Here is a 57,671-nt window from a genome sequence, read left to right as displayed (position 1 = left end):
CTTTCTTTAAGGTTTTGCGGATCTGATAGACAGTGGTGTGCAGATACTGCTTGCCCTTCTCATAGTTCCATTGCGGAAACACATCATTCAGAATTACACTTACGCTGCCCTGTCTGTGAATCCATAGATAGGCGAATAGTTCCTCTGCCTTATGAGTGCTCCATTTCACGGCGCCCTGCGGACCCGTCAGCTCATAACCGCCAAGAAGCCGGAAGGCCGTTTCCGCACTTCTTGTCCCGGTGGCGCCGGGCAGCATACGCTTGGAGAGTATCTTGTTCCACGTCTTGAGCAGGCGCGGGGGGTCTACGGGCTTCAGCAGATAATCCACCGCCGACAGCTCAAAGGCTTCAACGGCATAATTCCGGTACGCTGTCACGAATACGATATCCGTGTCCGGTGAGAAGGGCAGCAGCTTCTCGGCAAAAGCCAAGCCGGACAGCTCAGGCATCTGGATGTCCAGAAATAGAATGTCGGGCTTATGTTCTACGGCAGCCGTAAAAGCTTCGCGCGGATTATCATACACAAGAACAGAGGAAATGCCGTCACACTGAAGCAGCAGCTCACGCATCTGCTCCAGCGCCGGCCATTCGTCATCAATAACCATTACAGATATACTCAGGAGACCTCATCCTTCCATGGGATTGTTATAAGTACCTCGATGCCCCCGTTGCTCCCGCGTGTAATAACAAGCGGATAGCCGAACTGTGTCAGCAGCCGGCGGTTGATATTCCGCAGGCCGATTCCGGTGCCTTCTCCATGTGGAGAACGGTAGCCCTCGTTCATCCAGGAGGAGAGCTGCTCATCGCTCATTCCCTTACCGTTATCGGTGACGGTGATTAGGATGGCATTACCCTCCTGTCTGGTGGAGAGGATTACGGTCCCTCCATCAATCTTCTCCATCAGTCCGTGGCGGACGGCATTCTCCACGATCGGCTGCACAATCAGCGGCGGCAATGAAAATTCACTGACTTCAATATTATATTGGGCATTAAGCCGCTTCCCGAAACGGGCCTGCTCCAGTGACAGATAAGCCTCAATCAGTTCAAGCTCCTTCTCAAACGGAATCGCCGTTTCCTGATTGCTGAAATCGAAGCTGCCGCGCAGAAAATGGCTCAAATCGTACAGCAAATGCCGGGTTTTCTCATTGTCGCGTGTGCTCATCCAGATGATCGTATTAATGGCATTGTAGAGAAAATGCGGTTTGATCTGCGCGCGCAGCATAGCGATCTCCGAACTTAGCCGGTCGGATACCGATCGTCTCAGCTGAACCAGGGTATTGACGCGTCCCTTGAGATCGCTCCAGGCATAAGGCTTATGGATGAAGTCGTTAGCTCCGGCACGGAAGGCCGCCTCATTGAAGTGAAGCTGCTGCCCGGCTGTGGCCATCAGGATCGGCAGATCCAGCGGTGTGTAAGTCTGGCGGATCCTCCTGCACAGCTCAAGGCCCGACATTCCCGGCATCATGACATCGATGATGCAGAGGTCGAAATCACGGTCCTCTGCAAGCAGGGCCAGTGCGTCCTTGCCGCTGCCCATACTGGAGATCGTATAATTCTCCAGTGACAGCAGGTTGGTCAGCGCCTTCAGATTGGCATAATCGTCATCCACAATCAGAATGCGGGGAGCATAGGGGCCTGCCTGTCCGGTGGAGTGCGTTACCGGAGTGGTTCTGTACTTCCATTCCTCATCCACAGCCTCCGGAGGCGCCTGCACCGGCGTAAGCAGCAGCTGGCGGTCTTCCGGCTCCTCCGTTACGGCAGCGTCAGCCTGCCCGGCGGGGAGTGTGAAGGTGAAGCTGCTTCCGCGGCCAAGCGTGGAGGACACGGTGATCCTTCCCCCGTGCAATTCCACAAGCTTACGGGTAATGGCCAGGCCCAGACCCAGTCCGCCAGTCTCCAGCGAATCGGCTTCGTTAACCTGCTCATAATCACGGAAGATGCTCTCCAGCTGTTCCCGGGGAATGCCCCGGCCGGTATCGGTGACCGTAACCGATATGGAATCATTCATCTGAACGGCCTCAATAATCACGCTGCCGCGATCGGTGAATTTCAGCGCATTGTCCATCAGGTTGTAGAGGATCTGCATCAGCCGCTGCTCATCCGCCTGGACCAGGAACGCCCCTGGCGGAATGCGGTTCTTGATGCGGATCTCGCCGTTCTTATTCAGAAACTGGAAGACTTCAATTACAATTTCTGCAACGCCCTGAATATCAACAGCACCCCAGTGCAGGGTGATGCGCTGCCGCTTGATCTGTTCATAATCAAGGATATCCCTGACCAGGAAGGCCAGCCGTCTTCCGGTTCCGAGGATCAGCCGCATATCCTCTCGCTGTGAAGGGGTTAGCGGCCCGCCGGCACCCTCATACATAGACAGTGAGATATTGATGATAGCATTCAGCGGTGTACGCAGCTCAATTGAAGTCTTGAGCAGGAACTCATCCTTGTCCCGGTCCTTGCGTTCGAGCTGAAGGGAGAGCTGCTTGATCGTCTGATAGGCATACGCATGGCGTGCAGACAGGAAGAGGCCCTCGGCAAGGATGAAGATCGGGCCGGATACCGGCGGAATGGCATAAAGTCCCGTGCCCAGGAACAGATTGCCCGCCAGGGAGAAGGTGAACATAATCGCCGCAATCACACCGATCAGCAAATAATAGGAGCCGATCTCACGCCGCCAGGTTGCCTTGGCCATAACATAGAAGGTATAGCAGACCGAAATGAAGCTGAAGACCAGCAGTATACTTGCGATCCGTGAGTAAATAAGGATCGTACTCATCAGTACAATAATGCAGAAGCCGAGCGAATATACGAAGGTGATCCGCCGGAAGAGCCGGGAATAGAGTGCGGGAAACAGGGAATAAGTATAGCTGGATACGAAGTAGAACCCGATTACGCCGGACATGACCTGTAATTTGCTGAAGGCTTCATAGGAAATGGAGGGAAGGTATTGGAACAACAGCTTCTCGCTGTGGGTCAGCATATAAAGAGCGATGGTGAAGCAATACATAGCCAGCTGCAGTGAAGAGTTGTCCTCTTTGCGCTGGAATCCCTGTCCCAGAAAGTAGAAGCTGATAAAAGCAAACCCGGCCACCAGCAAAATATCGTAGGTACTGTTCCGCTGGTCTATGGCCCCTATGGATGAAGGCGTACCGATCCGGATGGATTCGGCAATGCCGCCGTTCGCATAGGTGAAGTTGGAGGTATGAATAAGGATTTCTGCCTGACTGTCCTTGGCGCTGAAAGTAAAGGAATACGGGTTGTTGCGCGGCTCCGTGCTCTGAAGGGATACCCCCGGAAGTCCGCTTTCTCCCAGCAGCTCGCCATTCACGAATACCTGGCTGGCATTACGGATATTGTTCACCTTAAGGGCAAAGGCAGGAACCTCCGGCGGAAGCTGGAGCAGCAGGCGGTAGGAGGCATATCCGTAACGGGAGAACCCGGTAGTCTCAGTGCCCGGACCCCAGGCTCCGGGTACAGCCATATAAGCCGGAGCCTTCGCGGTACCGGAGAGTGTGTCTTGCGGGTCCAGCAGCTGTTGCCAATAGAACTCCCATTCACCGTCCAGCGGGAAGACAGAGGAATCATCAAAGGTACATGCGGACAAATCTATATAACCGTTCTGCCAGCTGGAGCATTTGGAAGAAGAGGCGCCCAGGAGCGGCACCAGTGCAGATGCGGCAAGCAGGCAGATGCACAGCAGGGCGAGCGCTCTTTTGGCCAGCAGACTATAATCAAATGGTTTCATGAAGACCTCACTTCGGGCTGGCTGTTGGTTCGACAAGATAAGAGTATATCCAGGTTCACGCCGACTCAGTTACTAGTTGATTTCATCATATCTCCGGCAGCTTATGCTTGTCTAGTCAGTTGACGTTTTGGCGTCAGGCGGACAGAAGTATTGTATAATTGAAACTCAATGCTATGTATAACGGCAACTATTCCAGAATGTAATGAGGAGAGCTGAGGAAATGTTCTTTTTAGATATAATGTCATGGCTGACCGAGGAGCGGCTGCGGACTCTGCTGGAGCAGTACCGCTCGCTCGGGCCGCTGCCCGGAGTTGGACTTACCTTCATGAAATCATTCGTGCCGCCGCTGCCGACCATTGCGATTGTGGGGCTTAACGGGGCGGTATACGGCTTATGGCTCGGATTCCTCTATTCCTGGATCGGTCTTGTAGCCGGCTGTGTAACTACCTTCCTGATTATCCGTAAAATCGGCAGCCACCGCTACCTGCGCAAATGGGCGGAGCGGCCCAAGGTCGCCAAAAGCATGACCTGGGTCCGCCAGAGCGGGTTCAGCTATGTTTTTCTGCTCAGTCTGTTTCCGGTAGGGCCATTCGTAGTCATTAATATGGCTGCCGGGCTTGCCGCCATGCGTCTTCGCTCCTATCTGATTGCCCTGTGCGCCGGCAAAGCCATTATGGTCTTCGCCGTCTCTTACATCGGCAATGATGTGGACCGGTTCATTCGTCATCCGGGAGAGATTGTCTACGTGCTGCTGTTTATCGGAGTGTCGCTCTGGGGGGTTAAGGCGATCGAGTCCAGATTCGCCCGGCTGGCCCGGGAACGGGAATCAAGCAGTAAACCGCTACAGAGAGAATAATTCGCGGATCTCGCCCCCGGGCTCTCCTGTATCCCCGGTGTGAAGCCAGCTGTTGGTGGCAGAATTATAGCGGTAATCGCTGCTCCATTCGCCGATGCGGCTGACGATGGAACGGACGGCGAAGGCCATATGCTCCACCTCCCGGTCCGTCATGACCGGGTGCAGGGACAGGCGGACCCAGCCCGGCTTCAGTGACTGGTCGCCGGCGTGGATCGCCTGGATGAACGCCTGCGAATCCGCAGGGTCCAGCCCGAGCAGCTGATGGCCGTACGGGCCGGCGCAGGAGCAGCCTCCGCGCGCTTGAATGCCGAAGCGGTCATTCAGCAGGCGGACGGCGAGGTTGTAGTGGATCTCCTTCAGCGTGAAGGAGATAATCCCGTGGCGCTCAGTCTGCGCGCCTGCCAGTACGGAGCAGCCGGGAATCTGCGCAAGCTCCGCGAGCAGCTTCCGGCATAGCTCCTGCTCCCGGACCACCATATATTGTCCGGGTCCGTTCATCTGATCCTTCAGTCTGATGCACAGCGCTGTGCGGATAGCCTGCAGGGAACCGGGGGTGCCTCCGTCCTCGCGTACCTCCACGTCAGCAATATAGCGGCGCCCGCCCCAGCGGTTGACCCATACCACGGTGCCTCCGCCGGGTTCATCCGGCACGCTGCCGGTGCTAAGTGCGGCATCAAACAACAACAATCCGCCGGTTCCGGGGCCGCCGAGGAATTTGTGCGGAGAGAAGAAGATGGCGTCCAGCTTCTCCTGCGGAGATGCAGGATGCATGTCGATCCGTTCGTAAGGGGCGCTCGCGGCAAAATCGACAAAGCAAATTCCGCCATGCCGGTGCATGACGGCGGCCAGCTGATGGTAGGGTGTCTGGATGCCGGTGACATTGGAGCAGGCGGTGAAGGAGCCGATTTTGAAGCGGCGGTTCCGGTAGCGCAGCAGGAGCTCCTCTAACTGCTTAAGGTCAACCTGCCCGCCCGGCCCGGATGGAACGGTGACCACATCGCCGATGCCCTCCTGCCAGGGCAGCAGATTGGAATGATGCTCCATATGGCTCACGAAGATAACCGGGCGTTCCTCCGGCGGGCAGACGTAGTTCTGCTGCAGCCATTCCGGCAGCTTAAGGCCCATGATCCGCTGCAGCTTGTTCACCGCTCCGGTAGTGCCGTTGCCGCAGAAGAGCAGCGCATCTCCGGGACCGGCATTCACATGCTGCCGGATGATCTGCCGGGCTTCATTATAAGCCAGGGTCATCGTTAGCCCTGTAGTATTAGAATCAGTATGCGGATTGCTGACATAGGGGCCGAAGCTCTCCTGTATTCTGCGCTCGATCGGCTCGTACAGCCGCCCGCTGGCTGTCCAGTCGGCATACAGCAGCGGCTGCCGGCCGTACGGGGTAGTAATCATATGACGGTTTCCTATGATATGCTCGCGAAAAGCTGCGAAATGCTCCTGCAGTGAAGACGGCGCCTCTGCTGCAACGGCGTGGCGGATACTCAGCACGGATAATCCCTCCAGACAATGAATCTGTTGTCGCGGATACGGAAGGGGACCGTCCTTGGAGGGATGGCGGTACCGTCCTGATATAAAGACGGGCAAATCCGTTTCCGCTTGCCCTCAGTATATGCCCGCGCCCGGAATTAGGTTAAAGCCCATGCCGGACCACAATACTGCTTAGATGAAGAGCTGAATATCGCTCTCCAGTGCGTCCTTCAGGTATGCTGCAGCGTCGATAATCTCCACTTCAGGCAGCAGCTCCTCCGGCTTGAAGCCCATAATTTCCACCGAGAGCTTGCAGGCATAGAACTTGATGTTCTTTTTGCGCGCCCCCTTCAGGAAATGAATCAGCTTCGGCGCCCCCTGATCCTCAATCATCTCCTCCAGCATCAGCTTGCCGAGGCCGCTGAAGTTCATCCGCGAGAGCGGCAGCTGCTCCGGCCCTTTGGGTGTGATAACATCCATCAGCTTCTCGTAGATACTCTTGTCCTCCAGCGTCATTGTCTCCGGGTCCCGGATGAGGAACAGCCCCCAGAATGAGAAGAACATCGTAACCTCCACCTCAATATCCCTTGCGGCATTCGCCAGAATCAGCCCCGCCATGGCTTTGTCATATTCTCCGCTGAACATCAGCAGATTTAATTTTTTACCCATTCGTTAACCCTCCATCAGTATCCATAGAATGTCATTAGTATGGTTGTACGGAGGTAAAGTATGCCTGCCCGGCGAATACAGCATGCAGGTGAGGGTTTTCAATATTTTGGATAAAGGCAGGGATAAGGTTGCAGGATGAACATATTTTGCTGGTAGACGACGAAAAAGGGATTCTGACGATGCTTGAGCTGCTGCTCACCGGCTTTCCAGTCCTGCTGCTCCTGGTCGGTCTGATCCTTTACGGGGTGCGGACAAGGTAAAAGATTCAAGGGTCAGCTGAAGAACAGGCGGCTGTAGTTCAGGCTGGCGTTCCCTGAACGGAAGGCACCCGGTGTCTGCCCGGTAAGCTTATGGAATACCTTAATGAAGTAACTGCCAGAGGAATAGCCGACCTGACCCGCAATGGCTTCGATGCTGCAGTCTGTTGTTCTCAGCAGCTCCACGGCATGCTCAATGCGGACCCGGTTCAAATAGTCATTGGGGGTAACACCCACTGCCTTGCTGAAGGTCCGCAGCAGATGGAATTTCGAGAGGCCCAGCTTCCCGGCAAGCTGCTCCTGGCCGATCATGGAGCTGTAATTCTCCTCGATGAACCGGACGCATTCGCGGATGGCCGGCGGCCATCCGGCCGCGTCGCGCGGGCCGCCGGAGGTATGCCTGCCGAGTTCCATCATGAATTGATGCAGCAGCGAGGAAGCCGAGTAAGGATCGGTAATCCGTCTGGCGTGGGCTTCACGGACGATATCGCGCAGCATGCGGACCGGCGGGCTGCCGGAATCCAAGGCCGGGGTTGCCCCGATTCTGGACTTGATATCATTCCAGAGCGGCAGCAGCGGCTCCGGCCGGAAGAGCAGGAAATAGAACTCCCACGGCTCCGTGCCGCCGGGATGATAATACCGGTGGCTGCCGGGAATCTCAGCCATGAAGGCCTGTCCGGGGCCGATACTGAAGCTCTCCCCGTCAAGCTCATAAATCCCGCTTCCCGAAACGGTGTACTGGAAGAGCAGCAGCGGACCATCACTGCGCTCCAGGCCGTTCCAGTGATAATCCGGGCTCAGCTCAACCGAATGCCCGGCTGCAAAGAGATTCAGCAGCGGCAGCCGGTCCGGCTCACTGAAGCGGAAGCCGTAGATGCCCAATGCTTTTGTACTGCCCACAGCAACTCCTCCTAAAAAAAGCCCCCTTGCGGGAGCTTCAAATTCAAATATAAGAATTTATATGTTACACGCTATAAATTATCCTTCTATTTCTCGCTGAAACGGATACCCTCCTTCAAAAGGACGGTATCCGTTTCCACTTGAAAGATTAATGTGTTATTCTCTGGTGCTGTCCTGCGGCTCTGCTGCGGACTCAGCCAGACGGGCGTTATCATAACGGCGGGCGGACAGCCAGATGCTTCCGGTGAAGAGCACAATCAGTCCAAGAATAATTCCGAAACGCCAGTCTCCTGCTTTGAAGTTCAACTGGAGGACCGTAAGTACCAGTGCCACCTGGGTCCAGACGAGTGTGCGTTTGCGGAAAGCTGTAATATCTCCGGCCATCTTCGGCATTCCGCGGATAATGCGGTAGGCAAGGATGGCCAGGATCAGCGCAAATATAACGGTTCCGGCAATTTCGCCGGTAGTTAATCCATTCATGTTCTCATAATCCTTTCGGGTTAACTTCAGTCTTACCTTTTATTATAACGATCCCCCGTTTATGAAGCCAGCTTGCGGATTTCGTCGGCAGGCAGCGGAGGGAAGAACAGGAATCCCTGAATATGCGGACAATCATGCTTCACCAGGAAGGCGAGCTGCTCCGGCGTCTCGACCCCTTCGGCAATCAGGTCATAGCCAAGCTGCGAGGCGACGAAGACGATGGATTTAATGATGGTCTCGTCAATGGAACTGACACCGATGCCGGTAATGAAGGTCCGGTCAATTTTGATTTTGTTCACGGGAAAATGCTTCAGGTAATTCAGTGAGGAATATTTCGTGCCGAAATCGTCAATGGAAACGATGATTCCGTGATCGCGCATCTGCTGCAGCAGCGGATAGTGTTCTTCCAGCAGTGCGGTGCTCTCTGTAATCTCGAATTCCAGCATATCGGTATCCAGTCCGTACTGGTCAAGGACAGAGAGCAGATTCTCGATCAGATTGCGGTTGTAGAACCAGCTGTTGGAGATATTAATCGATGTCCGCAGCAGCGGCATTCCCAGGTTCCGCCACTCGCAGAGCTGGCGGCATACCTCGCGCAGCACCCAGTCGGTGAGCTGGATCATCAGACCGGCCTCTTCCACGGCGGCGATGAAGGTGCCGGGCCCGATCAGACCCTTCTCGGGATGGTTCCAGCGGATCAGCGCCTCCATACCGATCATTTTACCTGTGACGGCATTGATCTGCGGCTGATAATACAGCACGAATTCTTCCCGCTCCAGTGCAGAATGCAAATACTTAGCGATCATCGTCTTCTGCTCCAGCTTCTCGCGCAGCTCCCAGTCGAAGATGAAGAAGTTGGCGTCTTCCTGTGTCTTGGCCTGGTACATGGACATATCCGCGAATTTGAGCAGATCATCTTTATTCTTCGAATGCTCAGGGTACAGGGAGATGCCGATGCTGGTGGACAAGCTGAGATGTGCTCCGGAGATCAGCAGCGTCTGCGAGATTAATAAGCTGATCTGTTCGGCAATCACGGGGATTTGCTCACGCGGCAGGTCAGGGAAGATCATGACGAATTCATCTCCGCCGGTACGCGCGAACAGCTTGAAGGGCAGCTCACCGGATTTCAGCCGGCCGGCCAGTGTCTTAATCACCTGATCCCCTGTAGAGTGCCCAAGTGTATCATTGATTTCCTTAAACCGGTTCAAGTCGAAAAAGAATAAGGTATAAGTCTGAGTCGGGTCAGAACATTGCAGCAGCCGCTCGAATTCATCCATGAAATAACGCCGGTTCGGAATGTCCGTCAGACTGTCGTAATGCGCGAGCTTCTCGTATAAACGCTTGGAGATGCTCAGATCACGGGTCCGGAGACTGACTACACGCTCCAGCTCACGGTTAAACCGGCTCTGATGCCAGAAAACGTAGAGAATGAAAGCAATTACAAGCAGGAAGGCAATATCGATCCATAGCACGCTGCGGAACACTTGCCATTTCTTATAGGAGGGCAGGGATATCCCCATCAGCCAATGCTGATTATAGGCCTGAACAGGAACGGTAAGCTGCAGGTCATCGGCATGCGATTCATTGCCAAAGAGGAACGTGTGGTCCTCGGCTGTAACATATATATTGCTGTCCTCGAGAGCAAGCTGGTTCACAATGTTATCAATCTTCACTGTAACCGAGACGATGCCCTCGAAAGAGTTGTCTTTGTAGATTGCTTGCCGGATTACCATTCCATAGCCGCCTTGGGCTAATGTACGGGGCCCGTCTACCGTAATGCCGCGGGAGCGTATCGTTTCTTGGATCATGCCGGGGGAGGCCAGGGAGGCATCCAGCAGCAGGCTTTTGCCCAGAATCGCTGTGTTGCCTTCAAGAGGGTAGAGGTAGCGGATAAGACCGTCAGGAGCGATCATAATGTTCGTGACATGGCTTGAGTTGTTGTTGTGTGCCGTTACCAGATAGTTATTAATGAGTGCGGGATCAGCATCGAAGCCGACCGTTTGAATAAAGGAACTTACGCCTTTGACAATTGCCACTCTCTCCTCAATATTTGAGGTCAGCATGACTGCCTGTGAGGACAGATCAGCCTTCTCAGCCCTGTATTCCCGGTTCACGGACAAGGAATAATAGTAGAACAGCGAGAGCTGCAGGACGACTAAGAAGCCGACAATAATCGTTAAAGGCTTTTTATTAAGGAAAGCCATGGATTGCCTCCGATACCCGAAAGATTAAAGCAGTAGATTTGCTATTCATAAAAAGCGGTTCTTGCACCGCAGAAAAATGTCGAGATATGTCGTAGGTGTTTCTATAGCATGTCATTTTTATCGTCTTTGCGCAAGGAAAAACCTAACAAACAGCCGTGTAAATTCAAAACGGATAAACACCTTCTGCCCCGAAGGCAGCAAGTATTTATCCGTTGCTCTTAAGATTGGAGCTCAAGTAGCTTGAGCCTGAACCTGTAATTATTTCTTGAAGATGCCCAGCGGTGCGCCGATCGGCAGGAAAGTACGTCCGAAATGAGCATTGAGCACAGATGCGCCACAGCCGTAGAGCGATACAATTCCGATAGCCATTTCCGCAACGGCAGCCAGCTTGTGGAAGAATTCTGCAGCGACTCCGAAGGCATCCATAGAGAGGCCGAGGAACAGGAAGTCAATGAGAATGAAGATGACCAGCAGGACGCGGTTCGCTTCAACGGCGCCGAGCGTCATGAACAGGGTGAACACGAGATATCCTACAAAAACAAATCCGAGCTGCTTGGGATCAACGCCTTCTGCCAGCACCGTACCGAATACCCCGAGCTTGATCAGCCAGCTTGCGCCCATGCCGAACCAGAAGAATGCATAGGCACCAAAAGCGGTCATGCCAAAGGTGTTGTTGTGCTTGGCATCCTGAATGGATGCGAACAGCTGGGCGAAGGCTCCGAGGAAGATAGCCCATGGAATAGCGTAGCTTAGACCTGTTGTAATTTCGAGCTTTTGTGAAGAAGCGACCAAGGTGACGATAGCCAATCCGAACAAGCCGATGGCGCTGGGGTCGGCGGTGACAATTTTGACGGATTGAGTTGTTTGCGGTTGCGCTGACATAACAATTAAAGCCTCCAATTTTCATAATTGTTCGCATAGGATAACAGCACCCGGAGCGGGTGCTGTTATCAGCTTGCCTATCATATCATATACCCGGTAGCTTGCCTATAAAATTACTGCTTATTTTGACTCCGGAAAGTAATTTTTCTGCGCTAAAAAAGAATAAAGTGCCGTGACCTGGAGAGGTCTGCTGATATAGTATCCCTGCAGCTCGTCACTGCCCAGCGCGCGCAGCATGTCGAACTGCTCCTGATGCTCTATGCCTTCGGAGACGACCCGCAGCCCGAGGTTATGGCTTAGCTCAATAATCGCCTTGACGAGCACATCACCCGGCGGGGCTGGAGACATCTCGGAAACGAAGGAACGGTCAATCTTAATGACATCGACAGGGAAACGGCGCAGATAGCTTAAGGAAGAGAAGCCTGTGCCGAAATCATCAAGCGAGATCCGGAAGCCGTGGGCTCTAAGCTGCTGCAGTGACCGGAAGATGCTGTCCCCTGAGACCAGAACGCTCTCTGTGATCTCCAGCTCCAGACTCGAAGCAGGCAGTTCATATTCATGAAGCAGATCGAGCAGCAGTTCAAGGAGGCCGGGCTGCATCAGCTGCAGGGCAGAGATATTAACCGCAGCGGTAACCTCCAGCCCCCGGCTGCGGAATTCACGCATATCGGAGCAGACCTGCCGCAGTACCCAGCCGCCAATGCCGACAATCGAGCCGCTGCTCTCCGCCAGCGGGATGAACTCGGCCGGTGAGATACTTCCGTAGCTCGGACTGGTCCAGCGCAGCAGCGCCTCCACCTTCGATACCTGTAAAGTGCCTGCACCAAGGATAGGCTGATAATGCACCTCGAACTCGTTCGCCACTGCGGCAGAGAGCAGCTGCTGGGCCAGGACCTTCTTGCGCCGGATCCCTGCCTCAAGATCCTCTGAATACAGAAAGATGTTATTGCGGCCGGTCTCCTTGACATGGAACATAGCCAGATCTGCCTGTTTGACCAGATAATCGGCATCTTCACCGTTCTGCGGATAAATGCTGATGCCGATACTGGCCGTATTATATAGAAGATGCCCTTTAATATGGTGGGGCATAGAGAGAGCCTCCTGAATCCGTGACAGCTGCGTATGAATGCTCCCGGCATCGGGGACATCGGAGAGCAGAATGGTGAATTCATCCCCGCCAAGCCGGGAGACCACATCGTGTTTGCCGACAACCTGTGAGATCCGGAAGGCCGTCTCCTTCAGGATGGCATCCCCGAAATCATGGCCCAGAGTGTCGTTCACCGTCTTGAAATGATCCAGATCAATAAATACCAGGGCAATCTGCCGGTTGAGTCCTTTGGCCGCGGCGATGGCTTCATTCAGCTTGGCAAAAAAGAGTGAGCGGTTAGGCAGCTGGGTCAACGGGTCCAGCAGGGATTGCTGCCGCAGCTCGTTCTGAACCTGTTCCAGTGAATCGATCATCCGGTTGAATTCAACCTCCACTTCGCCGAATTCATCCCGTCCAGTGCTGGGAATCCGGATAGACAGATCCTTGCTGCTGCCGATAGCACGGATATTTCTTACCAGCGATGACATCCGGTCCAGGATGAACCGGTTGACGAAAAGCATGCTTGCGGCAAGCAGCAGCAGCATGGAGATGAAATAGAGCATGCGGAAGGTGCCTATGGACTTCAGTCCGCTATTGTAGAGCTGCCGGGGCTCCTTCAGGGAGATGATCAGGCCCGGATCACCGAACAGATCATTCACCGCCGTATGAATCGACATCATGCCGTCTGAGACCGGATGGGTCCAGGTCGGCTGGCCTCCGCTCTCCGCAAGCAGCGCAGAGGTGGCGCGGGACACGTGAATAGTGGAGAGGGTGTCCTTCCAGATATGCGAAATCTCATCCTGATGCAGCATTCTTCCGGCAACGGCCGTGCCAATCACCGGCTTGTCACTGCTGCTGCCGGCAATGGGCGTGAGTGTGATCAGCATAGGACCCTTATCCAGAATAACAACGCCGCTCCTGCTCTCTTCGGTTCCGGTGAAAGCAGGCAGACGGCTGTGGATCAGCTTGAAAAGAGTGAGCTGTTCCTGTGTCAGGGGGGTAACACTTCCTAATGCCAGATCGTAGGAGCCGCCATATATTGGACTGCCGTTCAAATCCAGCAGGGCGATCATATCGAAGCGGTTGATTTCATAGGTGGTCTGGTCAAAGCTGCTGGGGGTGGGGGCAGTACCGCCGGATAAGGCCGGGCCGGTATTTCTTACAGATTCCATGAATCTGTAGGTTTCATCCCACACGGAGTAATTGAGAAGTCCGGTCTTCATGTCCTGCAGTTCTTCATTATAGGAAGCCACAGCTTTGGTCAAGTTGCGCTGCAGCTGCGCCTCGTCCAGCTTCTCGAAACGGTTAAGCAGAATCATGTGAAGAAGCAGGTAGGTAGCGCCTATCCCGAGCACGGCAACCAAGCCAATGAAGATAAATATTTTTTTGCGGAGTTTCATGATGCTCCCCTTTAATATTTAAGACTTAATAGGAAATAAGTACCATCTATAATAGTGTACCACGATTAGGGAATATTTTGCAGCGTAAATCTCCCCAAAGTGTCGAAATTTGATGTATAATAATTTAATGATAATTATTATCAAATAATAATTGAAGGAGATAATCCTTGGCATGATGGAAAAATGGACGATTTTTAAGAAAGCCTCACGGTTTGGAGTTATTCCCGTTATGCTCATACCGGTTGTCCTGGGAACGGTCGGGGCATATGTATGGCAGGGAGTATTCCATCCGTTTTTGTTTGTTATAACCTTTGTCGGAGCAGCTGCGGCGCACTTATTCTCCAATATGGTGAATGATTTATGGGACTTCCGCAACGGAACCGACACGGAGGCGCATAATACACCTGAGGCCATCTCTACGAATTCCGGTTTCCTGTCCGGAGGAATGATGCGCGAGTCGCTGTTTGCGCTTTTGACCTGGGGCCTGCTGGCCGTTGCGGTCGCCTGCGGCTTACTGCTTAGCCTGTACAGCGGCTGGGAGATACTATGGTTTGTCGCCGGCGGTGCGCTGATCGCTTATTTCTATGTCGCCCCGCCGCTGCGCTTCGGCTACCGCGGCAAGGGCTACAGTGAGCTTGCGATCTTCCTTGCGTTCGGATTGATGCCTGTTCTGGGCGCCTATTTCGTTCAGACCGGGGAATTCAGCCTGAAGCCTGTCCTGCTGTCTCTGCCGATCGGGCTTCTGACAACGCTGCTGCTGTTCAACCACCACTTCCTGCACTGGAGAGCTGACCAGCAGGCCGGCAAGCGTACGCTTGTTGTAGTATGGGGCGAACGCAGAGCATTGATTTTCTCTCATGTACTGCTCTATATCTCATATGCATCCCTTATTGTTTGTGTACTGCTTGATGTACTGCCGGTGTATGCGCTGCTCGCCCTGCTGACGGCCATTGCACCGGTACATGTCTACCGCAACCTGCAGCCGCAGAATGCATCTGCCGCTTATCTGCCGCTCATGGGCGCCTCACAGCGGGCCTCTGTGCGCTGCGGGATGATCATGGCGGTGGCACTGCTCATTCAGGGACTGGTCTGAAACCGGAATTTACTACATTACAGAAAGCGGGAGAACCCATGGACAAGAACAAACCAATTAGTGAAGAAGTGCAACCGGCTGAGGTCAAACAAACCGTAATCGGAGATTTTCATACCATTCTGACTGAGGGTAAGGTCTGGAGAACCGGCGGCTTCACGCTGCCTGACGGCTCGTTCTGGGCTTACCGTGAACCGGAAGCTGTAGTGATTGTACGTAATGGATATCTGTATGTGCGGGCTCAGCTGAGCCGCCAGAACGACCATGTGCAGATTCTTGATAATGCCAAGCATATGTATTATTCGGCCCAGCCGGTAGAAGTGCCTGAAGAGGGGGAGATCAGCTTCGAGCTGCAGATCCGTGCCCGTACGCAGGGGACAGCGCCGGGTGATCTGTATGACGGCTATGTTTCGCTGAATTTACTAGATTTCACAACAGGCGCCGCGCTCGATTTCTTCGCCGGTAACGATAAATATGCCAGTGTGTATGGAATTCTGCCGTTTCCGGGTGTAACAGTACCCGAGACCGGGGGAACCAAATACTTCTGCATCTTCACAGAAGATACCGGCTTCAAGGCGCGTGAATTCAATACTTACAAAATTACCTACCACCGGGGCAAAAACGAGGCTGTATTCTTTGTGAACGGTCAAGAGGTGCGCCGCGAGCAGAATGTGCCGGTTAAATTCAACAGCTTCACTATTGCACTGGGCATTATGACCGAGAAGGATCTGACACCGGAGGGCAGCGTATCCGCACACGGGCAGACGGTAATCGCCGAATGGTCACCGGTGACGGTTACAGCCTCTGCAAAGTAACAGTGCGCATCTAACAGATAAGGATGATTGGCCGTGAATCTAAAAATTTTCTTCAAGTTTGTCGAGCTGCCTACGAAGGTAGCCAGTATGCTGCCGCTGCTGCTGGGGACACTCTATGCCTTATACCGGTTCGAGGACTTCTATATCCTGCGCTTCGCGCTGATGTTTGTATCGCTCCTCAGCTTCGATATGGCAACAACGGCGATCAACAACTATTATGATTACAAAAAAGCGGCAAAAACCCACGGCTACGGATACGAAACCCATAATCCCGTCGTCCATTACAAGCTGAAGGAAAGCACGGTGGTGGCGACGATCGTCATTCTTCTTGTACTTGCGGCGGGCGGCGGGATCGCTCTGGTCTCCCAGACGGGACTGATTGTATTTCTGCTCGGCGGATTGTCCTTCCTGATCGGCATCCTGTATTCCTTCGGGCCGATTCCGATTTCGCGGATGCCGCTGGGGGAATTGTTCTCCGGCCTGTTCATGGGTTTCGTCATTATCTTCATCTCGGCCTACATTCACTCGGATCAGGCGGTGGTGACCCTCCTGCTTCAGGGCAACTGGATCAGTCTGCATATTAATTTCCTTGAGGTGCTGTATCTGTTCTGGTTCTCAGTACCGGCCATCCTCGGGATTGCCGGTATCATGCTGGCTAACAACATCTGCGACATTGAGGATGATATGGATAACCGCAGGTATACGCTGCCTGTGTATATCGGACGCAAAAATGCGCTGCTGCTGTTCAAGCTGCTCTACTATGTTTCTTTTGTGGATCTGATCGTGCTGGTCCTGCTTGGCATTCATCCGGTACTGGTGCTTCTGCTCCTGCTGACACTGATTCCGCTGCGCCGCAATATCGCGCGCTTCCAGCAGGAGCAGCATAAAGGTACGACCTTCATTCTGTCCGTCAAGAATTTCATGCTCATGAGCGCGGCAAGAATCATAGTGCTGGGTATAGCTGTTATATGGGTCTCCATATGGCCTGCTTAGAGATATACCCGATTCTATGATATTGTGTTTATAGGGTATACGCGGAAGAACTTATATAAGGAAGGTGTATAACTATGACACAGAAGCTTCGTTGGGGAATTATGGGCTGCGCGCAGATCGCCACAGGATCGGTTATGCCGGCCATCCAGGAGTCAGAGACCGGAGTGATAACGGCGATTGCCAGCCGGGGGCTTGAGAAGAGCAGCGCTGCTGCGGCAGAGTTCGGTATTGAGAAGGCTTATGGCAGCTATGAAGAACTGCTGGCCGATCCGGATGTCGATGCGGTCTATATTCCGCTTCCGAATCATCTGCACTATGAATGGGTGATCCGCGCGGCAGAGGCAGGCAAGCATGTCCTGTGCGAGAAGCCGATTGCCCTGGACAGCCGCGAGGCAGCCGGGATGGTGGAGGCTTGCCGGAAGGCGGGAGTTCACTTGGCGGAGGCTTATATGTACCGCCATCATCCGCGGATCACTGAGCTTCAGGAGATCATAGCGGGCGGCGAGATCGGGGAGCTGCGCTCCATCCGCGGCACGTTTACCTATAACGATGCAACGGATACTTCCAATATCCGCTTCAAGTCTGCCTGGGGAGGCGGCTCGCTCTATGATGTCGGCTGCTACCCGCTCACAGCGGCGCGGCTGCTGTTCGGTACAGAGCCGGAGGCCGTAACTGTGCAGGCGCTCTTCTCACCGGAGCATGATAATGTAGACATGATGGCCTCCGGTCTGGTGGAGTTCCCCGGCGGGCGGAGCCTGATCTTCGATTGCGGCATGTGGGCGTATAACCGCCAGCTGCTGGAGGTGCTTGGTACAGAAGGCCGGATCGAAATCCCGATGCCGTTCAACGCCAGGTTCGACGATGCACAGTTCTTCGTGTATGGCAGCAGCGGAGAGCCCCGGCAGGTGGAAGCCTTCGGAGCCAATCCTTACGTGCAGCAGGCGGATCATTTCGCCACTGCAGTCTTCAGCGGCAAGCCCTGGATCGCCGAAGAGGACCCGGTGCATAATATGAAGCTGATTGAGAGCTGCCTGGAATCTGCCCGGAAACGGGAAAGAATCAGCCTGGTGTAGCCGTCACAGGAGATAATAAGCTCCCTTCATGAATGAAATATTCTTACAAAGAGAAACGGATACCGTCCCATGGGCGGTATCCGTTTCTGTATGTCTTTATGCTCTAGTGCAATATCAGCACTAAGGAAGTGAATTCATTCAACAAGGCAGCGATGTATGTATTCAGTTCCAAGTGGAGACTCAGTGATAGTTGTATAATGTGCAATTAAAAACAGCGAAAAGGCAGGCGTGCATCTAATAACTGTAGTCTGTACAACTAAATCTGCGCGAATGGTGAGAATCAAGCTGCACACGGCAGTTTAATTGTACGAAGTACAACTAAACCGATAACCGTTTGTAAATCAGACGATTTAGTTGTACAAAGTACAATTAAGCATACCGCATATATCGTAATCGGTGGACTTCCTTAAGAACTTATATTGTGTTAAGAAGAATTTCATCCTCGTTATCACCCCGGTTAAAGGCTTCGCGGTCGAATTCACCTTCAGAGTTGGCGACCAGCAGGGCAGTAACGGCAGTCCCGGTAGCATTGACAGCGGTACGTCCCATATCGATAAGCGCTTCTACTCCTGCAACAATGGCTATCCCCTCCAGCGGCAGGCCGAGTGCCGTTAATACGACGGTTGTTGAGATTACAGCCGGTCCGGGTACTCCTGCTACCCCGATGGAGGAGATGATACTGACCAGCACCAGTGTGACATAATCGGTTCCGGTAAGCTGAATTCCATAGACCTGAGCCGTGAACACAGCCACAATAGCAGGCCATACGCCCCCGCATCCGTTGAAGTTGACAGAGGCGCCAAGCGGAGCAACGAAGCTGGCAATCCGCGGGGAGACATGCAGACGTTTCGTGATAACCTCAAGATTCACAGGAAGTGTAGCATAGCTGCTTCTGGTGGTGAATGCAACGGTTAGCGTCGGGTAGACCTTACGGAAGAAGCGGATAGGATTTACTTTGACCACGAGCAGCACGAGTCCGCCAAAGACCAGCACAAAGTGCAGAATCAATGCGACATAAGAGGTTACAATGACACTGCCCAGCTCCTGAAGGGTCTCCCAGCCATATCGTGCCGTAATTCCGGCAATCAGCGCGAACACGCCGTAAGGCGTTAACCGGATTACAAATTTGACTACTTGGTGCAGTACCAGGGTCAGGGATTCGATAAGATCGCGTACAGGCTTAACGGCCTCCGGCTTTTTGGAGCCGATTTTGATAATGGCCACCGCCAGGAAGATGGCGAAAATAAGCAGCGGCACAACCTTGCCGGTAGCTGCTTCATTAACGGGATTGGATGGGACGAGATCAAGGATAACCTGTGAGAATGTAGGGATTTCACGGGCGGTGAAGCCCTCCGGCACAGCTTGTTGGATCCCTTTGCCCGGATTGAAAAGCAGGGCTACCGATAGTCCGATAACAGAGGCAATTCCGGTTGTTCCGAGGAACCAGGCGAAGGTCTTGATTCCGATCTTGCGCAGGTATTCAAGGTTGGTTAACGAGGAGATGCTGTTTAATACCAGAATGAATACGAGCGGCACAACGAGCATGCGGATCAGACTGACATAAATACTGCCGAAGGTAGTAATGGCATTGGTTTCGAATTCGAAATATTGAAAAAAGATTCCGGCCAGCAGCCCGATTCCGAGCCCGACCAGGACCCGGGTACCGAAGCCGACCCGTTTGCGTGCCAGAAAATACAGGATACCAAACACAAAAATGGAAACCACGAAGCCATACCAGTTTGTCTCAATGGCTGATAATAGATTGTTGTCGATGTTGTTCATGCCCGTTATAGACCCCCTAAGCCTAGTTTTTTGATGTGAATAATGAGATCAAATGTATAGACAAATTTTATGATTGTCAATGTATAAATATGTTAATTTTATTTAATCCGATAAAACAAATAGGATAAATAAAATTTTAATTGACAAGGGATGTCAGTATGAATAATATGGAACTTATCCGCAAGTCATTCAGGAATCGACTGGACTGCCAGAGATTCAACAGAAGCGCATAACCATGCGTTTTGTTGAGTCTCTTTTTTGATTCTATAGGGGGGGATGGGATACCGCTGCTGTAAGGAGAGCAATTCGTAAGAAGAATCGACTGGACCGCCAGAGATTCAATGAGCACGCGAACAGTGTGTCTTGTTGAGTCTTTTTGTGATGAGTAATTGAGTTCCCCAAAAACTGCCTAGGGCGAAGTGAAAGGAAGGGTTACCTCTATGAAAAAGCTTACTATATCCGTAATTACTGCAGCCGTAGTGTTCTCAGTACTGACATATGCGGCAGTATCAGCCAAGCAGGACAACAAGGCTGAAGCAGCCGCAACACCGGTAGTTGTGGAAGCTGCAGCTGCTGCAGGCACTGCCGCGGCCCCTGTGGAAACCCCGGCGCCAGCGGATACTGCTGCAGCCCCTGCAGCAGAGACTGTTAAGCCTGAAGCTGCTGCTGCTTCAACAGACACAGCTGAGACGGCAGCAGCGCCGGTTGTTGCAGACACGGCAGCAGCTTCTGCCGCACCGGCTTCGGTGAATTCCGCACCTGAGGCCGGCAAGACGGTTGCGGCAGCATCCACCGGGACGGCAGAGGTTGTCCAAGCCGAAGCCAAGGCGACTGCTGCTCCTGCGGCTAAAGAGACGCAGCATCAGGCTACAGCCAAGACGGCAGCAGCTGCTGTAGCTGCCCAAGCCCAAACGGCTGCGGCTCCCAAAGCCACAGCCGCGCCGAAGGCAACTGCCGCTCCGCAGACGGCAGCCGCGCCGAAGTCTGAGACTGTGCAACCATCTGCCGCACCAGTTAAAACGGCCGCCCCGGCCCCGGCCGTTCCAGCGCCTGCTCAGGCCACCGAACAGCCCGCTCCGAAGAAGGTGACGTTCTCTACAACCGAGGTGGTCAAAGCGAGTGCAAGCGCCCCGGCCTCAGCCCCGGCTGCCAGCACATCCTCATCGCAAGCCTCCGGCAATTCCGCATCTCAAGCTGCTGATACCTCTGCCCCGGCGCCTGCTGTGAGCAATCCTGCTCCTGCCCCGGCTGCTGTAGAGGAAGTTTGCCCTTAAGATTTTCGCGTCTTACTAACTGCCGGGCAGGCTGGTATGCAAAGTACAGAAAAAAGATAAAGTTGAGGTGCAACTAATGAAAACACAGCAAAAACTTAATAAAATTCTCGCACCGCTGCTGGCGGCCGCACTCCTTGCCTTGCCGGGTATCCCCGGCAAGGCGGCGGCAGAGCCGGTTCTGCCAGCTGGCGGCGCTGGAGCAGTCAGCACTTATAATTATTTTTATGAGAATTATCCAAAGCTGAATGACCGGAATCATGTATATAAGACTGCTACATATGAAGATATCGCCAATCTGTTTGAGAGTGAGGGTACCTATGCCGTGCTGGTTGGCGGCACCTGGAGCGGGAACACACAGGCGGATATCGGATTTATCAATGAGGTTGCCAAGGAATCCGGCATTGATGTGCCTGTGATCTATAATTTTGATACCAGGCTGGACGGGGCCACTCTTGATATTGCAGACAGCAATAATCCTTATGCCTATAAATATGTAGATCTGGTCAACAAGTATTTGAAGAATCTTTCGCTGTACGACAAGACTGATCCGCAGCACAATGTCAGTTATGTGAATGCGGCCGGCGAGACGGTTACTGCCAACAAGATTGATTCCCCTTTCCTGTTCTTGTACAACAAGGATCATAAGGATGCGCAGGGCAACAGCGCGCCTGTTGTTTCTTATCTGAAGGACGGAAAGTCCTGGGAGCAATTCCTGACAGGCGGCCAGCTTGACTCGGGCAAGGTAAATGATTATAAAGCCTCTGTGCGTCAGGTGTTTGAAGCAGCCTCCGCCTATAGTGTGATTAATGAGTCCGAGTATATTAAAACAGCGTTCAACCGCAACTATGCCGGAGAGAACAACGGGAATATTATTTTTACTCCGGAGGATAAGGACCTTGTGCTGGAGCATGTAACCTATCATCAGCTGCAGCAGATTTTGGCCAGTGACGGGAACTATGCACTGCTATTCGGGGGCTCATGGTGCCCGAATACCCAGGCCATCATCAAATATATTAATGAACAGGCGATAGCTCATAACATAAGCAAGATCTATTTCTTTGATACGAAGCTTGATGCGGGTCTGACGGTAGCGGAGTCCGGCAATAACACCGGAACAAGCGGGCGGGCCAACCCTCATAATAACAATGAGCTACAGATCAGAACGAGCAATCATCCGTATGCCAATCTGTATGTTGATCTGGTTAATACCTACCTTACCAATATCAAGACAGAGAATAATCAGGCAGCTAAGCCCTCTGTGATCAGCTATGTGAATGATCTGAACGAAACGGTCACCGGCGACAGACTTCAGGTGCCGTATCTCTTTACTTACAACAAAGATAACAAGGATGCTGCCGGAGAAAGCGCCCCTATTCTTGGGCATGTGGAGCTGATGTACTCCTGGACGAATATTCAGCCGGGGTATGTAAGCAGCGGATATTCTGACGGTGCCAGATATACTAATGCAATCCAGGCTTTAAACACGCTGTATTCCAGATTAGAGGCTGTGCCTGCAGGGTTGTATGGCAGTGCAGACGGCACCATCAGAGGGGCCAATGACCAGCTGGAATACAAGTACAAGACTGTACAGGATTCGGTCTATGAATATCAGCCGGCCGCAGGTGAGACCATTTCGGGCCTGGTTCCGGGGACTTACCTGGTACGGTATAAAGCGACTACGGGTTCGCAGGGACCTATCATTAAACCGGCAGGAACCACTGTTATACCTTATGCTGCGGGAGAAGCAGTAGAGGTTGTTGTGCCGCTGCCCGGAGAGCAGGCAGCCCCGGCAGGGTTGAAGGGACTCCCGCCGACCTCCGCAGCGAATACGGATGGGCAGATCAGCGGTGCAAGAGGGGCGCTGAGTACTGAGGAGCTGCAAATGCTGGAGTACAAGCTGACAACGGTAACGGAATATACGTATGCCAAGGATGTACCTCCTGTCCATCTTACACCTGGCAGCTATCAGGTAAGATATATTGCCCAGGAAGAGATTCCGGCAAGCCCTGAGGCGAATATTACGATTCCTGCCTTCACGGAGAGACAGGCGGCACCTGCCGGACTTACGGGAGTGAAGCCGACAACCTGGGAGAACAAGGACGGGAAGATTACAGGCACTAACGGTCAATTACAGATCAAGCTGTCCACGGTTACAGCCTATGTCTATGCGGGAGAGGGAGAAACCACGGGCTTAATCCCGGGAGTGTACGATCTGAGATATCCGGCAAAAGAAGGCTACACAGCCAGTCCGGTAGCAAAAGTGTTGGTTCCGGGCAATATTCAGGAACAGGCAGCCCCAGCCGGCCTTAAAGGCGTTGCCCCAACCTCATCCGAGAATAAGAACGGAGCCATTACAGGCACCACCACAGCGCTGGAGTATAAGCTGTCCACGGCCTCTGCCTATACACCGGCTCCGGACAAAGAAATCACGGGTCTGTCTGCAGGGACCTATAATGTCAGAGCTGCGGCTAAGCTCGGCTACAAGGCAAGCCCGGATACCAGTGTTGTCGTACCGGCATATGCACCGGCAAACGGTTCGAATAGTGGAGGAGGGGGCAATGGTAGCGCAGCTCCGGTTGTGCCGGTAGCCAGTGCCAGTCCGGCCCCATCCCCATCCGCTACGACATCCGGGGATACCGTAACTGTAGTGGCGGCAGCCACTGCTACAACGGATACAGCTACAGGCGTAACAACAGCTTCTATTTCTGCCGAAGCCGTTGCAGGCCTTGTGAACAGTGCCAAGGCTGCCGAAGCCGCAGGCAAGAAGGCTGTCCTGGAAATCAGCGTTGCCGCAGATGCCAATACCAAGACAGCGGAACTCAGCATTCCACGAAGTGCATTTAATGAAGCAGCCTCTGGCACGAATGCCGGTCTTAAGATTAATATTCTGAACGTCGGGCAGATTACGTTCGATTCTACTGCTGTAGCCAGCATCAGTGCTGCTGAGGATAGCGGAGCCATCCTCATTAGAATTGCCAAGGTGTCTTTAACTGAGGAAGGCAAGTCAGTACTCGGAGACAGACCGGTGTATGATCTGACTGTACGGGCAGGAGATAGGGAGGTGTCTGTCTTCGGCGGCGGGAAGGTGCACATTAGTCTTCCTTATACCCCGCTGACGGGTGAACAGGCACATTCTATTATCGTATATAACATCAACAAGGAAGGCGGCCTGGATGTTGTTCAGGGCAAGTACAAGGCAGCTGCCGGAGCAGTTGAATTTGTAACCACCCATTTCTCGCAATATATTATTGCCTACAATAAAGTCGCATTTGCTGACATTGCTGATACAGCCTGGTACAACAATGCTGTTAGCTTCCTGGCAGCCAGAGGGATTACTTCCGGCACGGATAATAGCAGCTACAGTCCGAACGCCTTAGTAACCAGAGGGCAATTCATTGTCCTGCTGCTCAAAGCCTACGGAATAGCACCGGACAGCAGCGGAGCAGCCAACTTTACAGATGCAGGGACAGCCTATTATTCCGGCTATCTGGCTGCTGCCAAGAGTCTGGGAATTGCTACGGGCTCCGGGGATAACCAGTTCAAGCCGGATAACCAGATTACACGGCAGGAGCTGTTCACCCTGCTGTACCGTGCGCTGAATGTTCTGGGTCAGCTGCCGGAATCCACGACAGATCTGGCGCTCTCCACCTACAGCGATGCGCCGCAGGTTGCCGGCTACGCACAAGAAGCTCTGCAGGCTCTGGTGCAGCGCGGTGTAGTAGAAGGTGACAACGGCAGAATTCATCCTTTGGAATTCTCCACACGGGCCGAGGCGGCACAGGTGATCTATAACCTGCTTGCCCGGTAAATGATAGGATAACATTTTCTCTAAGGGCGGCCAGCGGGCCGCTCTTTTTGACGTTTACCCCTACACTGCACTTGTTGCGATAACTCATAGGTAACAGGTGTTAAAATTTGCTAAAATAGGGACAACAGCTAAAACATAATTTGAAGATGATGGATGTGCATGCCGAAGGGAGAGAGGGTAGTGGGTAATACAGAAGAACCGGTCATTTCAATTGAAGGACTATGGATGAATTACAGTGACAGAATGGTGCTGCGGGGAATTGACCTGGAGGTATACCGGGGACAGATTATCGGATACATCGGACCCAATGGCGCCGGCAAAAGTACCACGGTCAAAATCATGCTGGGGCTCGTGGAGGGCTATAGCGGGTCGGTGCGTATTTTTGGCAGAGATATCTCAGACGGGGACACGGCCTACAAAAGAAGAATCGGCTATGTGCCGGAGGTGGCAGAGCTGTATGACAGCCTGTCAGCCCGGGAATATCTTACGTTTATCGGAGAGCTGTATGGCATGAAGAAGGCGGATGCTGAGCTCAAGGCGGAGAAGCTGATGGGACTGCTGAACCTGAATAAGGCCTACGATATGCGGATTGCCTCCTACTCCAAAGGGATGAAGCAGAAGGTGCTGCTGATTGCCAGCATGCTGCATGACCCGGATATTCTGTTTCTGGACGAGCCGCTCAGCGGTCTGGATGCCAACAGTGTAATGGTGGTGAAGGAGATTTTTGCAACACTTGCGGCCAGGGGCAAAACAATCTTTTATTCCTCGCATATTATGGACGTGGTGGAGAAGATCAGCAGCCGGATTATTCTGCTGGACGGGGGCGATATCGTTGCGGACGGAACCTTCGCACAGCTGCGGGAGCAGAGCCGGGAGGGCTCGCTTGAGGAGATTTTCAATCAGCTGACCGGATTTGACAAGTACAGGGATATCGCCAGTGAGTTCGTTGCTGTGATTGGAGAGGGTGCGCCGCATGCGTGATTTCTTTGTATTGAAGCTGCTGGACCGGATGCAATGGATATTTAAGGCGCTCGGAGCCGATTATGCCGTACTGCGCCGCATTCTTCAGGTTAAGCTCACGATGGACGGCCGGCGGACACCAACGATATTCTCGGGAACGCAGGAACCCAAGCTGAATATGGAAGGCTCTCCGTTCCGGGTACAGTGGCTGTATCTGCTGCTCGGGCTGATGCTGATCGCGCTGGTTGCACCTGCAGACAATTATATTCTGACCATGAGCCTGATGTTCAGCATAGTGATGTTCATGATCACAACGACGCTGATATCGGATTTCTCGACAGTCATGCTGGATTTGCGGGACAAAAACATTCTCTTCTCCAAGCCGGTGGACCGCCGGACGCTAAACATGGCCAAAAGCATACATATTCTGATCTATCTGCTCACGTTAACACTGACATTCACCGGTCCTTCCCTCCTATTCTCACTGTTCCGGCATGGAGCCTTATTCTTCTTTCTGTATGCTGCGGAGATCATCCTGATGGACGGCTTCATTCTGGTGTTTACTGCGCTGGTCTATCTGCTGATTTTAAGGTTTTTTGACGGTGAAAAGCTTAAGGACATCATCAATTATGTGCAGATTATTCTGTCCGTTGGCGTAACTGTCGGTGCTCAGCTCGTATCGCGCCTGTTTAATATCACAGAGTTCGGCCTGAATTTCACTCCTGCCTGGTGGCATTTCGCGCTGCCTCCCGTCTGGTTCGGGGCTCCGTTTGAGCTGCTGGTTGGGGGAGCGGAAGGCAGGCATCTAACTATCCTGGCCGTACTCGCTCTCGCAGCTCCAGTCGTGTTGTTTGCAGCTTATATCCGGCTGATGCCGCTGTTTGAACGCAGTCTCCAGAAGCTGGCTGAACAAGGCGCTTCAGGGCAGGGCACCGGGCGGATAGCCCGCAGGCTGTCAGAGATAACATGCCGCAACAAGGTAGAGGCGATGTTCTTCCGTTTCACCTGGTCGATGATGAAGCACGAGCGCGAATTCAAGCTTAGGGTATATCCAACTGTAGGCTTGTCCCTCGTGCTGCCCTTTATCTTTATCTTCAATCAGGTGTGGAGCGGGGATATGGCAGCCATCAGAGGCTCCAGATCGTTTCTGTTTATCTATTACAGTGCCCTCCTGATGATGACGGCGGTGCAAATGCTCCGCTACTCCACCAGCTACAAAGGCGCATGGATCTATAAAGTAATCCCCTTGCCGGGAACGGCTATGGTATACCGCGGGATGCTGAAGGCAGTGGTGCTTAAGCTGCTTGTGCCTTTGTTTACTCTGGAGGCAGCCGTGTTCCTCGGCTTGTTCGGGTCCAGGATTATTGCTGATATGGCCGCCGTACTGCTTGCGTTGCTGCTGTATTCGGTGCTTTGCTTTCTTCTGTTCCCCAGGGCGCTGCCGTTCTCGGAGAAGTATGAAGCAGCGCGGCGGAAGGAATTCACCGGCAGTGCTTTTGTGCAGCTGTTTGTTCTGGCGGGACTGGCCGGGATACATTATGTGTTCACCTTAATTCCCGCGGGAATATACATCTATCTGGTAATTCTGGCAGCTGCAAATACCTGGATATGGCACCGGGCCTTCCTGCCGGAGGATTCAGGCAGCAGCCGGCTTCCAACCCTCCGCGCGGGGGGCTGACGCCAAATATGGACATTTTTTGCCGACATTAAAAAAAGGGTCTAAGTTCCAGTATTTACTTAGACAGTCTGCCAAATACAAGGTAAAATACAGCTAAAGTTATATTTCAGGGATCGCCTATAATCTCTATGCACTCTTCCATTTATCTACTATTCGTATATTGATTTTTAACTTGAGATTAACACTGCAAATGACGATGATAATAAAACCGGTGAAGAGGTCAACTATGGATCAAATGGGAATCCACTATAATATTTGGATTGTTTTACTATCTTTTGCGCTTGCTGCAACTGCGGCATACTCTGCGCTTAATCTGATTTCGCAGGTTTCCCATTCCACTGGCCGGGTCAGGCGTCTTTGGCTGCTCTCTGGTGCCTGCGTGCTGGGAAGCGGAATCTGGGCCATGCATTTTGTAGGCATTATGGCCAGCCATCTCCCCTTCAAGGTCAGCTACCATCCGGGTACAGCCGTTCTGTCCCTGCTCGTCAGTATGTTGTCCTGTTATGCGGCACTCCAGATAGCGACGGCTTCCCGCCAGAGAATGTGGCGGTTTCTTATTGGGGGTGTAATACTGGGCGGCGGCATCTCAATCATGCATTATATCGGAATGTCCTCCATGGAGATGGAGGCAAAGGTTCATTACGAAATTAAGGACCAGGCCTTGTCCGTTCTGATTGCTCTGCTGGCCTCCTACATCGGAGTATTTATGTTTCGCAAATTCAAGGATTATAGAGGCTTTAGCCGCTGGAAGCTGTATTCAGCGCTGTTCATTGCCCTTGCGGTTACCGGAATGCATTATACCAGTCTGACAACAAGCCATCTGCAGTATGACAACTGGCTGGGCACGAAACCTGTACTCATGGAGGCAGATGTTATTCTGCTGACAGGCATTTCGCTGGTTACCCTGTTTATGCTGGCACTCTCCGGCGGAGCTGTTTTTCTGGACAGGCATGTGCTGGAGCGTATGGCGTACCATGATCCGCTTACTGAACTGCCGAACCGGCATGGACTGGAGCGTTATTTCAAGGATGATTTCTTCGGAGGGATCTCGGGAGCCGTGTTCTTCGTCGACCTGGACCGCTTCAAATCCATTAATGATACGCTCGGACATGATATCGGCGACCTGCTGCTGCGGGAAGTATCCGAACGGCTGACCCGTTGTGTAGGCGGGAAGGGCAAGGTCTTCCGGCTGGGCGGCGATGAATTCCTGATTGCCCTGCCTGATTGTACGATTGGAGCAGCGGAGGAAGAAGCGCAGCATATTCTGCAGGAGCTTAAGAAGTCTTATAGCATTGAAGGCAATGAACTGTATGTAACGGCCAGCGTAGGGATCAGCATGACTCCCGCCCATGGAACGGACCGTTCGGCGCTAATGAAGGCTGCAGATACAGCGCTGTATACCTCCAAGGACTCGGGCAAGAACAAGTTCAGTGTGTTCGATCTGGAAATGAACCGTCATCAGGTACGGCGGATGTCGCTGGAGAAGGATCTGCGCAAGGCGCTGGCCCGCTCGGAGTTCATGGTTGTCTACCAGCCCAAGTGGGATTCATTCATGAATGTTACCGTAGGTCTTGAAGCGCTGCTGCGCTGGAGACATCCGGAGCACGGAATTATCTCTCCGGCTGAATTCATTCCGATTGCCGAGGAGACAGGTCTGATTGTGCCGATTACCTACTGGATGCTGCATGATGTATGCGGACAGAACATGCTCTGGCATAAGGCGAAGGTGGCGAATGTAGCGGTTTCGATCAACATGTCGGCCCGGATGTTTGAGAACGGCAGTCTGTACGATGTGGTGGAAGAAGCGCTGTCGCGTGCTGGCCTGGAGCCGCATTTCCTTGAGCTTGAGATTACAGAGTCCATTGCGATGAACAACATGGAAGAAACGGTTGCCCAGCTCTCCAAGCTGCGGAATCTCGGAGTAAGAGTCTCGCTGGATGATTTCGGGACAGGCTTCTCTTCGCTGGGGAATCTGGATGAGATCCCGGTCAATACACTGAAGATTGATCAGGTATTCATCCGTAAGAGCAAGATGCACTCCAAGAAAGCTATTATCAGTAATATCATTGCCATAGCCAGCAATCTCAATATGGAGGTTGTTGCCGAAGGCGTGGAGACTACAGAGCAGATTGAACTGCTGCAATCCCTGGGCTGCAGAGTGATGCAGGGCTTCTACTACGGCCGGCCGATGCCGGTCAATGAACTGGGCCAATGGTTCATAGAGAATACGGCATAATGCATGCAGATTCATTCGAAATAAAAGGCTGTCCCGGCCGTGGATCATTCCACGTTCGGGACAGCCTTTTTTTTGAAAGAGGAGAATTTATATGCCGTGGGTCACCGGATAGTACCTGCGTAATTCGCGAAGCCAGGCCCCGCTTTATGAGGCTATTTTAAAGTTCTCGACCAATACCTGCAGCTTCTCGGCGAGGGAGGAGAGGAATGCTGCGGAAGATTCTACTTCCTCCATGGCGGCAAGCTGTTCCTGCGAAGAGGCCGATAAGGTCTCTGCACCTTCAGCTGTCTGATTAGAGACGGCTACAATCTTCTGAATTGCAGTTACAAGTCCATCGGAGATCAGCGCCAGCTCACGGACGGTTGCCGAGATCTGCTGGCTCTGCGAAGACATATCGGAGACGGAGGTCTCGATCTCTGAGAAGGAATGTCCGGCAGCGATGATCATCTCTTTGCCTTGATGCATCTCTTCCGTGGAACGTTTCATGGTATCTCCGGCTTTGTCCATCTGATTCACAATCAGACTGACCAGTTCACCGATCTGGCCGGCAGACCTCGCCGAACGTTCAGCAAGCTTGCGGACTGAGCCTGCCACAACTGCGAATCCCCGGCCCTCTTCCCCGGCACGCGCCGCTTCAATGGCTGCATTCAGGGATAACAGATTCGTTTCTTCGGCAATACTGGCAATCGTACCGACAATATTCTCGATCTCCTTGGAATGGCTGCCAAGCGTTTGAATAATGCCGGAAAGATCGGAGATGCTTCCGCTCACAATCCCCATCTGGGAAGTGGTCAAATCCATAGACTCCCGGCCTGTCCGGGCTTTTTGGGCGTTAACGGCGGCATTGTTCATTGCGCTATCCGCATTGTCGGCAATTTCGGTAATGAAATGCGACATTTCCTGTACGGCTTTGTAGCTGCCTTCGAGATTCTGCAATTGCGTATGTGCACCGTCTGCCAATTCGAGGGTAACATTGACGCTGTGTTCCCCGGCGCGGTTGGTCTCCTGTGCGCTGGCGGAGAGCTCCTGGGAGGAGGAGGCGACCAGCATCGAGGTATCATTAACCTGTGTAATCAGATTGCGCAGATTCAGGGTCATGTCATTGAAATCGCTCGACAGCTTCCCGATCTCATCTCTGCTCTTGAAGAGTAGAGGTTCCCGGCTAAGATCACCTTTGGCTACGGTGTTTACGGAAGCGGACAGTTTGGTGAGCGGGTTCACCATGCGGCGAATCATCAGATATGCGGCAATTATGGCCACAATCAGAATCGAGCTCCCGATAATGAAGGGCTGAGTAATAATTTCCATTGTCCGTGTCTGAATCAGCGGGCCGTCAAAGTTAATAGCCATCAAAGCAATGATTGGTTTGGTAGGGTCATGGTCCTGATAAATGGGGCCGTAGCCGGTTTTAAGCGAGGTTCCTTGATATGTATATACTTTGGAGTATGCGGAATGCTTCATGGTGGTAATCATTTCTTTATCTTCATCGGAGAAATAGAAGGGGTCTCCTGCTTTATAACCTCGTTCTTTGAACCGGGCGTCAGCGGCTAGCACTTTGCCGTCGAGCGAGAGGATGAACGCTTCTTTAAAAATAGGTTTATGTTCATTAATCCAGCCTATGCGGTCTTCAATGGCGCTTAACTTGCTCGTATCGCCTGCAGCCAGAGCAGCTATATCGGCGGGATCAATAAGGCCGGTAGTTATATTGGCACAGCCTACCAGTTCAATTCCTGCGGCTTCATCGATTTGCTTGTAAGCAGCATTATAACCGAAGAAGCCAATGGATGATCCGACCAGAAGCAGTACAATCAGCATCATCCAAGTTAATTTTGTTGCCAATTTCATAAAAATGATCACCAGCCCTGACTCTAAGTATATTAAGTGAGTTCTTATCACTGCTACGATTATAGCGCATCGCTGCTGCCAAGGCATTAGCCAGAATAAAGTATTTTTGTGTCGGAGAATGATGATTTATGTAAACGAAAAACATTGAATCTATAGCCAAGATAATGGTACGCTTGGAATAAGACAGACGGACTGGGAGCTGAAGGGATGACGCAAGATATCAATCCGTTAATCGAACGTGTGGGCATATCCATGTGGAAGGTGCAGCGCAAAATTATGTCGCAGATGTCTCTGCATAAGGAAATAGGGTTAACGGTTCCGCAATTCGGACTGTTGCATATGATCGCTCAGGAGAAACAGGCACGGGTTATTCATCTGGCCGATAAAATGGAGGTGAAATCCAGTGCGGTCACGGTAATGCTGGACCGTCTGGAGCTGCTGGAGCTGATTGCGCGCGTTCCCGATGAGAACGACCGCCGGGCGGTAATCGTGACGATTACGGCTAAGGGACAAGGGGTTCTGGAAGAAGCGCAGCGCCGTTCAATGCTGCTGCTGGAGGAGCATTTATCCATACTTGAGCCAGAAGAGCTGGAGAATTTCGCACACTATTATTTGCTGCTTGAGAAGCAGGAACGATAATCCTTGAACAGTGATAGCAGCCATGAAGTATATAAAATAAGCCAGCCCCCAAAGTTTCGGGAGGCTGGCTTATTTCTGTATGTTCTACGATAGGCTCAGAACTATTCTTTATCCGGTTCTTTGTCCGGCAGCTGTGTAACATAGCTGTCCGACAACTGGCGCAGCCGCAAGGCACGGGTATATTCATCCTCGGTGCCGGCCGGAGCATGACCGCCGTTTGCAAGCAGATATTGTGTATTATCCTCAAAGCTGTTGCCGGGAATCAGCAGGCCGGAGCTGGCGATAAACGAGCCGGTAGGCAGGTAATACCGCTGAGGCAGCAGATTGTAAGACTGGCTGAGCAAATCCTGGCCGAAATGAATATTGTTATCCATCGATACGCCCAGCAGGCTGGCAGCAGTAGGCATAATATCCACTTCTCCGCCCACCTGCTCAAGTGTCTGCGGCGCCAATCCCTCGCCGTGCACGAGCAGCGGAATATTCAGCATATTTGCATAGGCGTAATCATAACCGTAGATTTCCTTCATCAATTCCTTGTCGTCATGATCAAGCGAGTAGATGGGCAGTCCCATGTGGTCTCCGTAGACCATAATCAGGCTGTTATCCCATATTCCGTCCGCCTTCAGCTCATCGACGAATTGTCCGAAGGCATAGTCGGCATAATTCTGCGACCGGATATAATCTCCGACGAAAGTACCTTCATAACGTTCAGGCAGCTTCATTTTATACTTTTCTGCAGGGATGGTGAACGGATGGTGGGCAGACATTGAAATTACCTGTGCGTAGAACGGCTGTCCTTCATCGCTCATTTCTTTCAGCTTCTCTGAAGTTTTGCGGTAGAGCACTTCATCGGAAGCGCCGAAGAAGAAGGTATCTTCGTCCCCGAAGAATTTGTGATCGTAATAATGGTCCCAGCCCAGTGAGCTGTACAGCTCGCCGCGGTTCCAGAATTCCACATCATTGGTATGGAAAGTGGCTGACTGGTACCCGCTGGCCTGCAGCAGACGCGGCAGACTTGGCATTTCCTTATCCACATAAGACATTGTAGCTGCGCCTTGCGGTGGAATGTAGAAGGACGAATTGACTACGAATTCTGCGTCTGAAGTGTTGCCCTGGCCGACCATCTGATAGAAGTTGTTGAAATACAGGCTGTCCTCCATCAGGCGGTTCAGGTTAGGTGTGATTTCCTGGCCGTCCACCTTCAGACCGAGCAGGAAGTTCTGGAAGGATTCCAGCTGAATAACAATCAGATTCTTGCCCTTGGCAGCCCCGGCATAAGGGGATACCGCAGAAGGATCGATGCCTTTGAGCTGATTAATGGTATCCTGTGTAATCTCGCTGGCATTCACAAGCTCTGGTTTATCTTGAGCAAAGATAGTATATGCTTCATAATTAAGGATACCCATTTCCTGGGCCTTCTTAATTTCATTCATGCTTGCTTTGTTGGGAAGAATATTGAACAGGCAGAGTCCGAGTGAAACTGCGAACAGGACGACATGCAGCATTCTTCCGTTGTGGCGGTTAATTTTATCCTTCTTGTAGTTGCGTCCGTTCTTGTTAATGAAGAAGTAGAAGCCAAGGACGATAATGTCGGTGAAGATCAGCAGATAATAAGGGTCCATGAGTGAGAATACGCTGTTGCGCACCGCAGTGACCTGGTTCACCTGCTCTGCCGCATGGTAAGTGACAATAACCCCGTAATATTTGAAGTACATAATAGCGGCAAAAAAGATGGCGGTAACCAGAAGATTAACCGTCATGTAATATCCGAGTTTCCGTTTGGAGGCAAAACGCTCAATCAGGAAGAAAAGTGCCCAGACAAAGGGGATCTCCGTCAGTACCGATTTCCAGAACTGCAGGTCTTCAAAAATGACACCCCAGGCTAAAAGGCTTTTAAGGACGAAAATAATCGAGAAGAACACAAATGGCTTGAGCAACCATCGTTTGATCGTTACGGATGACACAGCTTCGCCTTCTTTCTTAAGAATAAACATGTTTCCCGGCTGGGAGGAAACAGCAGCATGAGGACAAAAGAATTCCATTATCAATAAAGCCTATTATGCAGCGCCAGGCAAGGAATGTCAAAAATCAGAAACCGCCGTATACCCTTTGGGGAAAGCGTAAAATCAATCCTGAATGAATCCAAGGGCCGGTAACGCCCTCAGGCAGGTTTATATCCGTGATAAAGGACGAAAATGACGTCTGAGCCAAAAGAACAAACCGGGAATTAATGGAGGTGATGCATGATGAGCTATGCAGAAATCGCTTTATCCGTGAGGGCACTGGTCGAGTATGCCTTCAGCAGCGGCAGTCTGGAGCCGGGATTCCGCAGCGGTGCGGCTATGGTGGAGGGTACGCGCAGCCATCAGCTGATTCAGAAGCAATATAAGGAAGCGGACCGCAAAGAGGTGTATTTAAAAACGGAGATTCCGCATGGGGATCTGCTGTTCATCATCGACGGGCGCTGCGACGGCCTGCTTACAGCCGGGGACGGCAGCCTGACTGTGGAGGAGATCAAATCCATTGCCGGAACGCCGGATTCTGCTTTGGAAGGGCGTGAGGTACACTGGGCGCAGGCTTTCATGTATGCCTATATCCTTACGCAGGATCTGGATCTTCCGGCGATACAGGTTAAGTTAACCTATGTGCAGCGGGGAAGTGAGGAGCAGTACAGCCTATACCGGGAAATGACCCGCGAAGAGCTGACAGCCTTTGCTGAAGAGACGGTAGCCAAGTATGCGCCGTATGCTGAAATGATGGTCCGCTACCAGGCGAAGAGGGGCGAGAGCATCCATAGCTTGTCGTTTCCTTTCTCGGGTTACCGGCCCGGCCAGCGTCATTTCGCTGCTGCAGTCTACACTTCGATTGCAGAGGGGGCCAAGCTCTTCGCGCAGGCACCCACAGGCATCGGCAAAACGATGTCTACCCTGTTCCCGGCAATCAAAGCCCTAGGAGAGGGCAAGGTGTCCGGCATCTTCTATCTGACCGCCAAGACGGTTACACGGATTGCGGCACAGGAGGCGGTGATGATGCTGAACAGCCGGGGGCTGCATCTGCATGTGATTACGCTTACGGCCAAGGAGAAGGCGTGTTTCCGTGAGGATGGAAGCTGCGGCGCGGATTCCTGCCCCTTTGCCGAAGGATACTATGACCGGATCAATGCCGCCATGCTCGATATGCTGGAGCACGAAACGCTGATGACGCGCGAGACGATTGCCGCTTATGCCCGGAAGCATGAGGTCTGCCCGTTCGAATTCTCCCTGGATGCCGCCTACGCCAGCGACATTGTCATCTGCGATTATAATTATATCTATGACCCCCGGATCAGCCTGAAGCGGATGTCCGAGGAGCGGAAGAAAAAAACGGTGCTGCTCGTGGATGAAGCACATAATCTGGTGGACCGGGGGCGGGAGATGTACTCCGCCTCGCTTACCAAGGCGCCGTTCCTGGCACTTCAGCGGCAATACAAAACGGTGAATCCGCGGCTAAGCAGTGCCGCGAAGGCCGTAAATGCCTTCTTCATTGCGCTGCGGAAGAGCTGCGGGGACAAGGGGGCGGGAGAATGGACGGAGTATCCCGGGGAGCTGCCGGAGCTGCTTGAGCTGTTCGCTTCCGAAGCCGAGCTGGAGCTGCTGCATTCTTCCTCGCTGATTACTCCGGCGGAGGAGGGGGAAGCCGGCAGCCTGCTGGATACGTTCTATGCGGTGCAGGGAATGCTGCGTACGTTCAAGACCTATGATGAGCGCTACATTACCTACGCGGAAGTGCGCAGCGGTGATGTGTACCTGAAGCTGTTCAATCTCGATCCGTCGCATTTGCTGCAGCAGATGGCCAAGAGCTTCCGCAGCCAGATCCTGTTCTCGGCGACACTCTCGCCGCTCTCCTACTACAGGGATATGATCGGCGCAGATGAGGAGGACTACAGCCTGAGCCTGTCCTCGCCTTTTCATAAAGAGCAGTGGCAGGTATCTGTGCTTCCGGTATCCACCCGCTACCATGACCGGGACGCCTCCTTACAGCCGCTTAGCGATGCACTGAAAGGGATGGTCTCAAGGAAAGGCAATTACCTGGTCTTCTTCCCCTCTTATCTCTATTTGAAGAATGTATATGAAGTGTTCACTGAGAAATACCCGGAAGTCGCTACCCTGCTGCAGGGCAGCGGGATGAGCGAGACGGAGCGGGAGAACTTCCTCGCGGCGTTCCGCCCGGACAATCCGGATACCCTGCTCGGCTTTGCCTTGCTGGGCGGCATTTTCTCCGAAGGGGTGGATTTGCCGGGCGACCGGCTGAATGGTGTAATGGTGGTTGGGGTCGGCCTGCCGCAGGTGGGGCTGGAGCGCAATCTGCTGCGGAGCTACTTTCAGGCACAGGGGAAGAACGGGTTCGATTACGCCTATGTCTACCCTGGCATGTGCAAGGTGCAGCAGGCAGGGGGCCGGTTGATCCGCAGCGAGAACGACAGCGGCATTATTGTGCTGGCGGATGACCGTTTTCTCCAGAATTCTTACCGGCAGCTGCTCCCCGAGGAGTGGCGGGACTACTTTGTCATGGCATAAGCGGGTATAATCGAATGAAAAGGCATTCATCAGACAACAGGAGGTAAGGACATGACGCTAAATATCGGAATAGTCGGAACAGGGTGGTTCTCCAAGGTGCATGCGGATTTGCTGGCAGGGATGGAGGATGTATCACTGAAGGCAGTCTGCGGCAGCAGCAAGCCAAAGGGTGAGGAAATGGCCCGTCCTTACGGAGCCGAGGGCTATGGGGATATTATCGAGATGCTGGATGCCCACAAGCTGGATGCCGTCTACATCTGTGTACCTCCACAGTCCCACGGGGCGATTGAACGGGCGCTGATCCGAAGAGATATCCCCTTCTTTGTCGAGAAGCCGCTGGGCTCAAGCACGGCCATTCCGGCCAGCCTGCTGCAGGATATTAAGGAGCATCAGCTGCTGACCTCCGTCGGCTATCATTTCCGGTATCAGGAGAACATCCAGCGGCTGAAGCAATCGCTAAGTTCGGACAAGGTAGGGATGATCGTCGGAGAATGGATGGGCGGGATGCCGGGCGTGGCCTGGTGGCGCAACCAGGAGCAGTCCGGCGGACAATTCACGGAGCAGACTACGCATATCGTTGACCTGCTGCGTTATCTGGCCGGTGAGGTAACCGAAGTCTATGGGATGTTCGGCAACCGGATTATGCACGAGAAGCATGAAGGGGTGACTGTGTCTGATGTGGGTACAGTGTCCCTGAAGCTGGAGAGCGGCATCATTGCCAGCATCTCCAACACCTGCGTGCTGCCTGGAGAAGTGGGTAAAGCGGGTATCAGCTTCTATAATGATAACGGAATGCTCGACTGGAACCCGGAACGTCTGCTGGAAGTCCGCAGCGGGGACAGCAAGGAATTCAAGAATACAGGTAATCCTTACGCGGTGGAGAGCGAAGCGTTCCTGCATGCTGTGCGGACCGGAGACCGTTCCCGTATTCTCAGCGATTATGAGGACGGATATAAGACCTTGAAGGTGACCTGCGCAGCTTATGACTCCGCACAGAGCGGAGTGCCGGTGAAGCTGTAGGCTTGTACGGTTACTATGTAGAAAAAAGACCGGCAGCATGGCTTTCGCCGTTTGCTGCCGGTCTATGGCCCAAGCCGGGACGGCCTAGTGGAGGAAAACCGCGATTAGTGCCGGCGCAAGCCCGATAGAGAACAGCGCCGTCAGAATCATCGCGATACTGGAGATGGTGCCGGTCAGCGAACTCAGCTCAAAGGCTTTGGACGTGCCTGTACCATGCGCTGCGGTTCCCAGCGATACCCCGCGCGCAATTTCATTGTCAATGCGGAAAAGGCGGAGCACGGACGGTCCCATCATCGTTCCCAGTACACCGGTCAGAATGACGAAGACCGCTGTAATGCTGGGAACGCCGCCGATGCTTTGCGAGATGCTCATGGCGATCGGTGTGGTCACCGAGCGAGGCACCAGACTGGTTGCCAGATCACCGCTAAGATGCAGCCATTTGGCCAGCAGCATGGATGAGATCACGGCAATAACCGTTCCTGACAGCACGCCTGCCGCAATTTCGGCGGCGTGCTTTTTGAGTACCTTGAAGTTTTTATGGAGTGGGATCGCAAAGGCGATAGTCGCCGGCTGAAGCAGGTCCGATAGCCATTTGCCTCCCGCATTGTAAGATTCATAGGAGCTGCCCGTCATCAGCAGGAAGGCGATGATCAGCAGCGGTGTAATGATCAGCGGTGAAGTGTACATTTTGCCGCTGGAGGCATAGATGCGTTTGGCCAGAAGGTAGACAGCGATGGTGAGTCCAAGAAATAATAATCCGGTTATCATGAGCTTCTACGCTCCTTTATTCTATAAATAGCACCCGTGAGTACCCCGGAGCCGGCCATTACAGCAAACGTACCCACGAGCACAACCGCCAGCACCTGCAGACCGTCTGCCTCGAGCAGCTTCGAGTATTTCATAACACCTATAGCGGAAGGGATGAAGAACAGCAGCAGCTCGGCAAGCAGCCACGAGGCGCCAACCTCTACCCAGTTCAGCCGGATCACACCGGACTCCAGCAGCAGAAATAAGAGAATCATCCCGATAATGCTTCCGGGAAGCGGAATATGCAGTAGTGAGGTTAATGTATTCACCAGCAGGGAGAAGACGGTAAGTCCGGCTACCTGCAGTAAGCCTAAGGCGATCTTTTTCATAGCGATTACTTCCTTTCGTCTTACTGAAAGTTTACATCCTTTTCTTTCATAGGTACAATGAATAGATTGAATATCTCACATTCCTTTTATCTATACATGGAGGTTACCGGTATGGACATCAGACAGCTGGAGTATTTCGTGCAGGCGGCCAGGCTGAACAGCTTCTCCAGAGCGGCGGAATCGCTGTATATTACCCAGCCCACAATCAGCAAGATGATCCGCAATCTGGAGATTGAACTGGGGGCGGATCTATTTTACCGGGAGGGCAAAAGCATCCGTCTGACCGATGCCGGCGAGCTTCTGCTGGTTAAGGCGCAGAATATTGTAGAGTCCTTCACGAGCCTCTCCTCGGAGCTGGACAGTCTGCGCAATCTGAAGCAGGGGCATATCCGCATTGGGCTGCCTCCTATGGTAGGAGCCAGTTTCTTCCCTGCTGTCATCGGGGAATTTCACCGCCGTTACCCGGAGGTGACGATAAGGCTGCATGAAGACGGCGCCAAAAAGGTAGAGGATGATGTGGAGTCCGGCCTGCTTGATATCGGGGCGATTGTCCTGCCTGTCAACAGAGCCAAGTTTCACTGCTTCACCTTTGTGGAGGAGAAGCTGCAATTGCTGGTTCCCGCAGGACACCGTCTGGACGGGGCGCAGAATGTGCCGCTGAAAGAGCTGGCAGAAGAGGAATTCGTGCTGTTCCGGGAGGACTTCGCCCTGCATGACCGGATTATTTCGGAATGTGTCAAAGCAGGCTTCCAGCCTAAGGTGGTCTATGAGAGCTCGCAGTGGGATCTGATCAGCCGGATGGTAGCTGCCGGAATGGGTATTGCGCTGCTGCCGGAGACCATATGCCGGGATATGGACCGTTCACGGATCGCTGTCATCCCCCTGACCGAGCCTGTGATACCCTGGCAGCTGGGGATGATCTGGCGCCGAGACCGTTATCTGTCCTTCGCAGCGCGGGAGTGGATTGCCTTTGCGATGAAAGTGCTCGGGGAGCTGTAAACGACATTTTTTTCTTTTTTTTCAAAATATGTTTTTTGGCATCATGAATTATGATAAGGGAGAAGTTGATAGAGAGAAGGTGAGTAACCGTGAACCTTTACCAGAATTCCCCCGATAACCAGAACAGGGATTATAGAGAAGATGAGCTGTTTCTTACTATAGAAAACTTAAGAAGTGAATTGCTGGAGGTGGCCCAGGAGCGGAGTCTGAGTGATCATGCGGTTCTGGAGCTCAGTCAGCGGCTGGACGGATATATCGTACTGGCCCAGAATCTGATGATGGAGAGTCTGCGCAGCCGCAAGAACGGGGCAGCAGGGTACACCAAGAACACCAAAAACCAGCGGATCAGAAATAAAGCAGCCTTGCAGCAGTAGTCTAAATTATACAATAACTCCAGTTAGCGTCTGGATGTTGAGGTCTCACTATGTGGGGCCGTTTTGTTGTGCTTTCAATAGTCATCACCTATAATGGCAATAAATAGAAGGGTTACAAGTGAATCCTTGAGGAGGTGCCGGGTGGAGGCGAAACTGACAACGCTACGAACGGAAATTGAGAAAAATTTGTCCCGCTCGGGCCATAATCTTGCCTCATTTGCCAAAATATCCGGACTCAACCGCGGCAGTCTCAGTGCGATCCTTCATGGCAATCCGTCCAAGCCGATTTCTCTGGGACAACTGGATGCGATGACGCGGGCATTCGGATTCCCGGAGGGCTGGCTGTATCCGCTATACGTGGAAGAGTGCTTTAGTGAGGACAGAATTTCCCGCCGCCGTGTGGAGCCTTTTTTGGTCCGCTGTGCCGAAATTGGCAAGCGGCAGTGTATTGATGAAGTGTTAGGCAGAATTATGGAATACCCCAGGCCGCTGGATATCATCTATACGGTTGCGGAGAGGCTGTTCTGCAGCGGCAAGACACAGGAATCGGTCGTGTTCTACAGGCTTATTGTAGAGAATGAGCCGGATAGCTACTCAGAACGGCTGGCCATCAGCCAGTACCGTATTTTCAAATCCCTGCAGTCTACGCCTGATGTGGATATGGAACAGAAGCTGCGCGCTGTAATCTGCTTTGAGCCGTTCCGCGGTCTGCTTCCCGAGGACATGCAGCTCGACGGGCTTCTTAAGCTGGCGAAGGTATGCTTTGCCCTGCACCGCTGGAAGGATGTAGAGAAATTTGCCGATGAGCTAAGGGCATTAGCCCATGGGATCTACCGCGAGGAGCTGCGCAGAAGCAAGGGGAAACGGGTGGAGGCTTTCCAGGCGGAACGCCCGCTGGTAGTCTATTATGGGCATGGCTATCTAATGAAGGCTTCGGCGCTTACTAAGCGTGGGGAATATGAGCAGGCCAAGAAATACACCGCCGGTTATGCGGACCTGGGATGGTTTGAGCTGCTGGATGATGAAGGGCGCAGTGCCGTGGATAGCTTCCGGCTGTTTGCTGTAGCGAATAGCTTTACCCTTGAGATACTAATGGGCAATACTTCGGTGCTGCCGGCATATATAGCTTTTTTGGCAGAGCATCCCGGTGAAATTCTATCCGGCATGGTCATTATTCTGGAGTCGGCCAACCGTTTCAGATTCTCAGCAGACGCTGTGCTGTCACGCTTTTCCAGGGAGATGCTGCGTTTTGAACAATTTCAGGACCCGATTAATGTAGACCGTGTGTACCGCCTCTATTACCAGATAGCCATGTATTATATCTCCCGTAAACAGTACTCCAAAGGAATTGACTATATTATTCAATGTCTGCGGCTAACCGTCAGGCTGAATAGCGGCAAGGACTTCATTAATTGTGTGACCCTGTTCGAATTGAACAGAGACGCCTCCTCCGACACCCAGCAGACCGCTTACAGGGAGCTGCTACGGGAGGTAAGACAGCGCGAAGAAATTACTGATCATGAGAGCCCGCGTTTTGGCGTTATTTAGCTTTATCATTACCTTATCTGAGGATCACTCCCCGGCCAACCGTGTCGAGGGAGCATTTGTGCATGATTATGTGAAAAAAAGTACAATGATCCGTCATACTGCGTTCTTCAATCTGTAATAATTGATAGCGTATTCAGGAATTGACAAAGGTTTGCCCGGAAAATATAATTAGGTAGCCTAATTAATATAGTGTTTAATTATTTGTATACCTAACTAAAAAAGAGGTGGGAACATTGGGATAAATAGAGAAGATGAAAATTCAGTCGGACACAAGCTTTTCTCCGCACTCCGGAAGCTGCGCAAAGGCCACCTGCATCATTCCGTGGAGGGTCATAAGCCAAGTGAGATGACTTTATTGATATGTATTGCACGGGCGTCCCATTCATCTGATGTAGGACTCAAGGTTTCTGAAATCAGCCGCTTTCTGGGGCTGACTCCGCCCACGGTCACACAGCTGATCAACAGTCTGGAGGCTAAGCAGATGGTGGAACGGCAAGCCGACGCCTCCGACCGGAGAGTGGTACGCATCAAGTTGACGGAACAGGGGAAAATTATTACCCGCAAGGCCAAGAAGCACATGGACACCACGCTTAACAAAATGGTGGAGTATCTGGGTGAGGAAGAGTCTGACCAGCTGGCAGAGCTGCTGCTTAAAGTACATGCCTTCATGAAAGACAATCCTCCGCCTAATCTAGACCGGTTACAAATGAACGGAGATGAGAAACTTGATTAAATTACTAAAGCATTTGAGACCCTTCCGACTGGCGATAGCCGCAGTACTGATTCTCGTATTCCTGCAGTCCATGGGGGATTTGTATCTCCCGACCCTGATGAGTGACATTATTGATAAGGGGATTGTAGATGGCGATCAGCCTTATATCTGGAGAATCGGCGGCTTCATGCTGCTGGTAGCGGCCGGCGGTGCAGTCTGCTCCATTATTGCCAGCTATCTGTCGGCTAAGGTTGCAGCCGGCTTCGGTAAGAACACCCGGTCACGGATGTTCAACCATGTCGAGAACTTCACGCTGCATGAATTCGACAAGCTGGGTACGGCTTCATTAATTACACGTACTACCAACGATATTACACAAGTCCAGACCGTATTAACTATGATGCTTCGCATGATGATTGGTGCTCCGATGATGATGATCGGCGGGATCATTATGGCGGTGTCCGAGGATGCCAAGCTCTCGCTGATCTTTGTAGTGGTGATTCCGCTGCTGGTCGGAGCGATCTTCTTCATTGGAATGAAGGGGCTTCCGCTGTTTAAAGCCATCCAGATCAAGCTGGATAAATTAAACCTTGTGCTGCGTGAGCATTTGACCGGTATCCGCGTAATCCGCTCGTTCAACCGGATTGATCATGAGAATAAGCGGTTTAGCCTGGCCAATGCAGATCTGACGGATACTGCAATCAAGGTGAATAAGGTTATGGCCGGATTGATGCCGCTGATGATGATCGTGATGAACTTCTCCATGATCGCTATCCTCTATTATGGTGGAATCCGGATTGGCGACGGCGATCTTCAGGTAGGTTCACTAATGGCCTTCATTCAATATGCAATGCAGATTATGTTCTCCCTCATCATGGTTTCGATGATGTTTGTCCTGATTCCAAGAGCCTCTGCCTCTGCACTGCGTATCAATGAAGTCCTCGATATGCAGCCTGAAATTACGGATCCGACAACCGCAGACCTGAAGACTACGGCTACAGCTACCCATGCGGACGGCCGTGACGGAATGCACGGTTTTGTGGAGTTCGACAACGTATCCTTCTCTTACCCGGGGGCTGAACAGCCTGCGCTGTCCGGAATTACCTTCAGTGCACGTCCCGGCGAGATTACAGCTATTATCGGCGGAACCGGGTCAGGTAAATCAACGCTGCTAAGCATGATTCCAAGATTCTATGATGCTATTGAAGGTGCGATCCGCGTCGATGGAGTGGATGTACGCCAGATGACGCAGGAGGATCTGCGGAGCAAGATTGGTTATATCCCGCAAAAAGCCGTCCTGTTCACCGGTACCATCAACGAGAACATCCGTTACGGTAAAGAGGATGCTACAGATGAAGAAATCATTCATGCTGCCAAAGTGGCCCAGGCCTATGATTTCGTAACGGCTATGAAGGACGGCTTCAATTCGGAAATCTCCCAGGGCGGGGGCAATGTCTCCGGCGGCCAGAAACAGCGTTTGTCCATTGCCCGTGCACTGGTACGGAAACCGGAAGTGTATCTGTTCGATGACAGCTTCTCGGCGCTTGACTTCAAGACCGATGCCAAGCTGCGTGCTGCCCTGAAGGGGGAGACTACAGAATCTACAGTCCTTATTGTCGCACAGCGTGTCAGTACGGTTATGGATGCAGACCGGATTATCGTACTGGATGACGGCGAGATTGTCGGAATGGGCACACACCGTGAGCTGCTGGATAACAATGAGGTGTACCGCGAGATCGTATCCTCGCAGTTGTCAGAGGAGGAAATAGCATGAGTGAGCAGAATAGAGACATGAAACCGCCCCGGCGTTCAGGTGGCGGCTTCGGACCGGGCGGAGGTCCCGGCGGTCCGGGCATGAGAATGCCGGCCGAGAAAGCCAAGGATTTCAAGGGAACGCTGCGGCGCCTGACCCGGTATTTGCGCCCGCGCCAGGTTCAGCTGATTATTGTGTTTGTAATGGCGATTGCCAGTACCATATTCAGCATTTTCAGCCCTAAAGTAATGGGTAGAGCTACCACCAAATTGTTTGAAGGCGCCTATGGCAAGCTGATGGGTGTAGCTGGAGCGGAGATTGATTTTGGCTATATTAATGATATTCTGATTCTCCTGGCCGGACTGTATCTGTTAAGCTCACTGTTCAGTTATATACAGCAGTATGTAATGGCCGGTGTGGCGCAGAAGGTCGTATATGATATGCGTGAGCAGATCAACAGCAAGCTTGAACGGCTGCCGCTGAAGTATTTCGATTCCCGGACACACGGGGAAATATTAAGCCGGGCGACCAATGATGTGGACAATATCAGTACTACCCTGCAGCAGAGCTTGACCCAGCTTATTACGTCCGTTGTGACGATTATTGGTGTCATCGTAATGATGCTGACCATCAGCCCGTGGCTGACGTTGATTACCATAGTAACGCTGCCGCTGAGCTTCGTGGTCATTATGCTGATCACCAAACGCTCACAGACCTATTTCATCGGCCAGCAGAAGTCGCTGGGACAGCTGAACGGCCATGTTGAGGAAATGTATACCGGACACCGTATTATCAAAGCGTTCGGACGCGAGAAGAACTCTTTGAAGGACTTCAACAAAATTAATGATGACCTGTACAATTCCGGCTGGAGATCCCAGTTCATCTCCGGGATTATTATGCCGCTGATGATGTTTATCGGGAACCTTGGTTATGTGCTGGTCTGTGTGGTCGGCGGGATCTTCGTAACCAAAAAAGCGATTGATGTCGGGGACATCCAGGCCTTCATCCAGTATTCGCGCCAGTTCACTATGCCGATTACGCAGACAGCCAATATCGCCAACATCATCCAATCCACCATCGCTTCGGCGGAACGTGTATTTGAACTGCTGGATGAAGAAGAGGAAGTTCCAGAAGTGGGGACTTCACTTGCGAAACGTCCAGCGGATGCAGAAGAGGGCTCCGTGGAATTCCGCCACGTGAAGTTCGGCTACAAAGAGGATGCTATCCTCATTGAAGACATGAATATCGAGGTCAGCCCGGGACAGACTATTGCAATCGTAGGTCCGACCGGAGCCGGTAAAACGACCCTGATCAACCTGCTGATGCGCTTCTATGAGATCAGCGGCGGGGAAATTGTGATCGATGGTGTCAACATCACCAATATGAAGCGCAGCGAGCTGCGCAGCAAATTCGGTATGGTGCTCCAGGATACCTGGCTGTTCAACGGCACCATCCGTGACAATATCGCTTACGGCCGGGAAGGTGCTACGGAGGCTGATGTGGTCCGGGCAGCGAAGGCTGCACATGCCGACCACTTCATCCGCACGCTGCCGCTGGGCTATAACACGATCCTGAACGAGGAAGCCTCGAACATCTCCCAAGGACAAAAGCAGCTGCTTACTATTGCCCGGGCAATTCTGGCCGATCCTTCAATCCTGATTCTGGATGAAGCCACCAGCAGCGTCGATACCCGCACGGAGGTGCAGATCCAGAAGGCTATGAATACGCTGATGAACGGCAGAACCAGCTTCGTCATCGCTCACCGCCTGTCCACCATCCGTGATGCGGATCTGATTCTGGTTATGAATCAGGGCAGCGTGATTGAGAAGGGCACCCATCTGGAGCTGCTCGAAGCAGGCGGCTTCTACGCCGACCTCTACAACAGCCAGTTCTCCGGGGATGATCTGCCGGACGTGGGCTAAACGGTATATGAGTGCGGGTAAACTGTAGAGATTTACTCCAAACATCTCCTCTGCAATGTACTGTGAAGATGTATTTTAACAATCGGCTGAATCCCTCAGCTTAGCTCATAGCCCCGGCGTTCACTGCAGGCAGTCTGCGTGAACGCCGGGGTTTTTGCTGTATACGGTCAGCGAAGGCGAATTAGGTGGCGGTAAATGGACTATTCGCTTAAAAATCCTGCATAAAATACAACAATCCCCTCGGTAAATCGGCCTAAAATCAAAATTGTTGTACAAAAGGCAACATTTCCCGTCTTTCAAGCGGCTTAGCGTGGAAATTGTTGTATTTCATACAACAATCCCCCCGTATATCCAATTATCCAGGGGGCGAAGTTGTAATTCGTACAATATTTCGGGCAGAATCATGCCGCGCGGCTTAAGTAGAGCCATCTATTTTCCTTTGGGTATCATATACTAGTTTCCAGATAATAATAGAAATAGAGACAACGGAGTTCACCCGTCATAGACCCTATGAATCAGGGGGTTCTTGAGGCAATGTCGGCCACTGTAACTCTAACTATCTATTATTTTAGAAAAAAGGTTTGCTTAAAATTTTTAGGGTATATATGATAAGGATAGTAAAAATGACCCGCGGCTCATTTTAGGCCTGCGGATGGGAGAGAGGATGAAAGGAATGTCAGGCTACGGTAAATGGGTAGCGGGAGGCAAAACAAAATGGATTACCCTTCTGGTGTGGATTGCAGTTGTAGGGGCTTTGACTATGATCTGGCCTTCAGTGAACTCGCAGGTTGTCAATAACGCGTCCAACCTGCCGGAGGATTCGCAATCTGTCCGCGCAGCAGCCCTTGCGGAGGCAGAATTCCCTGCCGGAAGCGGCGTACCGGCCTTGCTGGTATGGCATCGTGAAGGCGGCTTATCAGAGGATGATCTCTTACATATAACTGCTGTATACTCCAAGCTTGAACAGCAGCCGCTCGCGCATCAGAACTTCGTTCCGCCGCTTGGACAGCTGCCGCCGCAGGCGCTGCAGGCTTCACTGTCGGAGGATAGAAGCACACTCGTCACACCGGTGCTGTTTGACAAGAAGGCAGACAGTGACCAGCTCGGGGAATCGCTGACTGAGATGAAGAAGCTGGTAAGTACTGAAACAGGCACAGACCCTTCTTCAGTAAAGCCAGCCAGCGGCGACTTAAGCCTGCGGGTTACCGGCCCTGTCGGGATATCGGTAGATGCCACAGGCCTGTTCAAGAATGCCGACGTTTCACTGCTGATTGCAACGGTAATTCTGGTGCTGGTCTTCCTGCTCCTGATCTACCGGTCGCCGATTCTGGCATTGATACCGCTCATTGGCGTGGGCTTTGCTTATGGCGTGACCAGTCCGCTGCTCGGCAAGATGGCAGAGGAAGGCTGGATTACGGTGGATTCGCAGGCCGTATCTATTATGACGGTGCTGCTCTTCGGGGCGGGGACAGACTACTGCCTGTTTATGATTTCCCGGTTCCGCCAGATGCTGAAGGTTGAGGAGAATAAGGGGCGTGCACTGCTGAGTGCAATCACCCATTCCTCCGGAGCGATCGCCATGAGCGGATTCACAGTTGTGCTTGCGCTCTTCGCGCTGCTGCTGGCCAAATACGGGGCGTACCACCGCTTTGCGGTTCCGTTCAGTGTCTCCATTCTGATTATGGGGATTGCCAGTCTGACGCTGGTTCCGGCACTATTGGCTATATTCGGGCGAACCTCGTTCTTCCCGTTTGTTCCGCGCACTCCGCAAATGGAGATTGAGCGGGCCAAGGCCAAGGGGAAGCCGGTACCGGAGCCGAAGCGTTCGTCCAAAAAAGGAATCGGGCATCTTGTCATTTCCCGGCCATGGGCGATCGTAGGAGTAACCGTGGTGGTATTGGGCATTCTGGCCTCGTTCTCCAGCGGGATTAAATTCACCTATGATATCCTGTCCTCCTTCCCGAAAGATATGGAATCGCGCGAAGGGTTCGACCTGATCGGCAAGCAGTTTTCTCCCGGAGAGCTGGCACCGGCCAAGCTGATGGTGGATACAGAGGGCCTGAGCGGCGGAGAAGATCTGAAGGTCATCCTGCGCGGCCTGTCCTATGTGGACGTGGTGTCTGATCCGCAGCAGGGGGCCGTCAATAAGAACATCACTGCATATGATATTGAATTCAAGGCTAATCCGTATTCCATCGAGGCAATGAATCACATTCCGGCGCTTCAGGCTACGGTAGAGCAGGCACTGGCGGAGTCGGGAATTGAGAACGCGCAGGATAAGGTATGGATTAGCGGACAGACCGCCACCCAGCATGATACCAAGGAGCTTGGGGAACGGGATACCGACCTGATTATACCCGTGGTTATCGGTATGATTACAGTGCTCCTGCTGATCTATCTCCGATCTGTGGTGGCGACCATTTATCTGGTGGCTACAGTAATTCTCTCCTTCTTCTCGGCACTCGGTCTGGGCTGGATAATTATTCATTATCTGCTCGGTGCAGATGCAATTCAAGGCGCAATTCCGCTCTATTCCTTCGTCTTCCTGGTAGCGCTGGGCGAGGATTATAACATCTTCATGATCTCGAATATCTGGAAAAAGCGTAAAGTGATGCCGCTGAAGCAGGCCATCGCCGAAGGCGTGAACGAAACCGGATCGGTAATCACCTCTGCCGGACTCATTCTGGCAGGTACGTTCGCCGTATTGGCAAGTCTGCCGATTCAGGTGCTGGTGCAATTCGGCATCATCACCGCGATTGGCGTGCTGCTCGATACCTTCGTGGTCCGGCCGTTCCTGGTTCCGGCCATCACCGTGCTTCTGGGCCGCCGGGCCTTCTGGCCGGGCAAGCATCAGGACGTGAGCGAGTCTCCGGCAGCGGGCCGCGAATAACCGGCTTGTGAACTACAGAAGCAATAACAGGGATGCCCCGTCAAGCCTTAAAGGCTGCGGGGCATCCCTGTTGTGTATATGCGTATAACGGCTAGATTCAGTTACCGGGAGTTCGGCTGAGTATCAGCTCATACTTGTCGAGTGAGGCGCCGACAATGGCTTCATTCCGGCCGGCCCCGCGGTGCGAATCGCGGAAGGCGGGGCTGGACGTCCAGCCGCTCAGCGCTTCCTCGCTCTCCCAGACAGTACAGATCTTCAGTTCCTCCACGCCTTCTTTGGGCGCGCCCTGCCAGACCTCCATGCGGATAAATCCGGGCATGCTCTGCACCCCATTATCTGCCCCGAAACGCGAGGCCAGTGCTTCGCCATATCCTTCTTTGATCTTAATCGTGTTGGTTACTACCAGCATGCCAAGTCCTCCTCATAGGGTGTGGGTGTAATCTGCCATTGTTATTGCGGATTGGTCGTCCAGATGCCAGCAGTCTTCAGGAAGACTCGGTCTGGAAGCTTCAAGGCAGCGAGTGTCAGCTCGGCCACATCCTCGGGCTGCATCATCCGGTCTTCATCGCCGATCTTCAGGCCGGCACCGGTGGCCAGACCTGTGTTGACGGTGCTGGGGGTCAGTGCCACGACACGGATATTATGCTTGCGGACCTCCATCGCCAGCGCTTCCGTCATACCCATCAGAGCGAATTTGGAAGCACAATAGGCTGAGCCTGTAGCGAAGCCGCGTTCTCCTGCCGTAGAAGAGATATTGATGATGTTGCCGCTGGAACGTTCAATCATAGCAGGCAGTGCCGCGCGGGTTACATAATAGGTGCCGAACAGATTGATCTGCATATGGCGCTCCCAGTCAGCAGGGTCCATCTCCAGGAAGGTGCCAAACTGGGCAATCCCGGCATTGTTGATAAGCGCATCGAACGGGCCCAGGTCATTCTGCAGGGCGACAACCGCCCGCTCTGCTTCCTCACGCACCGCGATATCAGCTACAGCAATGCTGACCTTGATGTCATATACCTCAGTCAATGCCGATTTCAGTGCCTCCAGATCTGCTGAAGTTCGGGAGATAAGCCCCAGGTTGGCGCCTTCTTTAGCGAGTGCCATCGCGAGTGCTTTGCCGATTCCTTTACCTGCACCTGTAATTACAATACTGGTTCCTCTTAAATCCATAACCTGTTGTCACGCTCCTTAAGATAGGAAATTCTATATATTGGATGAACATAAGGCTATTATACCTGAGCGGACAGAGACAATCACGCCGGGACAGGCGGAGAGGGACAAGACAGTCCATTCTAATTGGAATGTCTCTGTACACTGCTGTATATGAAGCAGGCTTACTGCTTGGCTGTGAGGTTCTTAAGCGGCACTGTTGCCGGTCCTTCGAGCACATCGCCCTCATAAGAGAAGCGGGAGCCGTGGCACGGGCAATCCCAGGAGCGTTCCCCGTCATTCCATTCGCATTCACAGCCCATATGTGTGCAGGTTCTGTCCACGAGATGCAGCTTGCCTTCAGGGTCGCGGTAGCCGCCAACCCGTTTGCCGTCATGGAAAACAACGGCTCCTTCGTCCGGCGCAAGCTCGTCTGTTTTTTTATGGATAATCTCCACTTTTCCGGCTACAAGCTCTTTGGCGACCGAGAAGTTCTGTACAATGAAATTTTTGATGCCCGGATTAGCCTTGAAGCGTGCCGGATCGTACAGCTCCTTATAAGGGTTGCTGCTGCCTGCAATTCCGTCCGCAATCAGGCGCGCAGCCAGCGTTCCGCTGGTCATGCCCCATTTGCCGAAGCCGGTGGCAATATAGATTTCTTCATCCTCTGCCCGCTTGCCGATGTAGGGAACCCGGTCCAGGGTAATGAGATCCTGCGCCGACCAGCGGAAGGGGATGCTGCGGATGCCGAGCAGTTCTCCCGCAAACTTCTCCAGATTCTCATAGTGGCCGAAGGTGCAGATGCCCTGTCCGGTCTTGTGGTTATTACCGCCGACGATAACCAGCTTCTGCCCGCCCCATTCCACTGCGCGCAGCGAGCGTGTAGGTTCACTGGCACTCAGGTACATGCCGCCCTCATAATCAGCTTCCGGCTCAATAGCCAGGCAATAGGACCGCTCCGCGTGCAGCCGTGAGAAATAGAGAGAGCCTCCATCATAGAATGGGAAATGGGAAGCGGATACGGCATGGCGGCATTTAATTTTGAACTTCTCCCCTTCGGTATAGAGGGTGAGATGCCCGTCCGTATCGACCCTTTCACCAATCATCGTATGCTCGTATACCGTGCCGCCCTTGTCCAGCACGACCTGCAGCAGCCCTTTCAGGTACTCCAGCGGATGAAAACGGGCTTGTCCGGGCAGCTTGATCGCACCGCCGGCTCTGAGTGGCAGCGAAACCTGATCCAGCCATTCTCCGGGCAATCCAAGCTTGCTGTAGGCCTCGAATTCAGCGGCCAGCTGCTTGAGCGTCTTCTCATCTCCCATATCGGCATACAGATACGCAGGTTCCCGCGTCAACCCGCAGGACAGCCCCAGTTCTTCCGCCGTAGCTATCATCCACTCCAGCGCTTCACTGTTTGACTGGAAATAGAGCCGGGCCTGTTCTTCCCCAAAGTGCTTCAACAGATCGCTGTAGATCATGCCGTGCTGGGCGGAGATTTTGGCGCTGGTGAAGCCGGTGGTACCGCCGAGGATCTCCCCTGCTTCGAGCAGAGTGACCTTATATCCCGCCTTGGACAGCAAATAAGCTGTCGTAATACCCGTAATGCCTGCTCCGACAATGGCTACGTCTGTGACATGATCTTCCGCAAGCTCCGGAAAAGAGGGCAGCTCCGTGCTGCCCCTCCATAAGGATTCCGGAAATTGCGGAAGACCTTGCGAGCGGTGATCCTGTGAATTCATGAGTTGATCCCTCCATTAGTCAGTATTCATTTCATTTATTACCACACTTCCGGCAAAAGAAACGCCGTAGCCCGGCAGAAGGTGCATGAAAAGAGGGCGACAGTGCCAAAATAAGGGGAAGTCCCCGGTGATTCGGGCCTGGAGGGAGAATGATCCATGTCAGGACAATTGCATAAGCAGGGAGTGACCCTGGAATGGATCAGGGGACAGCTGAGCGGTTTCGGTGACCTGGAGGACAAGATCATGGCCGTTCCCTCTGGAGAGGTCAGCCTGCTGTATATCAAGAGTGTTACGGATGGACAGACCATCAGCCGGAATGTGGTTGCGCCGTTCTACGAGATGGGCGATCCGGCAGCTTACTATAGCTACATTGCGGATTACCCCGGAAGTGAGGAAGTTACAGAGGGGACGCGTGCGCTGGACCTTCTGCTTAGCGGTTATGCCTGTATAGGCCAGGCCGGCCGGCTCTGCTTCTTCGATGCGCTCAAGGCTGAGGTTAGCGGTGTTAAAGAAACGATAACCGAGAGTATCAGCCAAGGCCCGTCAGATGCGCTGGGCGAGAGTCTGGCGGTTAATCTGAACCTGATCCGGCGGCGTTATCAGTCCTCGTCACTGAAGATGGAGTTCACCATCATCGGCAACGTGTCCAAGACCAAGGTGGCTATACTCTATGACGAGAGCAGAGTGAACCACAATGTTCTGGCCGAATTAAAAGAGAAGCTGGACTCTCTTAAGCTGGATGTTCTGCAGGCTGCCGGTGAGCTGGAGAAATATATCAGCAGCGACAAGCTGCGCATTTTCCCCAAAACGATCGTTACTGAGCGCCCGGACCGGGTGGTGTTCAATTTGGCTGAAGGCAAGGTTGCTGTAATGCTGGACACTACCGGATATGCGATTGTGCTCCCGTCTATATTCAATGACTTCTTCACAGCTATGGATGATAAAATCCATCTTCCCTTTGTTGGACGTTTCTTAAAGCTGCTGCGCATTCTCGGTGTGGCCATGACGCTGTGGCTGCCTGCCCTGTACATTGCCTTCACCTCCTATAATCCGGAGATTGTGCGTGTGCAGATTGCCCTGCTGATCGGGGGAAGCCGTGCTACGGTGCCTTATCCTTCTTTTGTCGAGGTCATTCTTATGATGATTATGATGGAATTTCTGACCGAAGCGAGCTTGCGGCTGCCCCGGGCTATTGGTCCGACGGCCACTACGGTTGGCGGTCTGATTCTGGGCCAAGCCGCTACTGCGGCAGGACTGATCGGCAACATTATGATTATTCTGGTCTCCGTTGTGGCGATATCCAATTTCCTGATTCCGCTGAATATGATGAGCTTCTCTATCCGTGTGCTGAAATATTTCTTCGTCGTAGCTGCGGCAGTGCTCGGTCTCGTCGGTGTTGTCATCTGCCTGGTGGGCTTCACCATGTATTTATGCAGCCAGCGCAGCTTCGGCCAGCCGTATTTCAAGTTGTTTTTCCTCGATACGCTGGGAACGACCCTGAGGAAGAAAAGCGGTGGGGAGTGATGGCTAAGAGCCGCTATTTCTATTGTCTTTTTCTCATGAATACCCTGATCAACATCATTAATTTCGCCCCCCGGGAGCTGATCGATGCCCGCTTTGACGGGGCGCAGTCCTCCATTCTGGTTGCGGTGGCTACGGGCACCCTGTTTATCTACTTGTTCACCAAAGTTATCAATAAATTCCCCGGACAGGGACTGCCGGAAATCTTCGGGTCGGCCTTGCCTAAGCTGCTGGCTGCTCCGCTGATTTTTGTGTATGCGGTTCTCTGGTATATGGCCGGGGCGCTGATTCTGCTGTCCTTTGTGGACATTACGCTGCGTTTTATCAGCCCGGATACAGGGCCGTATGCAATATTATTCGGCTTCCTGGCCGTTGTCTGCCTGTGTTCCCGGATAGACTCGCTGTCATTGCTCTACGGGCTGGAGGTTACGCTGGGGATTACCCTGCCTTTAATTCTGTATACAACAGTCAAGGCGATTATTAATCCGGACTTCAGCTGGGATGCCGTGCTGCAGGTGATGACGCATTCCCTGCATGCCCCGGATATGAACAGTATTGCAGCGGCAACGTTTACCTTCAGCGGTTATATCAATCTGGCGGTGTTCAACCGGGTATTTCATGGACTGAAGCTCAAGCATATATGGATTCTAAGTCTGGAAGGTTTTCTGGTGCTTGCCATATGCTTTTTTGTGCCGATCGGATATCACGGGACCGTTGGCATCGAACGGCATGTGTACACGTGGTTTACAACGGCGGACAGCATCCGCATCGAAGCTTTCCTGATCGAACGCATGCTGTATATCTTCTATTTCGCCTACATTACGTTATCTCTGGTCAGTGCTATCATCCAGTGGCATGTCGGCAAAGAGCTGCTGCTCAGCCTGTTGCCCTCCACAGCTAAGAAGCCTAAGAAAAAACTGCGTCAGGAGATCGTCATTCTGGTCCTATTTGCTGCCGGAGCCCTCGCCCTTATGCGTATGGATCAATACGACCTTAATATGCTTGGAGTATTCCTGCTGCATATCCGCTGGTACGGGGAGCTGCTGCTGATTCTCCTGCTGTTCTGGTGCTACTGGATTGTAAGGAGGCGGAGGGCATGAGAACAAAAAAGGGGGCAGTCTTCCTCCTGTTGTTGCTGGTGTGCATGACAGTGACAGGCTGCAATTTCAAAGATATCGACCGGAGAATATTTGTGGTCGCGATCGGGATTGACCCTGGCAAGGTGGAAGGGACATTCAAGGTTAGCCTGAAGCTGGCCATTCCTCAAGGGGATGTGACCAAGATCGACGAGAAGATGCAGATCCTCACCGAGGAATCGGAGAGTATCTCCGAGGCACTGCGCAGGATGAAGTCCAAAGTGGAGAAGGAGCTGGACTATGTCCACTGCAAGTCACTGATCCTGGGTGAGCAAATCGCTGCCAAAGACATCCGGCATGTGACGGACTGGGCGGTGCGGCGCAGAGATATCCAGCTGATCCTGAATTTTGCCGTTGGAAGGCCGGGGGCGCTGGAAGTATTGCAGGTGAAGCCGCCGTCCGAGCGAATCCCGTCCAACTCGCTGATTCTGGCGATGAGCGGACAGGGTACGGAGTCGCCATTTATCTCCAGTGTGTATTCCTATCAGCTGATGCGGAGCATTTATGAGAATGGCATTGATCCTATTCTGCCTATTATTGAAGCGCAGGGGGAAGAGCAGTTCCTGATCGATAAGATTGCTCTGCTGGATAAGAAAAAAATCAAGCTTGTTCTCACGCCGGACGAGACCAGACTGTTCAATCTGCTGTCCCGGTCCAATCTGCGGACGAACTTTCCGGCTCACTTAGGCGGCGGGATGTACCAGTACTACACAGAGAGCAGCTCCTCCAGCTACCGGATTGTGACGCAGCAGGAGGATAACCCGTACATCCGGTACAACATTAAGATCCGGGCAATTCTGGAGGAAAATAGTACAGAGGATATGGTAACTCACCACATGCTGAAGGAGATCGGGGAGTCAGGTGCAGCGGAACTCAGCAAGGCAGTTACAGCATTGCTGATCAAAATCCGGGACAGCGGGATGGACCCTATGGGCTGGGGGCTGCATTACGGGGCCCGGCACTGGAATAATGACACAGAAATGGCGGTGTGGGAGAGTCTGTATCCCCGGCTGAAATTTCAGGTTAAGGCGGATGTGGATGTGAAATACTCGGGAATGATCAAATAGAGTCCCGCCCGGATTGACGCTTCCGGCACTAGGACTTATACTTGATCTAAAAACAAGTTAGAGGATGATAAAGATGAGAACGCTGAATTTAACCTCTCAACGTCAGGCCGTGTATGATATCGTCCGTAATTCCCATGACCATCCTACTGCTGCGGAAGTAATGAACCGTCTTGTAGAGCAGGGGCATAACCTGGCCTATGGGACTGTCTATAATTCGCTGCGGTATCTTTCGGATAAACAAATGATCCGTGAACTGAAGCTCGGAGAGGCGGCCAGCAGATATGATGCCCGTCTGGACGACCATCAGCATATTATCTGTGAAATCTGCGGCGCAGTGGATGAAGTGATGAGTCAGGTTCCGCAGGCGTGGATCGATACGGTGGCGGAGGATACAGGTTATTCCATCACCCATACACATGTTGTATTTGGAGGCGTATGTCCAGCCTGCCGGAATAAGAATTCGCACTAGAAAAAAGAATAAATATAACAAAAGACCGTTTTCATAAAAACGGTTTTTTGCTGTGTATATATGAAAATTATTAAGCAACATAGGAGAATTATAATGAATTCCCGGAGAAAAGAGGATTTCCAGGGGCGATATTTAATTATATATTGAGGCTGCAGATTTATCGTGCTTAAGACCCATAAAGAAAGAGAGAGTGAGCCCATCATATGAATAAAAAGGCGCGTCTGACCATCCGCACGAAGCTAATTCTTACATATTTGCTTGTTTTGCTTGTACCTAGCATCATTATAGGCTGGCAGACCTATCAATCGGCCAGCAGTAAAGTCGGGCAGCAGCTCACCCAAAATGCCACGGAAAGTGTAGTGGCGGTTAACGAAATTATCGATGCAAACATTCAATCCAAAATTGATGATATTAACTACTTCGCTGCGCAACTCACGGCGGATTCTATTAATAATGAAGCGGCGGGGGCGGGGGCGCCTGCACTGGAGGCCAGACTTAAGGAGTATGCCAAACTGCATTCCGATGTGCTTGATATTTATGCCGGAACCAGTAAAGGCAAGGGTATCCGTGCGGCTGATATTCAGCTGCCGGACGGCTATGACCCGCGCAAGGAGAACGCTTATATCAATGCGCTTAAGCATGGCAGCGGAATTGTGATCTCACCGGTATTCCAGACGGTAAATAATGAGTCGGCTATTGCAATTTCAGCAGTGCTGGAAGGCGGGAACGGGGTAGTGGGTCTGGATCTGAACCTGTCTTCGCTGGCCGATCTGACAGATATCAAGGTAGGCGAAGAAGGTTATATTCTGATTATCGACAGCAGCAAGAAATTCCTGGTTCACCCGACCGAAGCTATTGGCGAGGAGTCCTCACTTGATTTCGTGAAGCGAATGTTCGAAAGAGAGAGCGGCAGCTTCGATTATGACTATAAGGATTCCTCCAAGAAGATGACCTTCATGGTGAATGAGCTGACCGGCTGGAGAATCGGGGGGACCATCAGCAAGAATGAGATTACCCGTGCGACAAGTGATATCCGGGAGACGGTATTCATTGTAATCTCTGTTTCTGTATTGCTGGCGCTGGTGCTTATCTACTTCAATGTCTCGTCGATCCTGAAGCCGCTGATGCGGCTGCGCAGAGCGACAGAGCTAATCGCCGGGGGCGACCTGTCACAGGATATCGGGGACTTCCGCAGGGATGAGATTGGCCTGCTGGCTGAGAATTTCCGCCTGATGGTCGGCAATCTGCGTCAGATGATTACCGGTGTACAGGAGATGACCGACAATGTCTCCTCATCCGCCGAGGAACTGACAGCGGGGGCCGAGCAGACTACCAAAGCGATAGAGCATGTTACGATAGCGATCCAGGAGGTAGCGGCCGGAACAGAGCGCCAGGTTAACAGTGTCAATAAAGGAATGATAAGTACTGCTGCCACTACAAGCGAGGTAGAGCATATTTCCGGATTCATGGAGCAGGTATCGGCGATGATGGACAAGACCTCGCTCTCCGCTTCAGAGGGGAATGAATCTGTAATC

General features: G+C 52.5%; 42 protein-coding genes (2 of these 42 cut by a window edge). 25 read left to right on the top strand and 17 right to left on the bottom strand.

What is annotated here, in order from left to right; genetic code table 11:
• Window positions 1-604, bottom strand: the 5' portion of a protein-coding gene (locus tag GC101_RS32945) for a response regulator (RefSeq protein ID WP_171720742.1). The gene continues 491 nt to the left of window position 1, outside the view; the window shows 604 of its 1,095 coding nt (coding positions 1-604); it begins with the start codon at window positions 602-604; its stop codon lies beyond the left edge, outside the window.
• Between the two features lie 11 nt (window positions 605-615).
• Window positions 616-3,741, bottom strand: a complete 3,126-nt coding sequence (locus tag GC101_RS32940; protein WP_171720741.1) for an ATP-binding protein — start codon at window positions 3,739-3,741, stop codon at window positions 616-618.
• 220 nt (window positions 3,742-3,961) lie between these two features.
• Here GC101_RS32940 and GC101_RS32935 point away from each other — a divergent pair, with 220 nt between their 5' ends.
• Complete coding sequence (locus GC101_RS32935; protein ID WP_042140322.1) at window positions 3,962-4,597, top strand: TVP38/TMEM64 family protein; 636 nt, start codon at window positions 3,962-3,964, stop codon at window positions 4,595-4,597.
• Here GC101_RS32935 and GC101_RS32930 read toward each other — a convergent pair.
• From GC101_RS32930 to GC101_RS32900, 7 genes are all read right to left on the bottom strand, one after another.
• Window positions 4,583-6,094 carry an aminotransferase class V-fold PLP-dependent enzyme gene (locus tag GC101_RS32930; protein WP_171720740.1) on the bottom strand — a complete coding sequence of 504 codons (1,512 nt, stop codon included), beginning with the start codon at window positions 6,092-6,094 and terminating at the stop codon, window positions 4,583-4,585. The two genes, GC101_RS32935 and GC101_RS32930, sit on opposite strands and share 15 nt — an antisense overlap.
• Before the next feature lie 171 nt (window positions 6,095-6,265).
• Window positions 6,266-6,742 carry a DsrE/DsrF/DrsH-like family protein gene (locus GC101_RS32925; RefSeq protein ID WP_042140320.1) on the bottom strand — a complete coding sequence of 159 codons (477 nt, stop codon included), beginning with the start codon at window positions 6,740-6,742 and terminating at the stop codon, window positions 6,266-6,268.
• 272 nt (window positions 6,743-7,014) lie between these two features.
• A complete protein-coding gene (locus GC101_RS32920) occupies window positions 7,015-7,899 on the bottom strand; it encodes a helix-turn-helix domain-containing protein (protein WP_171720739.1) in 885 nt (294 codons plus the stop codon).
• A 156-nt stretch (window positions 7,900-8,055) separates the two neighbouring features.
• Window positions 8,056-8,379, bottom strand: coding sequence for a hypothetical protein (locus GC101_RS32915; protein WP_042140314.1), 324 nt, complete (start codon window positions 8,377-8,379; stop codon window positions 8,056-8,058).
• Between the two features lie 59 nt (window positions 8,380-8,438).
• A complete protein-coding gene (locus GC101_RS32910) occupies window positions 8,439-10,583 on the bottom strand; it encodes a putative bifunctional diguanylate cyclase/phosphodiesterase (RefSeq protein ID WP_171720738.1) in 2,145 nt (714 codons plus the stop codon).
• 258 nt (window positions 10,584-10,841) lie between these two features.
• Window positions 10,842-11,465: an acetate uptake transporter gene (locus GC101_RS32905; RefSeq protein ID WP_042140313.1), complete on the bottom strand. Its 624-nt coding sequence runs from the start codon at window positions 11,463-11,465 to the stop codon at window positions 10,842-10,844.
• Window positions 11,466-11,585: 120 nt separating this feature from the next.
• Entirely contained in the window at window positions 11,586-13,952 is a 2,367-nt protein-coding gene (locus GC101_RS32900) for a bifunctional diguanylate cyclase/phosphodiesterase (RefSeq protein WP_171720737.1), read from the bottom strand.
• Between the two features lie 172 nt (window positions 13,953-14,124).
• Between GC101_RS32900 and GC101_RS32895 the strand changes: the two genes are divergently transcribed.
• The 4 genes from GC101_RS32895 to GC101_RS32880 all read left to right on the top strand — a co-directional run bounded on the left by GC101_RS32895 (window position 14,125) and on the right by GC101_RS32880 (window position 17,923).
• On the top strand, window positions 14,125-15,045 hold the full coding sequence (locus GC101_RS32895; protein WP_231575246.1) for a prenyltransferase: 921 nt from the start codon (window positions 14,125-14,127) through the stop codon (window positions 15,043-15,045).
• A gap of 38 nt (window positions 15,046-15,083) precedes the next feature.
• Window positions 15,084-15,857 carry a DUF6081 family protein gene (locus GC101_RS32890; protein WP_171720736.1) on the top strand — a complete coding sequence of 258 codons (774 nt, stop codon included), beginning with the start codon at window positions 15,084-15,086 and terminating at the stop codon, window positions 15,855-15,857.
• A 33-nt stretch (window positions 15,858-15,890) separates the two neighbouring features.
• Window positions 15,891-16,850 (top strand): 1,4-dihydroxy-2-naphthoate polyprenyltransferase, encoded by a 960-nt coding sequence (locus GC101_RS32885; protein ID WP_171720735.1) that lies wholly within the window; start codon window positions 15,891-15,893, stop codon window positions 16,848-16,850.
• A 74-nt stretch (window positions 16,851-16,924) separates the two neighbouring features.
• Window positions 16,925-17,923, top strand: a complete 999-nt coding sequence (locus tag GC101_RS32880; protein ID WP_171720734.1) for a Gfo/Idh/MocA family protein — start codon at window positions 16,925-16,927, stop codon at window positions 17,921-17,923.
• A 414-nt stretch (window positions 17,924-18,337) separates the two neighbouring features.
• Here GC101_RS32880 and GC101_RS32875 read toward each other — a convergent pair whose 3' ends face one another.
• Window positions 18,338-19,705 (bottom strand): dicarboxylate/amino acid:cation symporter, encoded by a 1,368-nt coding sequence (locus GC101_RS32875; protein WP_171720733.1) that lies wholly within the window; start codon window positions 19,703-19,705, stop codon window positions 18,338-18,340.
• Window positions 19,706-20,145: 440 nt separating this feature from the next.
• Here GC101_RS32875 and GC101_RS32870 point away from each other — a divergent pair, with 440 nt between their 5' ends.
• The 5 genes from GC101_RS32870 (at window position 20,146) to GC101_RS32850 (ending at window position 29,661) form a co-directional block, all read left to right on the top strand.
• On the top strand, window positions 20,146-20,979 hold the full coding sequence (locus tag GC101_RS32870; RefSeq protein WP_171720732.1) for a hypothetical protein: 834 nt from the start codon (window positions 20,146-20,148) through the stop codon (window positions 20,977-20,979).
• Between the two features lie 76 nt (window positions 20,980-21,055).
• Window positions 21,056-24,787, top strand: a complete 3,732-nt coding sequence (locus GC101_RS32865) for an S-layer homology domain-containing protein (protein WP_171720731.1) — start codon at window positions 21,056-21,058, stop codon at window positions 24,785-24,787.
• Between the two features lie 225 nt (window positions 24,788-25,012).
• On the top strand, window positions 25,013-25,768 hold the full coding sequence (locus GC101_RS32860; protein WP_231575454.1) for an ABC transporter ATP-binding protein: 756 nt from the start codon (window positions 25,013-25,015) through the stop codon (window positions 25,766-25,768).
• The gene (locus GC101_RS32855; RefSeq protein ID WP_171720730.1) at window positions 25,761-27,425 is read left to right on the top strand and encodes a hypothetical protein; all 1,665 of its coding nucleotides are present in this window, start codon (window positions 25,761-25,763) and stop codon (window positions 27,423-27,425) included. The genes GC101_RS32860 and GC101_RS32855 overlap by 8 nt, the downstream gene beginning before the upstream one ends.
• 226 nt (window positions 27,426-27,651) lie before the next feature.
• The gene (locus GC101_RS32850) at window positions 27,652-29,661 is read left to right on the top strand and encodes a bifunctional diguanylate cyclase/phosphodiesterase (RefSeq protein ID WP_171720729.1); all 2,010 of its coding nucleotides are present in this window, start codon (window positions 27,652-27,654) and stop codon (window positions 29,659-29,661) included.
• A 144-nt stretch (window positions 29,662-29,805) separates the two neighbouring features.
• On the opposite strand, the gene GC101_RS32845 is transcribed toward GC101_RS32850, so the two are convergent.
• Window positions 29,806-31,506 carry a methyl-accepting chemotaxis protein gene (locus GC101_RS32845; protein ID WP_171720728.1) on the bottom strand — a complete coding sequence of 567 codons (1,701 nt, stop codon included), beginning with the start codon at window positions 31,504-31,506 and terminating at the stop codon, window positions 29,806-29,808.
• A gap of 207 nt (window positions 31,507-31,713) precedes the next feature.
• On the opposite strand from GC101_RS32845, the gene GC101_RS32840 reads away from it, so the two are divergent.
• Window positions 31,714-32,145, top strand: a complete 432-nt coding sequence (locus GC101_RS32840) for a MarR family winged helix-turn-helix transcriptional regulator (protein ID WP_171720727.1) — start codon at window positions 31,714-31,716, stop codon at window positions 32,143-32,145.
• Window positions 32,146-32,246: 101 nt separating this feature from the next.
• Here GC101_RS32840 and GC101_RS32835 read toward each other — a convergent pair whose 3' ends face one another.
• Window positions 32,247-34,139: an LTA synthase family protein gene (locus GC101_RS32835; RefSeq protein ID WP_171720726.1), complete on the bottom strand. Its 1,893-nt coding sequence runs from the start codon at window positions 34,137-34,139 to the stop codon at window positions 32,247-32,249.
• A 252-nt stretch (window positions 34,140-34,391) separates the two neighbouring features.
• Here GC101_RS32835 and GC101_RS32830 point away from each other — a divergent pair, with 252 nt between their 5' ends.
• A complete protein-coding gene (locus GC101_RS32830; protein WP_171720801.1) occupies window positions 34,392-36,701 on the top strand; it encodes an ATP-dependent DNA helicase in 2,310 nt (769 codons plus the stop codon).
• Window positions 36,702-36,752: 51 nt separating this feature from the next.
• Window positions 36,753-37,721 (top strand): Gfo/Idh/MocA family protein, encoded by a 969-nt coding sequence (locus GC101_RS32825; RefSeq protein ID WP_171720725.1) that lies wholly within the window; start codon window positions 36,753-36,755, stop codon window positions 37,719-37,721.
• Window positions 37,722-37,805: 84 nt separating this feature from the next.
• Here GC101_RS32825 and GC101_RS32820 read toward each other — a convergent pair whose 3' ends face one another.
• Both GC101_RS32820 and GC101_RS32815 read right to left on the bottom strand, forming a co-directional pair.
• Window positions 37,806-38,489 carry a CidB/LrgB family autolysis modulator gene (locus tag GC101_RS32820; RefSeq protein WP_171720724.1) on the bottom strand — a complete coding sequence of 228 codons (684 nt, stop codon included), beginning with the start codon at window positions 38,487-38,489 and terminating at the stop codon, window positions 37,806-37,808.
• Window positions 38,486-38,857, bottom strand: a complete 372-nt coding sequence (locus tag GC101_RS32815) for a CidA/LrgA family protein (protein ID WP_171720723.1) — start codon at window positions 38,855-38,857, stop codon at window positions 38,486-38,488. Before GC101_RS32815 ends, GC101_RS32820 begins: the two co-directional genes overlap by 4 nt.
• A gap of 111 nt (window positions 38,858-38,968) precedes the next feature.
• Between GC101_RS32815 and cidR the strand changes: the two genes are divergently transcribed.
• From cidR to GC101_RS32780, 7 genes are all read left to right on the top strand, one after another.
• Window positions 38,969-39,856, top strand: coding sequence for a cidABC operon transcriptional activator CidR (gene cidR, locus GC101_RS32810; RefSeq protein ID WP_039305541.1), 888 nt, complete (start codon window positions 38,969-38,971; stop codon window positions 39,854-39,856).
• An 89-nt stretch (window positions 39,857-39,945) separates the two neighbouring features.
• On the top strand, window positions 39,946-40,230 hold the full coding sequence (locus tag GC101_RS36835) for a Spo0E family sporulation regulatory protein-aspartic acid phosphatase (RefSeq protein ID WP_171720722.1): 285 nt from the start codon (window positions 39,946-39,948) through the stop codon (window positions 40,228-40,230).
• Window positions 40,231-40,371: 141 nt separating this feature from the next.
• Window positions 40,372-41,778 (top strand): DNA-binding protein, encoded by a 1,407-nt coding sequence (locus GC101_RS32800; protein ID WP_171720721.1) that lies wholly within the window; start codon window positions 40,372-40,374, stop codon window positions 41,776-41,778.
• A gap of 346 nt (window positions 41,779-42,124) precedes the next feature.
• Window positions 42,125-42,511 (top strand): MarR family winged helix-turn-helix transcriptional regulator, encoded by a 387-nt coding sequence (locus tag GC101_RS32795; RefSeq protein ID WP_052422143.1) that lies wholly within the window; start codon window positions 42,125-42,127, stop codon window positions 42,509-42,511.
• Complete coding sequence (locus GC101_RS32790; RefSeq protein WP_171720720.1) at window positions 42,504-44,264, top strand: ABC transporter ATP-binding protein; 1,761 nt, start codon at window positions 42,504-42,506, stop codon at window positions 44,262-44,264. Before GC101_RS32795 ends, GC101_RS32790 begins: the two co-directional genes overlap by 8 nt.
• Window positions 44,261-46,165: an ABC transporter transmembrane domain-containing protein gene (locus tag GC101_RS32785; protein ID WP_281365940.1), complete on the top strand. Its 1,905-nt coding sequence runs from the start codon at window positions 44,261-44,263 to the stop codon at window positions 46,163-46,165. The genes GC101_RS32790 and GC101_RS32785 overlap by 4 nt, the downstream gene beginning before the upstream one ends.
• Before the next feature lie 664 nt (window positions 46,166-46,829).
• A complete protein-coding gene (locus GC101_RS32780; protein ID WP_171720719.1) occupies window positions 46,830-49,055 on the top strand; it encodes an MMPL family transporter in 2,226 nt (741 codons plus the stop codon).
• A gap of 97 nt (window positions 49,056-49,152) precedes the next feature.
• Here GC101_RS32780 and GC101_RS32775 read toward each other — a convergent pair whose 3' ends face one another.
• The 3 genes from GC101_RS32775 to GC101_RS32765 all read right to left on the bottom strand — a co-directional run bounded on the left by GC101_RS32775 (window position 49,153) and on the right by GC101_RS32765 (window position 51,943).
• A complete protein-coding gene (locus tag GC101_RS32775) occupies window positions 49,153-49,464 on the bottom strand; it encodes an antibiotic biosynthesis monooxygenase (protein WP_171720718.1) in 312 nt (103 codons plus the stop codon).
• Window positions 49,465-49,505: 41 nt separating this feature from the next.
• Window positions 49,506-50,225: a 3-ketoacyl-ACP reductase gene (locus tag GC101_RS32770; protein WP_039305517.1), complete on the bottom strand. Its 720-nt coding sequence runs from the start codon at window positions 50,223-50,225 to the stop codon at window positions 49,506-49,508.
• A 164-nt stretch (window positions 50,226-50,389) separates the two neighbouring features.
• The gene (locus tag GC101_RS32765; RefSeq protein ID WP_171720717.1) at window positions 50,390-51,943 is read right to left on the bottom strand and encodes an FAD-dependent oxidoreductase; all 1,554 of its coding nucleotides are present in this window, start codon (window positions 51,941-51,943) and stop codon (window positions 50,390-50,392) included.
• Window positions 51,944-52,099: 156 nt separating this feature from the next.
• Between GC101_RS32765 and GC101_RS32760 the strand changes: the two genes are divergently transcribed.
• The 5 genes from GC101_RS32760 to GC101_RS32740 all read left to right on the top strand — a co-directional run.
• Window positions 52,100-53,467 carry a spore germination protein gene (locus tag GC101_RS32760; protein WP_171720716.1) on the top strand — a complete coding sequence of 456 codons (1,368 nt, stop codon included), beginning with the start codon at window positions 52,100-52,102 and terminating at the stop codon, window positions 53,465-53,467.
• Window positions 53,467-54,564, top strand: a complete 1,098-nt coding sequence (locus GC101_RS32755; RefSeq protein ID WP_171720715.1) for a GerAB/ArcD/ProY family transporter — start codon at window positions 53,467-53,469, stop codon at window positions 54,562-54,564. Before GC101_RS32760 ends, GC101_RS32755 begins: the two co-directional genes overlap by 1 nt.
• Window positions 54,561-55,667 carry a Ger(x)C family spore germination protein gene (locus tag GC101_RS32750; RefSeq protein ID WP_171720714.1) on the top strand — a complete coding sequence of 369 codons (1,107 nt, stop codon included), beginning with the start codon at window positions 54,561-54,563 and terminating at the stop codon, window positions 55,665-55,667. Before GC101_RS32755 ends, GC101_RS32750 begins: the two co-directional genes overlap by 4 nt.
• A gap of 73 nt (window positions 55,668-55,740) precedes the next feature.
• Window positions 55,741-56,136 carry a Fur family transcriptional regulator gene (locus GC101_RS32745; RefSeq protein ID WP_039305505.1) on the top strand — a complete coding sequence of 132 codons (396 nt, stop codon included), beginning with the start codon at window positions 55,741-55,743 and terminating at the stop codon, window positions 56,134-56,136.
• A 203-nt stretch (window positions 56,137-56,339) separates the two neighbouring features.
• Window positions 56,340-57,671, top strand: the 5' portion of a protein-coding gene (locus GC101_RS32740) for a methyl-accepting chemotaxis protein (RefSeq protein ID WP_171720713.1). 723 nt of this gene lie beyond the right edge of the window; the window shows 1,332 of its 2,055 coding nt (coding positions 1-1,332); its start codon is at window positions 56,340-56,342; its stop codon lies off the right edge, out of view.

Source organism: Paenibacillus phytohabitans (genome assembly GCF_013141775.1).
Lineage (GTDB): Bacteria > Bacillota > Bacilli > Paenibacillales > Paenibacillaceae > Paenibacillus_AQ > Paenibacillus_AQ phytohabitans.
This window is presented reverse-complemented; position numbering and strand designations above follow the sequence as displayed.

Bases quoted from the DNA above. Each gene is read 5' to 3' on its own strand.
- GC101_RS32940 (WP_171720741.1), bottom strand. From the start codon at position 3,741: ATGAAACCATTTGATTATAGTCTGCTGGCCAAAAGAGCGCTCGCCCTG.
- GC101_RS32935 (WP_042140322.1), top strand. From the start codon at position 3,962: ATGTTCTTTTTAGATATAATGTCATGGCTGACCGAGGAGCGGCTGCGG.
- GC101_RS32925 (WP_042140320.1), bottom strand. From the start codon at position 6,742: ATGGGTAAAAAATTAAATCTGCTGATGTTCAGCGGAGAATATGACAAA.
- GC101_RS32915 (WP_042140314.1), bottom strand. From the start codon at position 8,379: ATGAATGGATTAACTACCGGCGAAATTGCCGGAACCGTTATATTTGCG.
- GC101_RS32910 (WP_171720738.1), bottom strand. From the start codon at position 10,583: ATGGCTTTCCTTAATAAAAAGCCTTTAACGATTATTGTCGGCTTCTTA.
- GC101_RS32905 (WP_042140313.1), bottom strand. From the start codon at position 11,465: ATGTCAGCGCAACCGCAAACAACTCAATCCGTCAAAATTGTCACCGCC.
- GC101_RS32900 (WP_171720737.1), bottom strand. From the start codon at position 13,952: ATGAAACTCCGCAAAAAAATATTTATCTTCATTGGCTTGGTTGCCGTG.
- GC101_RS32895 (WP_231575246.1), top strand. From the start codon at position 14,125: ATGATGGAAAAATGGACGATTTTTAAGAAAGCCTCACGGTTTGGAGTT.
- GC101_RS32890 (WP_171720736.1), top strand. From the start codon at position 15,084: ATGGACAAGAACAAACCAATTAGTGAAGAAGTGCAACCGGCTGAGGTC.
- GC101_RS32880 (WP_171720734.1), top strand. From the start codon at position 16,925: ATGACACAGAAGCTTCGTTGGGGAATTATGGGCTGCGCGCAGATCGCC.
- GC101_RS32875 (WP_171720733.1), bottom strand. From the start codon at position 19,705: ATGAACAACATCGACAACAATCTATTATCAGCCATTGAGACAAACTGG.
- GC101_RS32870 (WP_171720732.1), top strand. From the start codon at position 20,146: ATGAAAAAGCTTACTATATCCGTAATTACTGCAGCCGTAGTGTTCTCA.
- GC101_RS32865 (WP_171720731.1), top strand. From the start codon at position 21,056: ATGAAAACACAGCAAAAACTTAATAAAATTCTCGCACCGCTGCTGGCG.
- GC101_RS32860 (WP_231575454.1), top strand. From the start codon at position 25,013: ATGAATTACAGTGACAGAATGGTGCTGCGGGGAATTGACCTGGAGGTA.
- GC101_RS32855 (WP_171720730.1), top strand. From the start codon at position 25,761: ATGCGTGATTTCTTTGTATTGAAGCTGCTGGACCGGATGCAATGGATA.
- GC101_RS32850 (WP_171720729.1), top strand. From the start codon at position 27,652: ATGGATCAAATGGGAATCCACTATAATATTTGGATTGTTTTACTATCT.
- GC101_RS32845 (WP_171720728.1), bottom strand. From the start codon at position 31,506: ATGAAATTGGCAACAAAATTAACTTGGATGATGCTGATTGTACTGCTT.
- GC101_RS32840 (WP_171720727.1), top strand. From the start codon at position 31,714: ATGACGCAAGATATCAATCCGTTAATCGAACGTGTGGGCATATCCATG.
- GC101_RS32835 (WP_171720726.1), bottom strand. From the start codon at position 34,139: ATGTTTATTCTTAAGAAAGAAGGCGAAGCTGTGTCATCCGTAACGATC.
- GC101_RS32830 (WP_171720801.1), top strand. From the start codon at position 34,392: ATGAGCTATGCAGAAATCGCTTTATCCGTGAGGGCACTGGTCGAGTAT.
- GC101_RS32825 (WP_171720725.1), top strand. From the start codon at position 36,753: ATGACGCTAAATATCGGAATAGTCGGAACAGGGTGGTTCTCCAAGGTG.
- GC101_RS32820 (WP_171720724.1), bottom strand. From the start codon at position 38,489: ATGATAACCGGATTATTATTTCTTGGACTCACCATCGCTGTCTACCTT.
- GC101_RS32815 (WP_171720723.1), bottom strand. From the start codon at position 38,857: ATGAAAAAGATCGCCTTAGGCTTACTGCAGGTAGCCGGACTTACCGTC.
- cidR (WP_039305541.1), top strand. From the start codon at position 38,969: ATGGACATCAGACAGCTGGAGTATTTCGTGCAGGCGGCCAGGCTGAAC.
- GC101_RS32795 (WP_052422143.1), top strand. From the start codon at position 42,125: ATGACTTTATTGATATGTATTGCACGGGCGTCCCATTCATCTGATGTA.
- GC101_RS32785 (WP_281365940.1), top strand. From the start codon at position 44,261: ATGAGTGAGCAGAATAGAGACATGAAACCGCCCCGGCGTTCAGGTGGC.
- GC101_RS32780 (WP_171720719.1), top strand. From the start codon at position 46,830: ATGAAAGGAATGTCAGGCTACGGTAAATGGGTAGCGGGAGGCAAAACA.
- GC101_RS32775 (WP_171720718.1), bottom strand. From the start codon at position 49,464: ATGCTGGTAGTAACCAACACGATTAAGATCAAAGAAGGATATGGCGAA.
- GC101_RS32770 (WP_039305517.1), bottom strand. From the start codon at position 50,225: ATGGATTTAAGAGGAACCAGTATTGTAATTACAGGTGCAGGTAAAGGA.
- GC101_RS32765 (WP_171720717.1), bottom strand. From the start codon at position 51,943: ATGAATTCACAGGATCACCGCTCGCAAGGTCTTCCGCAATTTCCGGAA.
- GC101_RS32760 (WP_171720716.1), top strand. From the start codon at position 52,100: ATGTCAGGACAATTGCATAAGCAGGGAGTGACCCTGGAATGGATCAGG.
- GC101_RS32755 (WP_171720715.1), top strand. From the start codon at position 53,467: ATGGCTAAGAGCCGCTATTTCTATTGTCTTTTTCTCATGAATACCCTG.
- GC101_RS32750 (WP_171720714.1), top strand. From the start codon at position 54,561: ATGAGAACAAAAAAGGGGGCAGTCTTCCTCCTGTTGTTGCTGGTGTGC.
- GC101_RS32745 (WP_039305505.1), top strand. From the start codon at position 55,741: ATGAGAACGCTGAATTTAACCTCTCAACGTCAGGCCGTGTATGATATC.